The sequence below is a fragment of the Enterococcus columbae DSM 7374 = ATCC 51263 genome, from assembly GCF_000406925.1.
Classification (GTDB): domain Bacteria; phylum Bacillota; class Bacilli; order Lactobacillales; family Enterococcaceae; genus Enterococcus_E; species Enterococcus_E columbae.
The window spans coordinates 961,166-1,018,836 of the sequence record NZ_KE136347.1; the positions used below are offsets into that span (position 1 = coordinate 961,166).

General features: G+C 35.5%; 50 protein-coding genes (1 of these 50 cut by a window edge). 6 read left to right on the top strand and 44 right to left on the bottom strand.

Annotation, left to right across the window (positions count from 1 at the left end):
* Both RK02_RS04485 and RK02_RS04490 read left to right on the top strand, forming a co-directional pair.
* Positions 1 to 3,110 (top strand): KxYKxGKxW signal peptide domain-containing protein (locus RK02_RS04485; RefSeq protein WP_016183071.1); only part of this gene is annotated, 3,110 nt, incomplete at its 5' end.
* A gap of 144 nt (positions 3,111 to 3,254) precedes the next feature.
* Positions 3,255 to 4,409: a GH25 family lysozyme gene (locus RK02_RS04490; RefSeq protein WP_016183072.1), complete on the top strand. Its 1,155-nt coding sequence runs from the start codon at positions 3,255 to 3,257 to the stop codon at positions 4,407 to 4,409.
* Positions 4,410 to 4,483: 74 nt separating this feature from the next.
* Here RK02_RS04490 and RK02_RS04495 read toward each other — a convergent pair whose 3' ends face one another.
* Together RK02_RS04495 and RK02_RS04500 are read right to left on the bottom strand one after the other, a co-directional pair.
* Positions 4,484 to 5,464, bottom strand: coding sequence for a tyrosine-type recombinase/integrase (locus RK02_RS04495; RefSeq protein ID WP_016183073.1), 981 nt, complete (start codon positions 5,462 to 5,464; stop codon positions 4,484 to 4,486).
* 158 nt (positions 5,465 to 5,622) lie between these two features.
* A complete protein-coding gene (locus RK02_RS04500; protein WP_016183074.1) occupies positions 5,623 to 8,805 on the bottom strand; it encodes a KxYKxGKxW signal peptide domain-containing protein in 3,183 nt (1,060 codons plus the stop codon).
* Between the two features lie 271 nt (positions 8,806 to 9,076).
* Between RK02_RS04500 and RK02_RS04505 the strand changes: the two genes are divergently transcribed.
* Entirely contained in the window at positions 9,077 to 11,347 is a 2,271-nt protein-coding gene (locus RK02_RS04505; protein ID WP_016183075.1) for an N-acetylmuramoyl-L-alanine amidase, read from the top strand.
* A 131-nt stretch (positions 11,348 to 11,478) separates the two neighbouring features.
* On the opposite strand, the gene RK02_RS04510 is transcribed toward RK02_RS04505, so the two are convergent.
* Both RK02_RS04510 and RK02_RS04515 read right to left on the bottom strand, forming a co-directional pair.
* Positions 11,479 to 13,014, bottom strand: coding sequence for a glucosyltransferase domain-containing protein (locus tag RK02_RS04510; protein WP_016183076.1), 1,536 nt, complete (start codon positions 13,012 to 13,014; stop codon positions 11,479 to 11,481).
* Between the two features lie 2 nt (positions 13,015 to 13,016).
* Positions 13,017 to 13,955: a glycosyltransferase family 2 protein gene (locus RK02_RS04515; protein ID WP_016183077.1), complete on the bottom strand. Its 939-nt coding sequence runs from the start codon at positions 13,953 to 13,955 to the stop codon at positions 13,017 to 13,019.
* Positions 13,956 to 14,245: 290 nt separating this feature from the next.
* Between RK02_RS04515 and RK02_RS04520 the strand changes: the two genes are divergently transcribed.
* Entirely contained in the window at positions 14,246 to 15,604 is a 1,359-nt protein-coding gene (locus RK02_RS04520; RefSeq protein WP_016182232.1) for an ISL3 family transposase, read from the top strand.
* A 293-nt stretch (positions 15,605 to 15,897) separates the two neighbouring features.
* Here the strand turns inward: RK02_RS04520 and RK02_RS04525 are convergent, their stop codons facing one another.
* The 28 genes from RK02_RS04525 to RK02_RS04660 all read right to left on the bottom strand — a co-directional run bounded on the left by RK02_RS04525 (position 15,898) and on the right by RK02_RS04660 (position 47,185).
* The gene (locus tag RK02_RS04525; protein ID WP_016183078.1) at positions 15,898 to 18,045 is read right to left on the bottom strand and encodes a glycosyltransferase family 2 protein; all 2,148 of its coding nucleotides are present in this window, start codon (positions 18,043 to 18,045) and stop codon (positions 15,898 to 15,900) included.
* Positions 18,046 to 18,054: 9 nt separating this feature from the next.
* The gene (locus tag RK02_RS04530) at positions 18,055 to 21,318 is read right to left on the bottom strand and encodes a glycosyltransferase (protein WP_016183079.1); all 3,264 of its coding nucleotides are present in this window, start codon (positions 21,316 to 21,318) and stop codon (positions 18,055 to 18,057) included.
* Positions 21,319 to 22,524 (bottom strand): ABC transporter ATP-binding protein, encoded by a 1,206-nt coding sequence (locus RK02_RS04535; protein WP_016183080.1) that lies wholly within the window; start codon positions 22,522 to 22,524, stop codon positions 21,319 to 21,321. It abuts the gene before it with no gap.
* Between the two features lie 11 nt (positions 22,525 to 22,535).
* Positions 22,536 to 23,342, bottom strand: a complete 807-nt coding sequence (locus RK02_RS04540; protein WP_016183081.1) for an ABC transporter permease — start codon at positions 23,340 to 23,342, stop codon at positions 22,536 to 22,538.
* 277 nt (positions 23,343 to 23,619) lie between these two features.
* Positions 23,620 to 25,470, bottom strand: coding sequence for a sulfatase-like hydrolase/transferase (locus RK02_RS04545; RefSeq protein WP_016183082.1), 1,851 nt, complete (start codon positions 25,468 to 25,470; stop codon positions 23,620 to 23,622).
* Between the two features lie 192 nt (positions 25,471 to 25,662).
* Entirely contained in the window at positions 25,663 to 26,502 is an 840-nt protein-coding gene (gene rfbD / locus RK02_RS04550; protein WP_016183083.1) for a dTDP-4-dehydrorhamnose reductase, read from the bottom strand.
* A 114-nt stretch (positions 26,503 to 26,616) separates the two neighbouring features.
* A complete protein-coding gene (gene rfbB / locus RK02_RS04555; RefSeq protein WP_016183084.1) occupies positions 26,617 to 27,645 on the bottom strand; it encodes a dTDP-glucose 4,6-dehydratase in 1,029 nt (342 codons plus the stop codon).
* A 10-nt stretch (positions 27,646 to 27,655) separates the two neighbouring features.
* Complete coding sequence (gene rfbC, locus RK02_RS04560) at positions 27,656 to 28,228, bottom strand: dTDP-4-dehydrorhamnose 3,5-epimerase (protein ID WP_016183085.1); 573 nt, start codon at positions 28,226 to 28,228, stop codon at positions 27,656 to 27,658.
* A gap of 11 nt (positions 28,229 to 28,239) precedes the next feature.
* The gene (gene rfbA / locus RK02_RS04565) at positions 28,240 to 29,109 is read right to left on the bottom strand and encodes a glucose-1-phosphate thymidylyltransferase RfbA (protein ID WP_016183086.1); all 870 of its coding nucleotides are present in this window, start codon (positions 29,107 to 29,109) and stop codon (positions 28,240 to 28,242) included.
* A gap of 98 nt (positions 29,110 to 29,207) precedes the next feature.
* On the bottom strand, positions 29,208 to 29,915 hold the full coding sequence (locus RK02_RS04570; RefSeq protein WP_016183087.1) for a glycosyltransferase family 2 protein: 708 nt from the start codon (positions 29,913 to 29,915) through the stop codon (positions 29,208 to 29,210).
* Positions 29,912 to 30,754, bottom strand: coding sequence for a hypothetical protein (locus tag RK02_RS04575; RefSeq protein WP_016183088.1), 843 nt, complete (start codon positions 30,752 to 30,754; stop codon positions 29,912 to 29,914). The genes RK02_RS04570 and RK02_RS04575 overlap by 4 nt, the downstream gene beginning before the upstream one ends.
* On the bottom strand, positions 30,754 to 31,527 hold the full coding sequence (locus tag RK02_RS04580; RefSeq protein ID WP_016183089.1) for a glycosyltransferase family 2 protein: 774 nt from the start codon (positions 31,525 to 31,527) through the stop codon (positions 30,754 to 30,756). The genes RK02_RS04575 and RK02_RS04580 overlap by 1 nt, the downstream gene beginning before the upstream one ends.
* A gap of 11 nt (positions 31,528 to 31,538) precedes the next feature.
* On the bottom strand, positions 31,539 to 32,561 hold the full coding sequence (gene tsaD / locus RK02_RS04585; RefSeq protein ID WP_016183090.1) for a tRNA (adenosine(37)-N6)-threonylcarbamoyltransferase complex transferase subunit TsaD: 1,023 nt from the start codon (positions 32,559 to 32,561) through the stop codon (positions 31,539 to 31,541).
* Positions 32,562 to 32,568: 7 nt separating this feature from the next.
* Positions 32,569 to 33,072 (bottom strand): ribosomal protein S18-alanine N-acetyltransferase, encoded by a 504-nt coding sequence (rimI, locus tag RK02_RS04590; protein WP_016183091.1) that lies wholly within the window; start codon positions 33,070 to 33,072, stop codon positions 32,569 to 32,571.
* Positions 33,062 to 33,607, bottom strand: coding sequence for a ribosomal protein S18-alanine N-acetyltransferase (gene rimI, locus RK02_RS04595; RefSeq protein WP_016183092.1), 546 nt, complete (start codon positions 33,605 to 33,607; stop codon positions 33,062 to 33,064). Before rimI (RK02_RS04595) ends, rimI (RK02_RS04590) begins: the two co-directional genes overlap by 11 nt.
* Positions 33,591 to 34,310 carry a tRNA (adenosine(37)-N6)-threonylcarbamoyltransferase complex dimerization subunit type 1 TsaB gene (gene tsaB / locus RK02_RS04600; RefSeq protein WP_016183093.1) on the bottom strand — a complete coding sequence of 240 codons (720 nt, stop codon included), beginning with the start codon at positions 34,308 to 34,310 and terminating at the stop codon, positions 33,591 to 33,593. The genes rimI (RK02_RS04595) and tsaB overlap by 17 nt, the downstream gene beginning before the upstream one ends.
* Before the next feature lie 255 nt (positions 34,311 to 34,565).
* Entirely contained in the window at positions 34,566 to 34,841 is a 276-nt protein-coding gene (locus RK02_RS04605) for a Txe/YoeB family addiction module toxin (RefSeq protein WP_016183094.1), read from the bottom strand.
* The gene (locus RK02_RS04610; protein WP_016183095.1) at positions 34,838 to 35,086 is read right to left on the bottom strand and encodes a type II toxin-antitoxin system Phd/YefM family antitoxin; all 249 of its coding nucleotides are present in this window, start codon (positions 35,084 to 35,086) and stop codon (positions 34,838 to 34,840) included. The genes RK02_RS04605 and RK02_RS04610 overlap by 4 nt, the downstream gene beginning before the upstream one ends.
* A 268-nt stretch (positions 35,087 to 35,354) precedes the next feature.
* Complete coding sequence (locus tag RK02_RS04615) at positions 35,355 to 36,908, bottom strand: hypothetical protein (RefSeq protein WP_016183096.1); 1,554 nt, start codon at positions 36,906 to 36,908, stop codon at positions 35,355 to 35,357.
* Positions 36,901 to 37,644 (bottom strand): ABC transporter ATP-binding protein, encoded by a 744-nt coding sequence (locus tag RK02_RS04620; protein WP_016183097.1) that lies wholly within the window; start codon positions 37,642 to 37,644, stop codon positions 36,901 to 36,903. Before RK02_RS04620 ends, RK02_RS04615 begins: the two co-directional genes overlap by 8 nt.
* Before the next feature lie 450 nt (positions 37,645 to 38,094).
* Positions 38,095 to 39,675: a hypothetical protein gene (locus RK02_RS04625; protein ID WP_016183098.1), complete on the bottom strand. Its 1,581-nt coding sequence runs from the start codon at positions 39,673 to 39,675 to the stop codon at positions 38,095 to 38,097.
* A 194-nt stretch (positions 39,676 to 39,869) separates the two neighbouring features.
* A complete protein-coding gene (gene tnpB / locus RK02_RS04630; protein ID WP_016183099.1) occupies positions 39,870 to 41,012 on the bottom strand; it encodes an IS200/IS605 family element RNA-guided endonuclease TnpB in 1,143 nt (380 codons plus the stop codon).
* Positions 41,013 to 41,028: 16 nt separating this feature from the next.
* A complete protein-coding gene (gene tnpA, locus RK02_RS04635) occupies positions 41,029 to 41,433 on the bottom strand; it encodes an IS200/IS605 family transposase (RefSeq protein ID WP_016183100.1) in 405 nt (134 codons plus the stop codon).
* Positions 41,434 to 41,658: 225 nt separating this feature from the next.
* Positions 41,659 to 42,378 (bottom strand): ABC transporter ATP-binding protein, encoded by a 720-nt coding sequence (locus RK02_RS04640; RefSeq protein ID WP_016183101.1) that lies wholly within the window; start codon positions 42,376 to 42,378, stop codon positions 41,659 to 41,661.
* A gap of 134 nt (positions 42,379 to 42,512) precedes the next feature.
* The gene (locus tag RK02_RS04645; RefSeq protein WP_018451671.1) at positions 42,513 to 43,496 is read right to left on the bottom strand and encodes a LacI family DNA-binding transcriptional regulator; all 984 of its coding nucleotides are present in this window, start codon (positions 43,494 to 43,496) and stop codon (positions 42,513 to 42,515) included.
* Between the two features lie 26 nt (positions 43,497 to 43,522).
* On the bottom strand, positions 43,523 to 45,004 hold the full coding sequence (gene galT / locus RK02_RS04650) for a UDP-glucose--hexose-1-phosphate uridylyltransferase (protein WP_016183103.1): 1,482 nt from the start codon (positions 45,002 to 45,004) through the stop codon (positions 43,523 to 43,525).
* 11 nt (positions 45,005 to 45,015) lie between these two features.
* The gene (galE, locus tag RK02_RS04655) at positions 45,016 to 46,005 is read right to left on the bottom strand and encodes a UDP-glucose 4-epimerase GalE (RefSeq protein WP_016183104.1); all 990 of its coding nucleotides are present in this window, start codon (positions 46,003 to 46,005) and stop codon (positions 45,016 to 45,018) included.
* A gap of 19 nt (positions 46,006 to 46,024) precedes the next feature.
* Positions 46,025 to 47,185, bottom strand: coding sequence for a galactokinase (locus tag RK02_RS04660; RefSeq protein WP_016183105.1), 1,161 nt, complete (start codon positions 47,183 to 47,185; stop codon positions 46,025 to 46,027).
* 160 nt (positions 47,186 to 47,345) lie between these two features.
* On the opposite strand from RK02_RS04660, the gene RK02_RS12095 reads away from it, so the two are divergent.
* On the top strand, positions 47,346 to 47,513 hold the full coding sequence (locus tag RK02_RS12095; RefSeq protein WP_016183106.1) for a DUF3042 family protein: 168 nt from the start codon (positions 47,346 to 47,348) through the stop codon (positions 47,511 to 47,513).
* Positions 47,514 to 47,625: 112 nt separating this feature from the next.
* On the opposite strand, the gene RK02_RS04665 is transcribed toward RK02_RS12095, so the two are convergent.
* The 9 genes from RK02_RS04665 to RK02_RS04705 all read right to left on the bottom strand — a co-directional run bounded on the left by RK02_RS04665 (position 47,626) and on the right by RK02_RS04705 (position 53,629).
* Entirely contained in the window at positions 47,626 to 48,030 is a 405-nt protein-coding gene (locus tag RK02_RS04665) for a rhodanese-like domain-containing protein (protein ID WP_016183107.1), read from the bottom strand.
* 25 nt (positions 48,031 to 48,055) lie between these two features.
* A complete protein-coding gene (locus tag RK02_RS04670) occupies positions 48,056 to 49,021 on the bottom strand; it encodes an ROK family glucokinase (RefSeq protein ID WP_016183108.1) in 966 nt (321 codons plus the stop codon).
* On the bottom strand, positions 49,003 to 49,230 hold the full coding sequence (locus RK02_RS04675) for a YqgQ family protein (protein ID WP_016183109.1): 228 nt from the start codon (positions 49,228 to 49,230) through the stop codon (positions 49,003 to 49,005). Before RK02_RS04675 ends, RK02_RS04670 begins: the two co-directional genes overlap by 19 nt.
* A 21-nt stretch (positions 49,231 to 49,251) precedes the next feature.
* Entirely contained in the window at positions 49,252 to 49,929 is a 678-nt protein-coding gene (locus RK02_RS04680; protein WP_016183110.1) for a rhomboid family intramembrane serine protease, read from the bottom strand.
* A gap of 14 nt (positions 49,930 to 49,943) precedes the next feature.
* On the bottom strand, positions 49,944 to 50,483 hold the full coding sequence (locus RK02_RS04685) for a 5-formyltetrahydrofolate cyclo-ligase (RefSeq protein ID WP_016183111.1): 540 nt from the start codon (positions 50,481 to 50,483) through the stop codon (positions 49,944 to 49,946).
* A 126-nt stretch (positions 50,484 to 50,609) separates the two neighbouring features.
* Positions 50,610 to 50,759 carry a 50S ribosomal protein L33 gene (rpmG, locus tag RK02_RS04690; RefSeq protein WP_002296119.1) on the bottom strand — a complete coding sequence of 50 codons (150 nt, stop codon included), beginning with the start codon at positions 50,757 to 50,759 and terminating at the stop codon, positions 50,610 to 50,612.
* Positions 50,760 to 50,886: 127 nt separating this feature from the next.
* Complete coding sequence (locus RK02_RS04695; RefSeq protein WP_016183112.1) at positions 50,887 to 51,621, bottom strand: DNA/RNA non-specific endonuclease; 735 nt, start codon at positions 51,619 to 51,621, stop codon at positions 50,887 to 50,889.
* A gap of 106 nt (positions 51,622 to 51,727) precedes the next feature.
* The gene (locus tag RK02_RS04700; protein ID WP_016183113.1) at positions 51,728 to 52,180 is read right to left on the bottom strand and encodes a hypothetical protein; all 453 of its coding nucleotides are present in this window, start codon (positions 52,178 to 52,180) and stop codon (positions 51,728 to 51,730) included.
* 228 nt (positions 52,181 to 52,408) lie between these two features.
* Complete coding sequence (locus tag RK02_RS04705) at positions 52,409 to 53,629, bottom strand: CCA tRNA nucleotidyltransferase (protein ID WP_016183114.1); 1,221 nt, start codon at positions 53,627 to 53,629, stop codon at positions 52,409 to 52,411.
* A gap of 205 nt (positions 53,630 to 53,834) precedes the next feature.
* On the opposite strand from RK02_RS04705, the gene RK02_RS04710 reads away from it, so the two are divergent.
* A complete protein-coding gene (locus RK02_RS04710; protein ID WP_016183115.1) occupies positions 53,835 to 54,722 on the top strand; it encodes a YitT family protein in 888 nt (295 codons plus the stop codon).
* Between the two features lie 223 nt (positions 54,723 to 54,945).
* Here RK02_RS04710 and RK02_RS04715 read toward each other — a convergent pair whose 3' ends face one another.
* From RK02_RS04715 to ilvA, 3 genes are all read right to left on the bottom strand, one after another.
* Positions 54,946 to 55,491: a ReoY family proteolytic degradation factor gene (locus RK02_RS04715; protein WP_016183116.1), complete on the bottom strand. Its 546-nt coding sequence runs from the start codon at positions 55,489 to 55,491 to the stop codon at positions 54,946 to 54,948.
* Positions 55,492 to 55,567: 76 nt separating this feature from the next.
* A complete protein-coding gene (locus tag RK02_RS04720; RefSeq protein ID WP_016183117.1) occupies positions 55,568 to 56,836 on the bottom strand; it encodes a tetratricopeptide repeat protein in 1,269 nt (422 codons plus the stop codon).
* 152 nt (positions 56,837 to 56,988) lie between these two features.
* Positions 56,989 to 57,671, bottom strand: partial view of a threonine ammonia-lyase IlvA gene (ilvA, locus tag RK02_RS04725; protein ID WP_016183118.1) — the 3' portion only. The gene runs 574 nt beyond the window's last position; the window shows 683 of its 1,257 coding nt (coding positions 575-1,257); the start codon falls outside the window, past its right edge — the gene reads right to left on this strand; it ends in the stop codon at positions 56,989 to 56,991.

Here is a 57,671-nt window from a genome sequence, read left to right on the forward strand (position 1 = left end):
GAAAAGACAACCTTTCTCCAGTAGAAAACGGATCAAAACGTATCTACAAAATGTACAAATCTAAAAAGAACTGGGTTGTTGCACCGGTTGTATTAGTTACATTATTAGGTGCTTTTGCTCCAGCTACTATTTCACTAGGAAATGTTGTAACAGTTGCTGCTGCTGAAGATATGTCTGATGCTCAGAAAGATGCTTTGAATCATTTGGCTGATTTGACTGCTAAAGGAATTGATGTTACTACAGAAGTAAACAACATCAAAACAAATAGTGATTCTGCAACAATTTTAACAAATGTGAAAGCAGCTTTTGTTAAAGCTGTAGAAAACGGTACGGAAGTTAATGGATATGTAGTTAACTTTGATAATGATTTAAAAGCAAAAGAAGATGCTTTAACAAAATTAACTTTATCACCAACTGAAAAAGCAACATATACTTTTACACAAACTATTGCTAAAACAACAGACAAAGATGGTAAAGAAGTAGCTTTTTCAACTGATACTGATTACAAACAAGTTGTAAACAGTATTACAGGTCTTACAGCAGCTGATTATCAGAAATTAACTGATGCATTAGCTGCGTTAGAAAAAGCATACAATTACACAGTTCAAGCAAATCAAAAAGTTTTAGACAACGCTACTGAGTTTGCTAAACAAAATGTTGATTTTGCTACAAAAGTCGCTACTGCTAAATCTACAGTTGCTGCATTAGCAGATTTAACTAACTCACAACGTTTAAAATTTGAATCAGATTTGAAAGAAATTCAAAATGATTATAATAACGCAACAGCTGAAGCACAAAAAATTTCTGTTGTATCATCTTCAAGCAATTTTTATGATCGTGTTGATTCTTTAGTAAATACTACAAAAGGGTATAATAATACAACTTTACAAACTGCTAAAGATGCTAGCACTCAACTTTCAGGAAACACATTGAGCTTAGATGCGTCTGTATATGATTCAATCAAAAAACAATTTAATGATGCAACTACTGTAGCTCAAATTCAATCATTAAATCAACAATATTTTACAGCTGTGATTGATCAAAAAGCGAAACTTGCTGCTACTTGGGGAGCATTATATAAAGATCAGCAAGCTCAAAAAGATGCTTTAGTAACTTATTACAAGGATAAAGTAAAAGCTGCAACTACTCCTACGGCTATGAATCAAGCAGTTACTGATTTTGGAACTAAAGCACTTTTAGACTCTTACACTCCAGCTGTTGGTACACAATTTGATAACTTTAACAATATTAATCCATTAAAAGTTGCTGATTATAAAGAACAGTATAAGCAAACTAAATTCCCAGTTGAAAGTATGCAATTACTTGAAAAGGTAACTGCTGAAAATACTGCGGCTTTAGCACCTGCGAAAACAGATGCTAAAACAGCTATTGATGGTTTAGCAAACTTAACACAAACTCAAAAAGATGATTATAAAAAACAAATCGATGCTGCTACACGGGTATACACTGCTACAGATAATGGTTCAGTTATTAATGTTTTAAATGTTGCTAAAGAAGCGAATGCATCATCTGAGTTAAATACTGCTAAAGAGGCTGCTAAGAAAGCTGTTCAAGGATTACCTGAAAACGCAACAGCTGATGTTTCTGCCATTACTTCTGCAGCGAATGTTACTGCAGTTAAACAAGCAGTTTTATCAGCATTAGAAACTTATAGAACTGGTAAAGTTGCTGCTGCTACATCTGCAGAACAGGCAGTGAAAGATGCTCAAGCTGTTATTGATTTATTAGATTATATTCAAGATAAAGATGCAGCTAAGAAAGAATTAGCTACTAAAACTACTGCAGCTGATGTTTCTACTCTTTTGGAAACATATTTAACCTTAAATAAAACAGAATTTGATGCGGAAAAAGACGCTCAAGCATTAGCTGATGCTAAAGCTGCTGCTCTTAATGAAAAATTGCCTAAATTGACATATCTAACTGAAGAACAAGTTAAAGACTTTACAGCAAAAATTAATGCTGCTAAATCAGCAACTGATGTTGAAAAAGTATTTACTACTGAAGGTACTGGTGCTAATGCAGTAAACGCTACAAATCGCAAGTTCGAGTTAGAAACAAAACCTCAGGCAAAAGCGGATTTTATTACAGATACTAATAATTATTATACTAATTTAACAGCTGAACAAAAAGCGAATGTGGTTGCTCAAATTGAAGCTGCCAAATCACAAGATGATATTGATAAAGCTTTAGATGCTGCTAAAAAATTAAGTGCAGAACAAACTACAGACCTTGGAACTCTTAAGAGCACTTTAAATGAATATGTAAATGATTTATCTAAACTTTCTTCTGACAAGAAAACTGCTTATACGGGATTAATCTCTGCAGCTACTTCATTAGACGAAGCTCGTTCTCTTTACCAACAAGCTGTTGCAGAAAATAATAAACTTGCTGATAAAGCATTAGTAGAAGAGTTACAAAAAGATTTAGATGCTGGTTTATATAACTCTGGTTTATCTGCTACTAAGGGATTGAATGATGAATCATTAAAGGCCGAATGGACGAAGAAATTCCAAGATGCATTAGACTTAGTTGCTGCGAAAGAAAAATTAGTTAAAGCTATTGCTGATTCAGAGTTAACTCCTACTAAGAAAGCTGAACTTACAAAAGAAGCAAATGCTGCTAAATCATTAGATGATGTAAAAGCAGTCCAAGATAAGTTAGATGAGTTAGCCCCTGCAACAGCAGTACAATTATACCGTGCTTACAACCCTAACTCAGGTGAACACTTATACACAGCTGATAAAGCTGAATATGATCACTTAGTATCATTAGGTTGGAAAGGTGAAGGGGATGCTTGGAAAGCAGCTTCTAAAGGTGCTCCAGTATACCGCCTATACAACCCTAACTCAGGTGAACACTTCTACACAATTAGCGAATCAGAATACAATGATGTAGCTAAAGCTGGTTGGAAGAAAGAAGGCGTAGCATTCTACTCTGATGCAAATAAAGGCGTAGAAGTATTCCGTCTATTCAATCCAAATGCAAAAGGTGCAGGTTCTCACCACTATACTACACTAGCTAGCGAACGTGATGACTTAATCAAAGCTGGTTGGAAGTATGAAAATGTTGCATTCTTCGGATTAAAATAATTCGATTAACGACATAACCACATGAAGAGAGCGATTCGTCGCTCTCTTTTTTTGTATTATGAATTTAAAAAATATATTTGTTATTCATTTTCTAATGTACTTATATTATAATTTGGATGATATCAATTTGATTAAGGAGTTTTTATGTTGAAAAAGTTCTATGGTTGTTTTCTATTTCTTTTAGTTTGTTTTTCTATGTTTGTAGGAGTAGATAAAGTTAAAGCAAGTAGCATGTATCGCCTATATAATCCAAATAGTAGTGAGCATTTTTATACCATCAATCATGTCGAAAAATCTATATTAGCAGCAAATGGCTGGAAATATGAAGGTGTTTCTTGGAATACAAGTAATCAAGGACAACCCATCTATCGCGTGTATCACATTCCATCTGGTGAGCATCTATATACAACAAACGGTTATGAAAAAGCTAGTCTAGTAGCAAGTGGTTGGCGTGATGAAGGAATCTTTGGCTATTCTGGCAATGGAAATGCAGTTGCACCAGTTTATCGTTTATATAATCCAAATGCTAGTCAGGTTGCTTCTCATTTATACACGATTAATGGTAATGAACGCTTACAGTTAATTAAAAAAGGCTGGCATGACGAAGGAATTGCATTTTATCAGGAATTGTTTACCCAAATCTTTGATCAAGGGCTACCTCAGCCTTTAATTGTCGATATTTCTGGTTATCAGCATCCAAATTTAATTAATTATGATGCTTTTGCAAATGCGGTGGATGGTGTGATCGTTCGTATTCAACATGGGACGATTGCTCAACAATTTGAAAACGAAGCACAATTAATTACCGGCGAAGATCGTTATTTCCGTACGCATCTTACTGAATTAAAAAAACGAGGGGTTCCTGTAGCTGTGTATGCCTATATTAAAGCTGGATCAGTTGAGGAAATGAAAGCAGAAGCGACCTCTTTTTATCAGTTAGCCAAGGATTATCAACCAAGCTTTTGGTGGGGAGATTTTGAAGAAATGACCATGCCGAATATGCGAGCTGGCGCAGAAGCATTTCGCAGTCAGTTAAAAGCATTAGGCGCAAGAAATGTCGGTGCCTATATTGGTCATCATGTCTATGCCAAAATGAATATAGATGTAGCCAAATTTGATGCGATTTGGATTCCTTATTATGGCTATAATAATGGCTTACTCTCTGGCTATCCCAAAGTTACTCACAATTATCAGCTACATCAATTTACTTCTAATGGGCATCTGCATGGTTATCCAAAAGAATTAGATATGAGTCGATTAAGTAATCCAGCTGATTTTACTCACCTATTTTTATCATAACAAGTAAAAACCGATTTACCATTTTTACGTAAATCGGTTTTTATACTTTACTTGTTTAAAATCATCTAAAACAATCAATTATTGATATATTGGCTAAAACGTTCAATCGTGTCATATTGTCTTTGCTTACTTAAATGAGTATAAATATCCATGGTGGTATGGATATTTTCATGCCCCAATCTTTCTTGCACATCCTTATAATCAGCACCTGCTTCAAATAATAGACTAGCATGCGTATGCCTAAAGCCGTGTAAGCCGATATATTCAAGCTGAGCGGCTTCTTGGTAAATCTTATATCTTTCAGTCACTGCTTGATTAATGGTAAATTGATTTTTCCCATTTGTAAAAAGAAAATTAGCTCGCTCAAAGCCTCTTTTTTGAAGATAAAGTTGTTGTTTTTGTTGCCAATCCTTTAAATAATCAATTGTTTGTTTATCCAATAAAATGATTCGTTGAGATTTTTCCGTTTTAGGTGTTGGCGAAATATAATAACGCTTTGACTTAGTTACCGTTTTATGAATAGAAAGCTCTGTTGTAGTAAAATTCAAATCTTCCCAATTTAACGCCAATAATTCGCCTATCCGACAACCACTATAAGCTAGTAAACGAAACAACATATAATCACGACTCTTTAAATAATCATTTTGCTTGTGTTGTAAAATTGTAGATAAAAATAATTGCAATTCAGCCTTGGTGTAGAATTTTAATCTAGGTTTGTTTTTTTCCTCTTTTTTGACAGGAACAAGAACTTGCATTAGTGGATTTTTCGTAATGATTCCCTTAAACATAGCAAATTGAAAAATTCGCCTTAAATAATTCACAAATAGCGAATAACGCGCATACGAATGAAGATCAACCCATTGATCAATTGTTTTCTGGCAAAGCTCTGTAGAAATACTTTGAATGTGCAATAAACCAAGAGTTGGGCGAAAATACTTTTCTACAATTTCCTCCGTTCTGGCAAAGCTACTTGCTTTGACTCCTAATTGATAGCTTGCTAACCATTCATCAATTACCTCATTAAAAATAATCGCTTCCCGATTTGATTGATTCATAAAAATTGCTCCCTTCTTAATTCATCTATTTCTATCTTAGACCAATTACATCATTCATTCTGCCTATTGAATCTGATTTTTTTATAGATAAATAAGAAAAAGCCAAAAAAAAGAGAGCGACGAATCGCTCTCTTCATGTGGTTATGTCGTTAATCGAATTATTTTAATCCGAAGAATGCAACATTTTCATACTTCCAACCAGCTTTGATTAAGTCATCACGTTCGCTAGCTAGTGTAGTATAGTGGTGAGAACCTGCACCTTTTGCATTTGGATTGAATAGACGGAATACTTCTACGCCTTTATTTGCATCAGAGTAGAATGCTACGCCTTCTTTCTTCCAACCAGCTTTAGCTACATCATTGTATTCTGATTCGCTAATTGTGTAGAAGTGTTCACCTGAGTTAGGGTTGTATAGGCGGTATACTGGAGCACCTTTAGAAGCTGCTTTCCAAGCATTACCTTCACCTTTCCAACCTAATGATACTAAGTGATCATATTCAGCTTTATCAGCTGTGTATAAGTGTTCACCTGAGTTAGGGTTGTAAGCACGGTATAATTGTACTGCTGTTGCAGGAGCTAAAGCTTTCACTTCATCTAAAACTTTATCTACGTCAGCTGTAGAAGTTGCTGCATTAACATTTTTAACAAAGTCATTCGTTTGTTTTTCTGTTAAGTAATCAGCCTTACGAATAGTATCGATTGCTGCAGTTTTAGCATTTTCTAACTTAACTGCGTCAGCAAATTTTTCTGTCCATTCAGCTTTTAATTTTTCATCATTTAATGAAGCAGCTTTAGCAAGACCTTCATTGAACTTACCGTTATCGTATAAAGATTTCAAACTTTTAACCGTCTCAGCATCAGTTGCTTTGTTACTTTGTACCACTGCTTTATTAAAGGCATCTTTAGCAGCTTCTAAAGTAGTAGCAGCATTTACAGCATTATTGTATGCTGTTATTTCATCATTGGTTAAATTAGGTAATTTGGCGATTGCACCAGTATCTGCAGTAGCAGCTTTAGCTTTAAATGTAGCTAAATCAGTTTCTTGTTGTAAATCAAGTGATTGAGCTTGAGCAACTAATGAGTCAACAGTAGCTGAATCACTAGCAGCTAAAATCTTAGCTTGATAATCAGCTTTTTGGGCAGAAGTTAAGTTTTCAAGAGCAAGCACTTTACGTACAGCTTCAGGTTTAGTTACAGTTGCTAATGTTTTAGCTGTTTCATTTGCTTTTTTAGCTTTACCAACAATAGTATCAGCTGTAGCTAAATCTGTAGGTGCACCAATTGCTGCTGTTGTTGTCGCTTTAGCAACCTGAGATTTGAAGTCAGCTTTTTGAGCATCACTTAAATATGATAAACTATCAATGGCTTTATTCGCATCTTCTTGAGCTTTTACTAACGCTGCTTGAGTAATAGCATTTTGGGCGATGTCCACTGTCTTTGTAAAGAATGGTTTTAATCCATCATAGATAGTTGCAACTGTTGCATCGCTTGCATTGACCACGGCTTTTGCTTTTGCTAAATCTGAATCACTTAAACCAAGAGTATCCAATACTGCTAAAGCAATTGGTTTGATATCTTTTACATCATTCTTTCCAAAGGCAGAAGTATTAGAAGTTCCTAGATAAGCATTAGCTTTTTCGGCAAATACTTTGTTTACACCATTTACAGTGGTTTCAGCATTAACAGCACTAATGTATGTTGCTTCATCAGCAGCTTTCCAAGTCTTAATAGCTTCAGTTGCTTTATCTTTAGCAGCTTTTAGTTCAGGATCAACTACAGCTGCTTTAGCATTATCTATAGCAGTTTTCACTCCAGAAACATTTGCTGCATCTTTAATATCTTGTAATGCTTTTTCTAAATCAGCTTTTGGTAAGTTTGCTAAACCTTTCACTTCTGTTTCAGCAGCTGTTTTAGCATCTTCTAACGCTTTAGTATTTGCTGCCACTATTTCATCAACTAATTTCTTCAATTCTAATGGAGATGCTGTTGTAGCTAATCTTTCATATTTTGAAGTATATTCTGCACGAGCTGTTGCATCTAAGTTTGGAGTAGGAGTATCCCCAATGATTGTTGAAACAGTCACCACTGCTTTAGCAGCAGTCATGTTAGCATAACCAGCCCATGTTTCGAAGTCATTGGTTACAGAAGTAACTTTATCAGTTGTATCTGCTTTATTAACTAATCCTTTAAAGTAATCAACAATTGCTTGTTTCTTAGCAAGTGTCTCAGTAGCTGTACCTGTTGTATAGTAAGCACCAAAAGAACCGTAATTTACATTGATGGTTTCATCTAAAGCAGATTGACGTTTGTTTGCTAGTTCATTAGCCACTAACTCATCTTTAATAGCTTTAACAGCATCTAATGTTTTTGCTGCATCTAGCTTATCTGAATATTGTTTTTGTAATTCACTAGATAATCCAGTATATGCAGATAGAGATTTTACTGCAGTAACATCATTTGATAAATTCGTAGCATCTGCTTCTTTAGCGGTAGATAGAGCTGTATCAACTGCATTAATTAAAGTATCTAGCGCATTTTTAGCATTTACATCAGTAGATTTATCAGCTTGAGTATATGTGTTTTGAGCAGCTACAATGCTTGCATCATATGCAGCTTTTTGTGCTTCACTTAGATTTTTCAAGCCATCAACAATAGCGTTTGCTGCCGTAACTTTTGCATCAGCAGAAACATTACCTGTAACATAAGAATCTAATAAAGTTTTTACATCATTATTTGCAGCTTCAACTTTTTTTGAAGCATTTTCTAATGTAGTAAATTGATCAATTAGATTTTTATACAAATCAGTCGTAGAAGAAGTATATCCACCTACAGTAGTTACATAAGTATTTGCTTCAGTAGTAGCAGAAGATTTTAAAGCTCCCAACAATGCATCTTTTTCTGTAGAAGTGACTTTACCAGCAGTTGCAGCATCTTCTACTGCCTTTTTGATATTGTCATAATTACTTACTAATTTTTTAGCAGTGTCGGTAGTAACTAACTTATAAGCATTAAGTACAGCTGTATAAACATCAGCTTGGTTTGTCGCACTTTTAATTGAGTTTTCTTGTGCAGAAACATCAAAACCATAACCTTTTAAAGTATTTAACTTAGATAAAGCATCTTGTTTTGTTGTATCTGTTGCTGCTACAACAGTTGTTTCTTCCGCATTAACCACATTAGTTAAAGCGATTGGAGCTGGAGCTACGGCACCTAATAAAGTTAATAATACAACCGGTGCAACAACCCAGTTCTTTTTAGATTTGTACATTTTGTAGATACGTTTTGATCCGTTTTCTACTGGAGAAAGGTTGTCTTTTCTCACGTTTTTATTGTTTTTCATTTAAAAACCTCCATACTTAGGTAATTTTTGAAAATGTACCAACGACATAGCACACTTATGATTCTAAATCAGTGAATGGAACATGTCAACGTTTTTACCATGAAATCTTCAAAAAAAAACGACATATTTCAAGACAAATCTGCCTAGAAAATGAAGAATTCAGAAAAATTGATTGATTTCATTCAATCCATTGATTTATTTTCTTAACAATTATAAAATGAATCTTGTATTTTTACAATACTTTATTCACATTTTTTAGGGGGAATTATTAATGAAAAAAATCGTCCGACTGTATTTTTATTTAATTGCGTTTGTCCTTTTTCTTACAGTCGGTTCAAATGTTTATGCAGAGGTCTCTAATCAGACAGTACCAAGTGATACTGCCCTATTACCTAAAACAAGTATTAATTTTGACAAGATAGGTAATTTCAAGCCAAATGATGAGTTTGGGGTGCCTACGCTATTTAAGCAATATCTGTTTGTTATGGGACATGGTGCAGGTGATCCTGGCGCTAGAGGGAATGGAACGAATGAAGCAAGCTTTACCCGCAATGAATTGCTACCGTTACTGCAAAAATATGCTAGTCAATTACAGTATAGTAAGATCAACTTCTATGATCCTAGTCATGATATGTACCAAGATAGCTGTGACGAATTAGGTGCTTATACTATTCCTAATTATGAATCAGTCACTGAATTCCATTTAGATGCTTCAACTAATACTAATGCAAGTGGTGGTCATGTAATTGTCCATCCAACCCAGGTAACCAATGCAAATAAAACCATTGCCCAAATTGTCAATAAATATGTTGGGTTAAATCCTAGTTATGCTGGAAATTATGGTTTGAGCTTGCGTAGCGATTTACTCAATCTAAATGTTTTAAATCATCGTGGGATTGCCTATCGTTTAGTGGAACTTGGTTTTATTACCAATACACTAGATGTAACCCACTTACGTCAAAACCTAGATTTTGTTGCTAGGGATATGGTGGAACGAATTACCGGTGAGCGAATTACACCAGATGTACAAGTAAGTAGTATTGATTATTTTGCTGCCATGGACGATCAAATGAAAATTAAAGGTTGGTTTGAAAGCTCTCAAGCAACTACTACAGGTTATCCTTATCTTTATGCTTTAGATGCAAATGAACATGAGCTTGCTCGTTTCCCACTAACTCTAACGCATCGTGCGGATGTGGCTAGTGCTTATCCAAATATTGCCAATGCTGGGAATAGTGGTTTTGAGCTAACGACCAATCTACCTAACAGTCTGCGTGGAAAGATGGTTTACTTTAAAGCAGGGAAAGCAGCTAGTGCAAATGGAGATAATCTACTCTACCAAGTTCACTTCACTAAAGGCTATCAAATTGATGGTAATGTACGTACCGGCAATATTGACAGTTTTAAAAATCAACGGAATGATGTCCAAGTAAGTGGTTGGTTCTTTGATTCAACCCTAAGTAAGCAAGGTCTTCCTTATCTTTCAGTCTTTGATGAAAATAATCAAGAAGTCACACGGATGCCACTAGCTTTACTTCCACGTGCTGATGTAGGAATAGCTTATCGTTCTTGGTCAACAAGCTTACTATCTGGATTTAATACTAGTTTTAAACTCGCAGATTCGTTACGTGGGAAAAAGGTCCGGTTAGTCGCGCGTAATTTAGCACAAGCAAATAGCCAAACGGCAATCTTTGATGTTGCCTTTAATCAATGGTATACCATTCAATCAATTATCGACAGTGCTTCACTTGATCGCTTTGAGCTAAATGGTGAACAATTAACCGTTAATGGTTGGCAATTTTATGAAAAAGCCCCAAGTACAAGTTATCGTTGGTTAATCCTTAGCGATGTACAAAGTGGTAAGGAATTACGGAGAATCAATTACCAAGCAACCGGTCGACAAGATGTAGCAGCTAACTTAGGGAATGATGCTTGGTACTCAGGCTTTAACCAAACAGTTCCAGTAACTGATGAACTACGTGGTCATAGTATAAAAGTGACTGCAATGTTAACCAGTGATGCACAAGGTAGTCAAATTCTTTCACAGAAGAGCTTTAATCAAACTGTATCGGTACCAGCATTGGAACCTACTGAGCCTGTAACACCAGTACAACCAGCTGAACCAAATGTTGCTAGCCAATCCTTATATCGAGTCTATAATCCAAATTCTGCCGAGCATTTATATACTGCCAAACAAGATGAAGCGAAAAAACTAATCAGTTTAGGTTGGAAGGATGAAAAAATCGCTTGGTACATTCCTTCAGTTGGTAATCCAGTCTATCGCTTATATAATCCTAATTCTGGCGAGCACTTCTATACCTTACAATTAGCTGAATACGAAGCTGTCGCTAAATCAGGTTGGAAAAAAGAAGGCATTGCCTTTTACTCTGATGCCAACCAATCTACACCAATTTATCGTGTCTTTAATCCAAATGCGAAGGGCGCTGGCTCCCACCATTATACCCCTAGCGCAAGTGAACGCGATCAATTGATTCAATTAGGTTGGAAAGATGAGAAAATCGCCTTTTATGGTGCAAAATAATCATTAAAAAAATAGACGTTTCACCTCTTAAAGAAACTTTCTTTAAGATTGAAACGTCTATTTTATGTTTGAAGTAGCCAAGAGGATAAATAAGCTACCTATTCTCCACTGTTTTTTTCTTCTTTATACTTTTATTTCTTCATGCGAACATAGATTTCCTTGTTTAGTAAGTACATATCATAATAATGATTTTGGGCAACCAATTGGGCGGTTGGATTTTGTTGAACAAAAGTATTGAAATCTACTGGCTTAGTGTCTAAATACACGTCAATTTGGGTATAGTGGTTGAACCAAAATTGGTTTGGCCAATACATACTAGAAATGCTTGGTACAATTTTATCTAGAATCGGATAATTACGTTTCGCATTTTCCAAAATAGTTGGTGATGCGAATAAATGATCTACATGCAAGACATTTTGCTCAGGTGTAACTACATTTTTCAAATCAGCTACTAAATTTTGACTTTGGAATTCAAAGGCTGATTTTTGTGCTGAGAGCATGCTTGCATAGCCAAATCCAAAGGCTAGTTGGTAATACATGAAAACTACCAAGAAGCTTTGAATGACGTATCGACTAATCTTTTTATCAGTAAGTTGTTGTGCAGATAATATCCCGACTAAAGCCGCGAATACCCATACGCCAAAACCACCGTAACGACCAACTGTTTTAACTAATGGATGAGCAAAAACTAATAGTACACCGTAACTTAAGATAGCGCCAACCACCAGATAGCTCGTAGCAAAAGCTAAGGTGAATAAATAGTTCAATTTCGTATTTATCAGGCTATACCAGGCAAAAACAACAATCAATATTCCCAACATTAAAAGCCAAATTTTAGCAGAATCCGTCGTAATCGTCTCATAATAAGCTTGAATATTTTGTATGATTGTTTGTGGCATTTTACCTATCGAGGCAATTTGTACCGTCTCACCTCGATTACTTAGATTTGGATTAAATTTGGTTTCTATTAGGTATATCCCCATACCTAGGATAAAACCTAGCGCACTAATAAGCAACTTATGCATAACCTTAACTAGCTTACGCCCATCAAGAATTTCTTTATAAGCAAGGGTTAGCGCAACAATGATGAATACCCCTGAGGAAGATTGATACGTATTGCATAGCATAAATACTGAAAGAATTGACGCTATGAATAGTTGCCATTTAGGTTTATTCCACCAATAAAAAGCCGTAAAGCCAAATAAGATACTTAATGCCATAAATGGACCATCAAAGCGAAAACTCAAACATTCTAAAAACCAAGGATTAATCCCGATCAATACAGAAATAATCGCTGCTCCCCAAGGAATTTTTTCTTTATAAACATAAGATAAAGCAAGACTACTAGTCAAAGTTAAGATTAAACTAGATAAAATAAACAAAGTAATGCCTTGATCAGTTAAATGTCGACTACCTTGGAAGATCCATGAAAAAATTTCACTGCCCCACCTTGAATAATGTGCGCCAAAATTAGGTACGCCAGACATTTGACGCGTAATATCATCAATATATGGAAAGTTTACTAAACCAATATTCACTAAAACCGCTAAGTATAAAATTAAAATTGTCATTATTTGAGGACTATTTAAAACTATCCATTCTTTCATTGAATAGACTGGTTGTTGCTCAATTTCATTGACTTTATGATGTTGTCTTTGTAAATTCATTATTAATCCCTTCTAGTTTTTTCTGTTTCTTGAACAATATATATCGGCCTCTTTTTCGTCTCTAAGAAGATTTTACCGATATACTTACCAATAATTCCAATACATAATAGCTGCAAGCCACCCATAAATAAAATAATCGTAACCAATGATGGCCAGCCACTTGTTGGATCTTTAAAAATTAAGGTTTTAATAATGATAAAAATCATGGCTAATCCTGCACCAATGCAAGAAAAAGCGCCAATAAATGAAGCAATATTGAGTGGTGTTTCTGAAAAATTAATGATTCCATCAATTGAATATTTAAATAGCTTCCAAAATGACCATGATGTTTCCCCTGCAACGCGTTCACGATTTTCAAAACTGATATACTTCGTTTTATAACCTACCCAACTAAATAGGCCTTTTGAAAAGCGATTATATTCACTTAATTCAAGTATTGCATCAACCATTTGTCTAGTCATTAAACGGTAATCTCTAGCACCATCAACCATTTCAACTTCACCGATTCGATTGACAATGCGATAAAACATTTTCGCAAAAAAGCTACGAATAGGTGGTTCACCCTCACGAGTCGTTCGTCTAGTCCCTACACAATCGTAACCTTCTAGTTCAATTGCCTGAATCATTTCTGGTAATAATTCTGGTGGGTCCTGCAAATCAGCATCCATTACCGTAATTAAATCACCTTGAGCTGCTTTTAAACCTGCATATAAAGCGGCCTCTTTACCAAAATTTCTTGAAAAGGAAAGATAGCGGACATTAGAATGTTTTTTCGCTAAATTTCGTAATTGGATTAAAGTTTTATCCTTTGATCCATCATTTACAAAAATGTATTCAAAATCCATGGCTAATTGTTGATGAACCTTTTCTGCTGCATTATAAAAAAGTTCAACCGTTTCTTCTTCATTGTAACAAGGTACAATAATCGATAAAAGTGACATTTTCATTTTTTCCTTTCAATCAATAACTTTAGACTTAGTTATATTTGTATCAACATATGTATCAATGGTTGGTACATATATATTGTACATTTGTACATACACACAGTCTTAACTGTAACGGAACTTCATTCATTCGTCAAGGCAACTTTACTTTAATGGTTCTATGATATTTAGTGTTGTTACTCAAATTGAGGATAACGCTGAATATCTTTTTTTGTTTGAAACAATAGAAAAAGACATCTGTTTCCTCTATAATTAAGTCGACCAAAACCATTAAGGAGTGAAACATGATGTCTTTCTTACATAATATCAAAAAAACTTGTGCAAGTACAACGAATCTTATCAAAAATATCCTAAATATTAAGGATAAACATATTACTTTTCCTGCTTATGCTTACGCATTTTCTGACGAGAAGGTCCATGGCGTGTTTTCTAAAGTCTTTTCTGGTTTGCTTTCCTACCCTGAAAATCCCCATTGTTGTTCTTCTTGTGGAAAGTCAGGTACGGTTATTAAGCATACGCCTAAAGCTAGTTTGATTCAAATGATTCCTTATCAAAATGTGCCGACCTACCTGCGTTTATACAAGCAACGTTATCGTTGTAAAGCGTGCGGACAAACGTTTTCCGCTACGACAAACATCGTTGATGAACGTTGCTATCTTTCAAATGCATTGAAATTCGCTATCCTACATGATTTGAAGCAAAAATGTGCAATGACGGATATCGCCAAGCGCTATTTTGTCTCGCCTAAATCAGTTGAACGAATCTTAAAGTCTTACTCTTATGAGCTAAATCCTTACCATATGCAACTACCAGAATGCCTGCTCATTGATGAATTCAAAGGAACGAGCGATTGTAACGGGAAAATGTGCTTTATTTTAAGTGATGGACAATCCGGGAAAATCATTGATATTTTAGACGATCGCAGAAATTTCGTAATTAAAGACTTTTTTCTACGTTTTAGTTTGGAAAGTCGAAATCGTGTCAAATATGTGGTCATGGATATGAATGCCGCTTATCCTTATGTCATTAAAGAAGTATTGCCCAATGCATCAATTGTCATTGATCGTTTCCATATTATCCAACAACTCACTCGAGCGTTGAATAAAAAAAGAATTCAAGTGATGAAAGCATTGCGCTATAAAAATCAACGTGCTTACAATAAATTCAAACGCTATTGGAAGTTGCTTTTAATGCCTGAAGATCACTTAAACTTTGAGAAATATGTACAATATCCCTTATTCGATCGAAGATATGTGACACAGACTGAGGTGGTGGATACGTTACTTAGTTTTGATGATGCATTCAGACAGTGTTACCAGATTTATCAAGAGCTACTTGCTTGTTTTCATCAAAAGCAGCTAGACGAATTCTTCCATATTCTTCACACGCTACCTGAAGACTTAGATATAGCCTTTAAAAAATCGCTGAAATATTTAATCAAACATACACACGCTATAAAAAATGCGATACAATCCCCTTACTCCAACGGAAAATTAGAAGGGAAAAACAATTTAATCAAGGTCTTTCAGCGAGTGGCTTTTGGATTTAGAAACTTTAGTAATATGCGAAGAAGAATCTTTTTATACGAAGAAAATTGGCATACAAAACAACCAACTAAAAGAAATTGTGGGGAGAAATCCGCCTAAATCTCTTTCTCAATCAGACTGCTATTGTAACAGGCGAGCTTTCGCTTGTGCAAGGGCTTTGCAAGTGACCGATCTTCGTCTCGGTCACCCTTGCACGCTTAGCTGCCTGTTTGACAAAAAGCATCGATTGAAAAAGAAAATAAAAACAGGAGAGAAAGTCATCGAAAAAATAACTTCCTCTCCCATCGACTTAATTGCCAACAACACTAGTTGACAAAGAACCACTTTAATTCAAAAAAGAAAAAGCTTATTCTAAATAACAGTAACGAAATTTAGAATAAGCTTGAACTATTTTATTTTTCATCAGCTAGTCGAATGCCAAAATGTCCACCCACACGTGAAAGATTTGGATTATAGTAAGGATCGTTTTCGATATATTTACCCCAACGCGCTTCCATAAACTGTGTTTCTTCATCAAAACGTTTCTTCTTTTCAGGGGTATTTTCATATCCTCTGGTTTGTGATTCGTAATGATATAATTCTACTCCATGTAACCAGACATTATCATGGCCAGCCGTGTATTCACGCAGACACAAATCAACGTCATTAAAGGCAACGGTTAATTCTTCTTCAAATCCACCTAATTGATCAAAGTCAGCTTTTCTAATCATACAGCAAGCTGCCGTTACTGCTAAGTAATTGACATTAATTTCCAATTTACCAAAATAACCAAAATCACCTTTTGGATAGGTATGGTGACAATGCCCGGCTGCTCCACCCAGACCGACTACCACGCCAGCATGCTGAATGGTTTGGTTAGGATAATAAAGCTTGGCTCCCACCACACCAATACGTTCAAACTGCGCAAAGGAAACCATCTTGGTAATCCAACCTTCAGTAATCACTTCTGTATCATTGTTTAGGAATAATAGATATTTTCCTTTCGCCTTTTTAGCAGCTAAATTATTGATTCGTGAATAGTTAAAAGGAATATCAATGACTTCGACTACAAAACGTTCACCAAGTTGTTCCTTGAATTTTTGATAAAGCTTAGGCATGCGTTCATCAGTACTGCCGTTATCAGCGACAATAATTTCGTAATTACGATAAGTTGTTTTAGCCACAATTGAGTTTAAACAGCGCAACATATCATCATAGCCATCACGAGTTGGAATAATGATACTCACCAAGTCTTCGCTCAATACCTCATATTCCACATCATATAAGCCATTACCAGCCGCATGACGGGCAGTACCCTTAATATTACGACGAACTAAAGCCTCTTGGACTGCTTTTAAACCAGCTTCAAAGGCATAACCCTTCGTTGATTGGTCTGCAGCCGTAGAGGTTGGCAAAATTCGCCAGTAATATAAAATCTTAGGGATATGATGGATACGATTGGCGGTCGTTTTTTCTGTAAAGCGTAAAACTAAATCATAATCTTGCGAGCCTTCAAAGCCAGCTCGAAAACCGCCAATTTCATTCATAATGGAACGACGATAAACGCCTAAGTGCGAAATATAATTGGTACCTAGCAATAAATCATATGACCAATCTGGTTTAAACGCTGGATCAAAACGATTGCCCTGCATATCAATTTTATCTTCATCACTATAAATCAAATCTAATTCAGGATTTTCATTTAGTGCCTTCACCACTTCGTAAAAAGCAATCGGCGCTAATTCATCATCATTATCTAATAAGGCAACAAATTCACCAGTAGCAATTTCTAAGGCTGAATTCGTTGCTTTAGAAATATGACCATTTTCTTTACGAAACACTACCTTAATGCGTTCATCGCTTTGTGCATATTTTTCTAAAATTGGGCGTACATTTGGATCAGTTGAGCAGTCATCTGCCATACACAACTCCCAATTTGGATAATACTGATTTTTGACAGAATCGATACATTTTTCAAGCCACACCCGATCGACATTATAAACAGGCATCAAAATAGAAATTTTTGGTTGATAGTTAAACTGGCTAATTTCAGCTTTAATCGCCTCAATATCCCAATTTTCATTTTGTTGAATCCATAGTTGATAGTCCTGAACACTCTTACCGGGTGCTTGATCCATTTTGACACGACGTAGCGTACTCATCAAACCATTACGACGCAAATAGCCTAAACCACGCTTAAAGCGATTTAGCTTTTGCACCCAAGCACTCTCGGTTCCCGGTACTAATGGTAGCTTCCCATCAATGACTACTTCTTTTTTACAAACGCAATTTTGCCCCTCAAATACTAATTGAATTGGACCAGTTGCTTTTCCGTATAAATCAATTTGAAAGCCTGCAGAGACATTAGAGGCTAGCTTGTGTAAAGCATTCACATCACCACGGTAAACATAAGAGATTTGGACATTACCAGGAAAACCTTCAACATGAATAGAGGGAACAGTTTTACTTTCTTCATCTAATGCCCAACCATTAATCACAATGCTACCATTGGAACCATTTCGCAAGATATTATCAATATAAACGGTATATTTATCAGCCATAATCTTCTCCTAAACTAATTTATTTGGATTTTGATAGGTATCCACAAGCAGGTCAGCTGTATAAGCTGCGGCCATTTGTCCATAAGCCTTCTTATCTATTTGACGAGAAATATTGACTTGTTCAACCAATGTCGCATACGGTGTAAAGATTACCTTTTTACCTAATTGTTGCATACGAATACTTAGGTCCACCCCTCTTAGCTGAGATTGTAAGGCTAAATTAAAGCCATTTAATTGCAGATAATCTGTCTTACTAATCATCAAACAATCTTCAGTAGCGGTATAAAGTTCACGTGGTAAAACAATTCTAAAATAATAACCTAATGTTTTATTCGATACTCCAGCTTGCTCATAGATTAAGCTTTGCTGTTCATTATCTAAAACAACCCCCGCATTCATGACAAAATCATCTTTATTGACAATTTTGCCCGTTACCAAGCCAACCTCTGGCATCAGCATAAAATTAGCCATTTCTTCTAGCCAATGTGATTCTTGTGGAAGTAAGCTTGGATGAATAAAGATTAAATATTCCCCACTTGCCTGTTGAACTAACTCTTCAAGGCTATTTCCTCCAGCTAGAACGACTCGGGCATTTTTAAAATCAGTAATATTTGCTGGTAAGACTAATTCACAATTAGAATAATTCGTCTTTTCTAATAGTTCTTTCGCCCAATTAGCATTGACTAATTCCGGCATTAGTGGAATCAAGCTAATTTTCACTTTATCCCCATGCTCATAATCCACTTTATAAGCACCGTAATTTTTAGTCATCGTAACATTGCCACGGATTCCTTCACGCTTTAGCGTATCGATTAACGCATTCTTTCCAGCAATATAGGCATATTCTTTAGTTTGTGGATCTAACGCCGTCGAGGTTTCGACCGTTCGCCAATGATATAAAATCTTTGGAATATGGTGAATCTTATGTGCTGCTTGCGTTGCACGTAAAACAAAATCATAATCCTGACTACCATTGTATTCTTTTCTTAGACCACCTACTTGATTTAAGACTAATTCCCTCTTCACAACAACAAAGTGAGTGATATAGTTATGGCCCATCAATAAGGTTTGATTCCATTCTGGTTTAAAGAATGGATCAAAACGTTTGCCTCTAGTGGTAATCTTATCTTCATCAGTATAAATAAAATCGATGGATTGATCCAGATTTAAAGCTTTTACGACCTCGTATAAGGCATGTGGTGCTAATTCATCATCATTATCCATAAAACCGATATATTCTCCTGTCGCAATCCCTAAAGCGGAGTTCGTTGCTTCAGAAATATGGCCGTTTTCTTCACGGAATACCACCTTAATTCGTTCATCTTCTGCCATCATGCTTTCTAATAATGGACGAATGTAAGTCTGCGTAGACGCATCATCGGCAATACATAGCTCCCAATTTGAGTAAAACTGGTTTTTTAATGAATCTACACAAACCCGTAACCATTTTTCTTCAACATTATACACCGGAACAGCAATCGAAATCTTAGGTTGATACTTAAATTGCGCAATTTCAGCTTGGATTTGCTCCAAATTAAACTGCTCATTTTCTTCAATCCAGCGCTCATATTGATCTTGATTTTCTTTACGGGCTTTGATGTGCTTAAGCGTCCCTTTAATGCCTAAATGACGAACCATCCCTAAAACATAGCGTACTCGTTTATATAGAGAGGCATTGGATAAATTATGACGATTCACTAAAACGGGGATTCGTTCCCCATTGATTGTTTGAATGGTTAAATGTAAACAATCCGCTTGCTCAAACTGTTCGATTTCCATAATAAAGCCATACTTTTGTTTGGCTGGTAAATCAAACGCATCGTTAACATCCTTACGATATAGTGGGGTTACCTTATAAAAACAACCTTCATCATAACGTAATTGATAACTTAATGGCTCCAAGTCATTTTTAGAAAAGCCCCAGCCCTTGATAATCGTCGTATGCAGCTCAGCATCCACTTCAACTGACTCAATTGTTAACTGAACCAATCTTTCTTGTAGCTTTTGATGACTGCGACTGAAAAATAGGCTTTCAAGCCATTGTTCATATTTGCGATGTCTTTGCCATGCTTTTTGCTGAATAACCTGATTATATCTAGCTGACATAAAGTCATATCGAGCCTGCACCTCTTTTTCAAAAGCTGTCTGCGCTTCTTCTAGGCGCATTTTTTCTAAACGATGTCGCTTAAAGTCATTAAGCACAATATGCTCTAATTCAGTAAAACGACCATCAAATAAATAAATTAATTCAATCTCAACCGTTTTACCAGCAACATCGTGACCATTTAGTACAAAAAAGTTTTCCTTTTCGTTACCTGAGAAAAGATACATGCCATCCTTACGCCAAAGTGCACGACTTTCAAAATGACGAAAGACCTTGCCATCTACCCACACCTTGAATTGAACAATACCATCACCAGCTAAAGGCTGAATATAGAGATTTAATAAGTCACTAGGTAGCTGTAATGAATACTTACGATTTTCTCCAGTTCGATTGTTCAACGGATAAGTTTGTGGTTGTACTCCTTGGGCTGTTTCAATAAATAAGGTTACCGTTTTAACAAAATTTGAATTTTCAGGTCGCAAAATGACTGGATTGGCAACCGGTGCTTTAGTTAAAGCAAAGAAATATTGATAAACCTCACCAAATTCACGTTGTTTAAATTCATGCTGCACACGCAAGGATAAATCCTCGTAGTGTGAGGCAATTTCATTTTGACCCACCTGCGAATAGGTAAAATCTTCAATCGCTACATTTAAGCCCACTCGTCTAAATAGCTCCATAAAGCCTTGTTCAGTAAAGAAACTATGGTGAGTAGCATCTAATAAGCCGTAGCGATTCCAATTTAATCGATTGTTAAATAAATCAATTAATACTGAATTATGCGCAATATTTGGGAAAGTAATCAATACTTGACCGTTTGGCTTTAAAAATGGAACGACCGCTTTTAAGACCTGTTCTGGATTGGTTAGATGCTCCAAAACATCGGCAAAAACGATTGCATCATAAAGTTGTCCTTTAAATCGCTCCACCCAATGATAATCTTCGATGTTGCCATAAACACCATCTTTGGCAAATTGCATCACATAATCAAAAAGCTCTTTATCAAACTCAACAATAGAAACCTCACATTGCTTTTCGTTGATAAGATATTGTGTCATGCGACCATTACCAGGACCAAATTCTAAAACTTGACTATTTGGCTTAATCTGCTTCACAATTTTACCAATGCTCGTATGCTCATCTAAAGAAAGTTCAAAATCATATTTCATCTAAATCGAATCCTTCCATTCATGATCCAAGACAACAATTCCTTCACCTACATATTTGCCCGTAATAAACATCGTTACATATTTAGTCTTATAGACAAAAGGAACTGTCGCGTTTTCTTCAAAGAAAGCCACATCAAAATAGTACTCCCCGCTAAGCAAGGCCATTTTCGGATATTTTAAGTAGAAAGTATTTTTACCTAATTTCCATGGAATTGGGGTCTTATCTAGTAAGGTATTCAAGCCACAGACATAGTGATTTTGGACGGTTCGAATAGCAATACCTAAAACTGGATTTTTCGGTGAATCATCTTTTACTGTATATTCAACTTTCACATATACCGGTGAATTTTGTTCGACAATATCAATTGGCTGCATTGCTTCATCAAGTAACACAGCAGAATCCACCGTGACAATTTCAGGGGCACTATGTTCTTCAACCACACTTTTTTCACGGTCAATTGTTTTCAAGGATTTACGTTTTAGGAAGTTTTCGTATTCTTCAGTCACTTCCATCGTTTCTCCTTCATTTTCAACAACCCCATTTTTTAACCAATAAACGCGGTCACAAAAACGACGAACAGCATTCACATCGTGTGAAACGAAAAGAATCGTTTTACCAGCATTGCGAAACTCTGTAAACTTCTCCATACATTTTAATTGAAATTCCAAATCACCAACCGCTAAAGCTTCATCGACAATTAAAATTTCTGGATCAACATTAATCGCCACTGCAAAAGCTAAACGGACAAACATTCCACTAGAATATGTTTTTACCGGTTGATATAAATGATCGCCAATATCCGCAAAATTAATGATGTCATCAACCATTTCGTCCACTTGCTCTTTGGTAAAACCTAAAACCATCCCATTTAGATAGATATTATCAAAACCTGAGTACTCAGGATTAAAACCAGAGCCCAATTCTAATAACGCAGCGATGTTCCCATTGATTTTCATCTCACCACTTGTTGGGGTTAATACACCTGTGATGATTTTTAATAATGTCGATTTTCCTGAACCATTCTCACCGATAAAGCCAATCATTTCACCTTTCTTAACATGAATATTCACATCATTTAGCGCATAAAAGGTTTCGTGAAATGAGCGGCGCCGTAAGTCTAGCGCTTCTTTCAAACGATCAGTTGGCTTTGCATACATCGCATAAGTCTTGGTAATATTTTTTAATTCAATTGCATAATCTGTCATTGATTTTCTCCTTATAATACATCAGAAAAATGAGGTTTCAAACGTTTAAAGACAACGCTCCCTACTAGTAAAAGTACAATTGTCCAAACCCAGAAGTAAATGCTCAATGCGGGATGTTGCCAGAACCATCCTTCGCTAAAGAAGGCATTTCGATAACCTTGAATCACATAAAATAGTGGGTTGGCTTTCAAAACCATTTGTACTACAGGTGGAAAAGTATTAATACTCCACAAGACTGGCGTTCCCCACATCAAGGTTTGCATGATAATTCCAATAAATTGATTGATATCTGGGAAAAATGGCTGAATTGCTGCCGTAATCCAAGTTAGACCGGTTAAAAACATCATCATACAAAAAGCATAATAAATGATTTGTAAGGTTTGTAAGGTTGGATAATAACCATTTAAAATAGTAACTAAAAAGGCAATAATCATAAAGAAAATATGCATATAAAAGTTAGAAATTAGTTTTGATGTAGGTAAAATGCGAATATTAAACACTACTTTTTTTACTAGATAGCTATATTCTCTAAATACATTGGTCGCAGAACCCAACACATCTGAAAAATAAAACCATGGAACAATCCCTGTTAATAAGTAGCAGATAAAGGGATATTTACCATCCGTTAAGCCAGATTTCAAGCCCACATCAAAGACAAACCAATAAGTTAACACTGTAACTACCGGGTTAACAAACGCCCAAAAAATTCCTAATGTGGAACTCGCATAACGAGAACGGAAATCATTATACGAAAATTGCATCAATAGCTTTTTATTCGTAAAAATATCCTTAAAAATAGAAAATAAATCTTTTAACATATCAATATTCCTTCCTTGGTTTCTTATATCTACAAAACATAAGATAATCAACAGTCCTATTTTACAAAATGCCACTAGTAAACGCAAGATAATTCCAAAAATCGACCAATCTTCTCATTTAAAGTAGGAGAAAAATCGATTAAATTTAAAAATTTTATAAGTTTTCGCTGAGGCTACTTCAAAAATAATCTATGGGTTAAATCTATCTCATCCTATAAAAAACATATAAACAAAAAATCCTGATTTACTCAAATTTTTATAGTAAATCAGGACAAATTTATTTCGTACTGGAAGATAGTGCTTCTTGTTTCTTTAATAGTTTCTCATCATAATACTTGGAACGTTTCGACATTTCTTGATTAAAATACTTATAACCAAGTTTTTCTGGCAAAGTCTGTTGATCAGAGAACAAATTCACACCAAACCCTAATTGATTGCCTTCAATCGTGGCGCCGAGAGCTGCTAACGTGGTTGGGTACATATCAAAGGTTGTAAATTTTCGATTTTTTGAATTAACTGGTTGAATTGGACTATTGATAATCGTGTTAAAAATCGTTCTTTGATAGTTACTAGGAACATTATCAAAGAAATCTTGATCCATACTCAAATGATCCCCAGAAATCACGATTGTTGTATTTTCATAAAAAGGTTGTTGCTGAATCCAAGCAATAAATTCAGCTAACATTTGATCTGAAAAATGAATAACATTTGCATATTGATCCTTGAATAAACGTGGTGTATCAGCAGACATGTAGCCATCCTCAAAATGCGTATCAGCCGTTAACATGGTGAAATTAAAAGGTTGCCCCGTGCTAGCCGTTTCAGTTAAAACATTTTTAGCATTTTCAAGTAGCTTTTCGTCCTCATAGCCCCACCAAACATAGTAATCATCAGGAATCCATTGCTGTTGCTTAGCAGTGTTATAGTCTAATAAGCGATAATTACCATGTTCTGTAAAATACTTCGCTCTTCCAGAGAAATTAACATCTGAACCTAACATTAACGTATTGGTATACCCTTCTTTGGCTAAGATTTCGCCAATTGAATAAGCTCCTGGTAAAAAGCTAGATGCTTCGCTACCATAATTATTGGCTTCATTACCTAATTCTGTTTGACTATCTGCGCCTAAAGACACCTTTACTGGCAGACCAGCTGTCTGCGCTACCATTCCTCCAACTGTAAACGAGGTGGTTGTAATAGGTAACGCCCCCCCAATTTTATCAGTATTTGAAAAATTGATGGCTTGGTTATTTTCTATCATTTGTGAAAAATTCGGTAGTAAGTTTTGTTTTTCAGCACCACCCAATTCTTTTGAGACATAGGTGCTTTCCATTGATTCTAGAAAAATATAAATCAGATTACGTTTTTGTTCAGGAAACGTAACTTTTACTTGCTTGGGATTAACATAATTCGTTTCATAAATTTTCGTTTTTTCAAAAAAGTAAGCTTTTACCTCCGCATAACCAATTTCATTAACACTAATTAAAAAACCAGCAATCAATAAGACTGATGACAGAATTGTTAAAAACAGTTTACGATAACGGATTTTTCTAAAAATTAAAAAACGATTAATACTTTTTGAAACACGAACCAAACTATAAACCAAAGCAGTAGTAATGAATAATGTAACGAAAACACCAATAACTGGTCCAAAGATAAACGAATCAATTTGCGAGGAATCCGTTCCATCTAATGGTTGTGTCAAGGTGTAGATAATTTGATCTATTGCAATCCCCTTAAAATGATTCATTGCCCAATTGGCACTATATATTAATAGTAAAGCAAGGCCGTAACAAATCACTAGCACGCTACAAAGTATCTTTTCAGAGATTTTTAAACGAAAATTATCAATAATTTCAAATTGATTATGTAATAAATAAACTAATAAGTAAATTACCCCTGTAACAATGATAAAAATAAAATAAGTTAACTCAATATTTTGACTTGGTACAAAACCAATCACATCGCCAAAAGTAAGCTTTGAATTATTCAACCTAACAAAAAAAGTTGAAATAAGGAAAGCTCCCACCCCCCAATAAACACTTGATGATATTCTGGCAACTCCTCTTAAGCCAAACATATTTTGAAAATATAAAATTACCATCAAAAGTAATGGGAAAATAAGCATTTCATCACCTCAAAATTTTACTAACATGTATTTTAACATAGCTTATCTCACCTAGTCTATACATTTACAATATCTGTAACCTAATTTAAGCAAAATCTTACTAATAATCTACTATTAAATTTTTAAGACAAAAATAAGAACCTAAACAACAACTGGTGATGTTTAGGTCTTTAATTTAACGAATATATTATTTTAATCCAAACTAGCTAACATACCTGCTAGTGCTTCTTGCCAAGTTGGGATGTTAAAACCTAAAGATTTGGCTTTAGATAAATCCATTACTGAATATTGTGGACGTTTGGCCTTTTGTGGGAATTGCTCAGAAGTTACTGGCAAGACCTTCACATCAGTATCTTTTAAAATTTCTTTAGCAAATTCATACCAAGTACAAGCATTATCATTAGATAGATGATAAATACCAAATGGTGCTTTTTGTGCGATAACAAAATGCATGAATTCAGCCAAGGTTCTAGTCCAAGTTGGGCGACCGTATTGATCATCAACAATGGTTAATTCATCGCGAGTTTGCGCTAATTTTTGCATTGTAAAGACAAAATTATGTCCATATTTTCCAAATACCCATGAAGTACGTATGATATAATAATCGTCCATAATTTCTTGAACAGCCTTTTCACCTAAAGCTTTAGTTCGACCATATTCATTTTGCGGATTTACTGGTGCATCTACTGCGTATTCACCATCTTTAAGGGTACCATCAAAAACATAGTCCGTACTAATGTAGACTAAGGTAGCACCAACGGCTTTAGCTGCAAACGCCACATTCCGTGTACCGTCGACATTAATTTTTTCATCCAATTCCTTGCCTTCGTCTTCGGCTTTATCTACTGCAGTATAGGCCGCACAATGATAGATTACAGTTGGTTTTAATTCTTCAATGTAGGCCATTGTTGCTTTAGCATCCGTAATATCCATTTCAGCTGCATCTGTTGATACATACTTCATTCCTTTTTCGTCTAAAAGATGACGTAATTCTGTTCCTAATTGGCCATTGCCACCAGTTAATAGAATCATGCTGTTCTCTCCTTTAAAAGTCTTTTAATAGACATTTTAGTGATATTCGTTGAAAAAGGCTGCTCAGAAATTTGAGCGAGCCTTTTAAAAATCTTTTTAATTACTTGTTGTTGACTACTGTCCATTCTTGGCATAGTTGGCTTCAACTGCATCTTTTTCAGCTTGCCACCAATCACGATTTTCGGTATACCATTTAATTGTGTCGGCTAAACCATCTTTAAAGTTTGTAAATTGTGGTTCCCAGCCTAGTTCTTCACGTAATTTGCGTGAATCAATCGCATAACGCAAATCATGACCTGGACGATCATTCACGTGATCATACGCTTTGGCATCTTGACCCATTAATTCAAGAATTAATTCGATGACTTCTTTATTGTTTTTCTCACCATCAGCACCGATTAGATAGGTTTCTCCAATACGGCCTTTGGTAAGAATCGCCCAAACAGCTGATGAATGGTCATTGGTATGAATCCAGTCACGAACATTTTTACCATCGCCATATAATTTTGGACGAATGCCACTTAAGACATTGGTAATTTGACGTGGGATGAATTTTTCAATGTGCTGATAAGGACCATAGTTATTTGAGCAGTTAGAAATAGTTGCTTGTAGTCCAAATGAACGAACCCATGCTTTTACTAAAAGGTCAGAACCTGCTTTAGTTGAAGAATATGGGCTTGATGGATTATAAGGTGTTTTATCGGTGAATTTTTCACCTTCCCCTTCTCCATGTCCAGGTAAATCTTCACGTAATGGTAAATCGCCATAGACTTCATCTGTTGATACATGATGGAAGCGAACGTTGTATTTACGACATGCCTCAATTAAAGTATACGTACCAATTAGGTTGGTTTGCACAAATGGGAATGGATCTTTTAATGAGTTATCATTATGTGATTCAGCTGCGTAGTGTACTACTGCATCAGTATCTTGCACCAATTCATCCACTAATTTCGCATCAGCGATATCGCCAACGACTAATTTTACACGATCCTTTGGTAGTCCTTCTAAATTCTTTTCATTTCCTGCATAAGTTAATTTATCCAAAACAGTTACATGAACCTCTGGATGATTATTGACAACATAATGAACAAAGTTAGAACCGATAAAGCCGGCACCACCTGTAACGATGATTTTCTTCATATAACTCTCCTTATATTTCTCCATAAACAAATGGATTTTCTGCTTCAAATTCTTTTAATGTAGGATGTTTTTTATCTTTTTCAGATAAAATTGCTTTTGAAAGATCGATTGGCCAATTAATCGCCAAATCAGGATCATCAAAGGCAATTCCGCCATCAGCTGGAGCATTGTAGTAGTTGTCACATTTATACATGAAGTTTACATTATCCGTTAATGTAACAAAACCATGCGCAAAGCCTTTTGGAACTAATAATTGACGATGATTGTGTTCAGATAAGATATAACCTTCCCATTGGCCATAGGTTGGGCTGCCTTTTCTGATATCTACAATGACATCTAAAACGGCACCAGTTACCACGCGAATGAGTTTCGTTTGCGCAGCTTCTCCTTTTTGGAAATGCAAGCCGCGTAAAACTCCGGCTTGGCTAGATAAAGAATGATTGTCTTGAACAAAATCGTAATCTAAGCCATGTTCTAAAAATTTTGCTTTTGAGTAGCTTTCTGTGAAAAAGCCACGATGATCACCAAAAACATCCATTTCGATGATTTTGACATCTTGTAATTTTGTATTATAAACCTTCAAAATACTGCCTCCTAGTTTTGTGCTGCTAATCGTAATAAATATTGACCATATTGATTTTTCTTCAATGGTTGCGCTAATTTAACCAATTGTTCTTTATCAATGTAGCCCATACGGTAAGCAATTTCTTCTAAACAAGCCACTTTTAGATTTTGGCGTTTTTCGATTGTTTCAATAAATGTGGATGCTTCTAATAATGATTCGTGTGTTCCAGTATCTAACCAGGCAAAACCACGACCCATCACTTCAACAGATAATTTACCACGTTCAAGATAGACCTTGTTGACATCAGTAATTTCTAATTCCCCACGTGCAGATGGTTTGATATTTTTAGCAATTTCAACTACATCGTTGTCATAGAAATAAAGACCGGTTACTGCATAATTTGATTTAGGATTGGCTGGTTTTTCTTCAATTGAGACAGCTGTCATATTTTCATCAAATTCAACTACCCCAAAACGTTCAGGATCGTTTACGTGATAGCCAAAGACAGTCGCTCCTTGTTCTTTGCTAGCAGCACGTTGGAGCATTTTAGAAAGACCACCCCCATAATAGATGTTATCGCCTAAAACGAGACACACGCTGTCATCACCGATAAATTCTTCACCAATAATAAAGGCTTGTGCTAAGCCATCAGGACTTGGTTGGACGGCATATTCAATATGGATTCCTAGCTCATGGCCATCACCAAATAACTCTTCAAAGCGTGGAGTATCTTGTGGTGTTGAGATAATCAAGATTTCTTTAATTCCAGCCAACATCAAAGTAGACATTGGATAGTAAATCATTGGTTTATCATAAATTGGCATTAATTGTTTTGAGGTTGCACGAGTTAACGGATATAAACGCGTACCGCTTCCTCCAGCTAGAATAATTCCTTTCATATTAAAAAAACTCCTTCAAAATTTTTTTCACTATTGCATTATCTCATGGAATAGGCTATTTGTCATATAAATCTAGATTTTGATACAAAAATGTAAAATTATTTTTTTAATAATTTACGCAAAATTAAATAATAAGTTAAAGATAATCTCCATTTTAACTGTTGAAGGCGACTAGCTTTGGTGTGTAACTCACTGGCATTTTGTTCGTGGCGCCGATACAAGGTGAGCGGCTCAGCGAATAATTGCACATTTGGTTCAGCAAGCAGGCCAATCCACATATCATGCATCGGTACATTTTCTGGGATTGGTAAAATCCTTGGTAAGAGCGCTCGGCGAAAAGCCATCCCCGCACCAATATAGGTATTGCGTAAAATATTTGCATAAAAACCTGTTCTGACCTGTTTATGCGTAAAATAAGAGGGAAACACCACTTGTAAATCTTGGTTTACAATCATTAAATCACTTAAAATCAATAGACATTTTGGATTGGCTTTAAATAAAGCAAGCATTTTAGCTACTTTATCGGGTAACCAGACATCATCTTGGTCAGCCAAAAAAAGATAGTCTCCACTAGCTTGACTGATTGCAAAAGAGAAATTGGCAATGACTCCTTTACCTGGCCCTTTAAAAAGCTTAATCCTTGCATCTTGTTCTTTTAGTGTTTGTAAAATCGAGTATGTTTCATCTGTTGAACCGTCATCAGAAATGATTAATTCATCGTCTTTCGCTAATTGCTTTAAAATGCTAGTAACTTGCTCCTGTAGATAGGCCGCTCCATTATACGTAGCCATACAAACCGAAATCATTGACCTACCTCCTTTTGGTTAAAATGCCAAAAAGCCTTTAAGGTTAGTTTCCATATTTGACGATTTTTTACCGTAAGAAATTGTTTCAGCGTGCGTTTGAATAATTGTTGGCGATGTTTGTTCAGCCATCTTGTTTCATAACAAGTATAATAGCGTTTTTCCGCTGCTAAAATGGATTTGTAACGACGAACGGATACTTTTTCATAATCAAAAACCGATAAATCATGAGTTAAAGTCGTATTTAAAACAGCGATTTGCCATTGTTTTTGATAGACTTCATAAAAAAGCCAATGATCAAGAAAATCTAGTGGAAATTCCTTAGAAAATCCACCAATCAACTTTAAGAAATCACGCTGCCATAAGCTAGCTGAATTAATCGCCATTAGCCGATCATTGGTTAAACCACTATCCACAGCCTGAAAGCCTGCGCGAATATATTCATTCGCATAGATAGGCGAGATTTGTTGATGACTAGCCACAATTTTCGGCACAATCACGGCAATTTGCTGATTCATTGCTGTTTGCATCATTTGGCTAGCTTGCATTAAATACGCTTCTGTAAGCAGGGTATCTTGATCTAAAAGCAATAACCAATCCGTCTCAGCTGGCATTTGCTCAAAGGCACTTTGATAAGCAACACTCAAGCCTAAATTTTCAGGATGATGGCTGTAGTTTATCCCTTCTTTAGTAAAATCAGGATGGTCTTGTGGTTGTAGACTATTATCATAGACCATCAATCCGGATAGTTCGTTTTCGGCTAACCACTTCAGTAATATTGCTCTAGATGGTACTTTTTCCCAAGGTGTTTGATATAAAACTAAAACAACATAGGGTTTCATCAAAACCACTTCCATCCCCATTTATTGAAAAATTTCGCCATGGATTGCATAAAAATCATAAATAATTTGCGATTGCGGTGCGCACCCTTGCCGTATAAATGAATAACTTGATCAAAAGGTGAGTACAAAATCTGTCCCCCAGTTTGGTTTAACCGTAGACAAAAATCATTATCTTCAAAATACATAAAGAAACGCTCGTCAAATCCATCAATTTGCTTATACACAGCGGTCGAAACCAACATAAAGCAACCTGATCCCATCTTGATAATACTACATTGATCATCCGGTAAATTGCGACATTCATAGGTTGCTAAGCGTTGATCAAACAGTTTTTTCACCCATTTAAAAGGGATAAAACGCAAGAAATAATCAAATACGGTGAGACGTTGACGTACAAGATGTTGCGTAGAACCATCTTCATTTAAAACCTTAGGACTTACCGCTACGATATTTTCTCGTTTAATTAATTGATGCATGTGTACTAAGGTTTCTCTTGTCACTAGAATATCCGGATTGCAAATAAAAGCATAGTCAGCGGTATGATTGAAGATGACTTGATTGTGCCCATGTCCAAAGCCTTTATTTTCACTGGCACGAATCAATTCAACAAAGGAGTATTGTGCTAAACGATCACAATAAGCAGCCTCAGAGGCATTGTCATAAACAACTACTTGAAACTGCGGATCTTGCCCGATTTCATGCTTTAAAACATCTAAGGTTCGGAAGATATCCTCACTATTATGGGTTATGATACTAATTAATATTTTCTCCATAGTTTATCCTTTTACTCTGTTTTTCGTTCAAATGCTAAGGAAGGCAACGCATTGACTGACATTTGTCCAAAGGCTTTTTGTTTCAGTGCAACATGAGCATAGGCCCCAATCATCGCAGCATTGTCTCCGCATAATCTTAAAGGTGGAATTAATACTTCAACATGAGGTAACTGCTCTTGAAAAGCTTGGGTTAGCGCTTGGCGTAAGCCTTGATTAGCAGCGACACCACCGGCTAAAACAAATTGCTTAATGGGATAATTTTGACAAGCCCGCAACGTCTTCGTCACTAATACCTCAACAACACTGGCTTGAAAGCTAGCCGCTAAATCCTCCTTAGATAAACTTTCACCTTTTTGATGCGCATTATGCACCAAATTGATAAAAGCACTTTTTAGGCCACTAAAGCTAAAATCATAATTTTCTTCATTTAACATCGCGCGAGGGAAATGATAGCAATCCTTCCCTTTACTTGCTAGTTCGTCAATTTCCTTCCCACTTGGATATTTTAATCCTAAAACTCGACCGACCTTATCGTAGGCTTCACCCGCTGCATCATCTCGCGTTTCACCGATAATTTCAAACTGGCCATCTGCTTGCATATACACTAATTCCGTATGTCCTCCACTAACTAACAAAGCCATCAACGGAAATGCAAGTGGCTGCACAAATCTAGCCGCATAGATGTGACCTGCCATATGATTGATAGGCAATAAAGGGAGTTGATGGGCAAAAGCAAACGCCTTAGCTGCTGATAAACCGATTAAAAGCGAGCCAACTAGCCCTGGTCCATAGGTTACTGCTACTGCCGTTAAATCATTTGGCGTTACTTGCGCTTGTAGTAAAGCTTCTTCAATACAAAGCGTCATTTGCTCAACATGGTGGCGACTAGCGACCTCTGGCACAACACCCCCAAAGCGCTGATGACTTTTGATTTGTGAGGCGACAATATTACTAAGAATCTCAGCTCCATTACGAATAATCGCAACACTGGTTTCATCGCACGAGCTTTCAATTGCTAAAATTAATTCATCCATTACTTGGTTAATCAACCTTTCTTATCATTTTTCTCATTATTTGTGCATCTTCTAGCGGATGATGATAATAGGCTTTGCGAATAGCCATTTGTTCAAAACCCATTTTTTGATAAACAGCCAACGCTTTAGCATTACTCTGTCTTACTTCTAAAAAGATCGCTTCAACTTGATTTTCTTGAGCTAAATTGACAAGCTGTTGGCATAACTGTTGGGCAATTTTTTGATTTTGCCATTTTTCATCCACGACCACATGATCGATTTCAATTTGATCAATCAATAATCTAAAGCTTAAAAAAGCAATCAATGTTGTTTTTTCATATAAACATAGATAGATGCTCTGTCTTGATAAAACATCATCAACAAATTGTTGTTTTGTCCAAGGAGAGCCAAAAGGATAGCTAGCCTGCGCTAAAAGATAAATAGCACTAGCTTCTTCTTCATTCGCTAGATAGCCTGCCGTTAGCTTTACTTGTTTAGTAGGCAACTTCGCGTAATCTATTTTAATGATCATTTAAATTTTTCACCATTTCTAAAGCATCTTCTTGATATTTATCATAGTAATTTTCTAAAATTTTTTGAGAAACAAACCCAAACCGTCGATACAGTCGTTGAGCATCTAAATTACTTACTCGAACCTCTAGGCTTAATTGCTCACAAAATTTCGTTTGGGCAAAATGCTGCACCTCATTTAATAAAAAAGTGCCTAGCCCCAAATTTTGATAATTCGGTAAAACCGCAAAATTCGTCACATGACCATCCTTTTGATCAACACGTAACCCAATGAAGGCCACCATTTTTCGCTCATCAAAAACGCCTAGATATAAATGAGGCTTTTTAGAATATAACTCATACAAAAAGGTACTTCTAGTCCAAGGTAAATCACCGTCATAAACAACGCGTTCTACATCAAGCAGGCTTTTCATATCTGTAGCAAAAATTTCACGAATCAAAAATGCTCTATCTTGAAAAGTTTTAGTTTTCGCTTGATAGGATCGATGATTTCTTAATAGTAAGGAATGAAAAAGTGATTTAGATTTTTTCCACATAATTTACTTCAGCCTCATTTTCATGGGTCAATAACCATTTTTCCTCTGCTTCAACGCGTTTTAAATAATTGGGTAAAAAGCCATGAATGTCTTCAACCGGTGCTGCTTGACTACCCAATAAAGCCAATTGACTCGCTTTAGGATATTGCCAATCTTCCCAGGTATTAATCTGCGCTTTAGGGAGTGTGGTTAAGATTTGCTCACTAAATTTTGTGACATCCATCCCAACAAAATAAACCGCTTGATCTTTGAAACGTTCCAACAAATCCGTTAAAGCCATATGCTGTTCAGGCATGATGGTGTTTAATTTGTCTTCTTGCCACTGATAAGCAGCTGCATAGACATTATTTCTTCTAGCATCAAACAATGGAATAATAATCTCTTCTCGTCCATAGCAATTGGCAGCTAAGACCTTCAAACTAGAAACGCCCACTAATTCACAATTCAGTGTATAAGCCAGTGTTTTGGCCGTAGTTACCCCAATCCTAAGACCAGTATAAGAGCCTGGTCCTTGTGCAACCACAATCCGATTTAAATCAGCTGGCTGTAGGTTAATTTGTTGCATCAATTGTTCAATAGCCGGCATTAAGGCTACACTATGATTTTTATTGACGGTTGTTTGCATTTGTCCTAATAGCCTTTGATCTTCACATACCGCAACTGCTAAAGTTTGATTGGAAGTATCGATTGCTAATATTTTCATTTAACTTTCCCTACCTTTACAAATTCCCTACTATTATAGCATAGAGCCTGACACAAGTGTATGAAAATCAACATAAAACTTATTCAATCGCATCGATTTACACAGATATTATACTTAAATAAAATAAAACGAGTACCTGTTTTTCCATCCTCACATTGTACTGGAAGCAGGTGTTTCATATATGTTTCTACATAAATTATAGCTTTACAAGTGATCATCTCTACATTCTACAAACTAAAAAAGGCAGTCAAACGACTACCTTAATCCTTTCTCATAGTATGTCCACATACTTAATATTTTGATTACTTTATCATCTTCTAAAACTTGATAAACCAATCTATGTTTGATATTAATCCGACGTAAATAAAGACCAAACAAATCACCTTGGAGCTTTTCGAAAGATGGGGGTGTTTCATAAGGATTTTCTTTTATCAAATCAATTAAATTTTTCGTTTTTTTATCTAATTTTGAAGCTTTTAAATATGGAATTTGAGACACAGCTGTTTTAGAATAAACAATTTGATAGGTCACCAATCCACCTCGTCTTCTAAAACAAACTCACTCAAAGGTGCATTCATATCTGCCTTGAGTTGCTCTTTAAGTTCAGGAACCGAATATAAGTACAAGGTTTCAACCATACCATTATACTCATCCTCGCTTAAAACAACAGCATTACCATTTTTAGTAGACACATTAATAGGTTCATTAAACTTAATGGTTTGTTCTAACAAATTGTAAATATCTTTTCTAAAATTTGTAATAGTTGTATTTAACATATCACATCACCTCTTTACACGTACATTATAGCGTACGCCGCTGAAAGAATTAAGTATAAACGATTTATCCCCAATCTTAACAATACTCTTCCGAAAGTGGATTGAATACTTCAATGATGTAATAGATACTCCTCTTTTAAATTCTAAAAATAAACCGACAGCTCATCAATTATACCTAAACTAGTTCAAGATAAATAATGAACAATCGTTATCTTCAAGACAAAATCAACCGAGTCAATCAAATACAATCAACTCGGTTGAAAATGGTCTAGCGAATGGTTCGCCATTGTTGAACTTTGGCTAGACTATAGCCACTTAAGAAAACAATAACCGCTATACTAACCAACAGATTCGGCCAGAAAGTACCAAATATACTAGAGGTAAGGACTAGTGCAACTACTAGAATAATAGCGACTATCCATTTGACTATCATCATCAAAAACAGCTTACCATTACTTTGGCCTCGCGTCACTAATTGAAGGTAATCACTCCACTCAAAAAATGGGAAACGATAATCTTTGAATAGATAATGCATACAAGTAGGTATCGTAAACCATAGCCCACCGATTAAAAAGCATAGCGCACTTAGCAGATTTAACTTAGCGATAAAGCAAATAAAAAGTAGTAATACGGCATTAGCGCCCAATTGAACCGCCAAAATAAATTTTAGTTTTAGGTTTAGATACATTTTTTTCGATAGTGGTGTTGTAAATAGAAATGGAAAATTTTGACGTTCAAGTGAAACTAAGATTGCAGGTAGACTATTTGGTGTTACCACTAAACTAGTAATCAACACGCCTAACAAAAGAAATAAACCAAAATACTGATCTAAATTATTAAAGAGTGCGATTAAATTAACCATACTAAAAGATAATACGATTGGCATGATAAAGGTCATACTAAAAATTTGAAATAAAAGCGAGCTTTCGCCAATCAAACGCATTTGATAGCGGATGAAAATATGCTTAGCGTTAGTCGAATTGGTTAACGCCTTTTTCGTTTGCTTGGTTGCTTGATTCAAATCATTTTGCGTAAGTAGTGGATAAATTTTGATTCTTGTCAGCAAAACCAAGATAACAATAACCGCTAAGATGATGCCAAGACTGAGCAAGCTGAGCTTTGAAAATGGTTGTTTTAAAACATTTAAAAATGGCTGAATGAAAAAATAAGGTTTAGCCGAAAGACTTGCGGTTTGATATGTATTCAACATAATCGCTAAGAGAATAAATAGCGAAGTGATGACCATCATTGTTTTAGCAATTTGCTTTAATTTTTGCTTAAAAGCCGGGATTAAGCTAAGACCAAATAGCAATAATAAAGCCAGCGAAAAAAGCAAAATAATTAAAAATAGCCAAAATAAAAGTGAAAGCAATAAGGTCAATACAATATTCGTTCCTGCATTTAAGCCATAATTTAAAAATGCGATAAAACAAGGTAATAAATAAACGATGATTGTAAAGATAGTAATAAAGGATTTAGAAAAAATGACCATGTCAATGGAAAGTGGCAAGGTTTTGTAGTGATCGAAATCATTATTGTCAAAAAAGGTATTATAAATTAAGGTAATCCCCTGCGATAACGAGATACCGATTAAAACCAAAAACAGGCCATTAAATTGCCCGGGATAGCGATAAAGATCCTGTGAGAGAAAGATTCCTCCATAAACAACTACCAAAAGTAACGGAAAAAGCGTATTTTGCAATACTAGGCTTTTAATAAGTGCTGGACCGTATTTACCTTTCGCTCGAAAACGTTGGGTAATTTGAGGATTACTTTGAATGAGTCCAAGTTTTAACAAAGCTAAAAATTGTCGTTTATTCATCTAATTCACCTACCTGCTGTTCTTCTCCTGTTAGTGATAGATAAATCGTTTCTAGACTTTTTCCTGGTTGCGTAGCCAATAGATTTTCCACACTACCAGTATAGATTACCTCACCTTTTTTTAAAATCGCCAATTCATCGCAAACTTCTTGAGCAATTGCCAAAATATGAGTAGAAAAAATAACCGTATTGCCACTAGCAACATGTTTTTTTATCAATTCTTTTAGCTCAAAGGCTGATTGTGGATCAAGACCGGTTAATGGTTCGTCTAAAATCCAAATTTCAGGATCTAATGTTAAGGCACCAATTAAAATGACCTTTTGTCTCATCCCATGTGACATACTCGAAAGCAAGGTATTTTGATCATCTACCATCGCAAATATTTTCAAATATTCTTGCATTCTTGGCATCGCTTGCTCAAGACTCACTCCATAAATATCCATCATCAATCGCCAATATTCCATCGCTGTAAGCTGTAAGAAAAGATCGGGACTATCTGGAACATAACCAATTTTTTGCTTGATTGCCTGACGATGTTCAGCTAAATCTAACCCGTCCACTTTAATTTTGCCCTTAGTTAAATTATGTGCGCTCACCAAACTTTTTATTAACGTCGATTTTCCCGCTCCGTTATGACCTAACAAACCGAAAACAATCCCGTCTTTTATGGTTAGATTCACCTCTTTTAGCGCTTGTTTTTTGTCGTAAAACTTATCTGCCTGAATAATTTCTATCATCGCTTTACACATCCTTTTTCATTCGTATTTTGCGACTAGTTACTTTGGCAAATAAGCGAGTCTGATGAAAAAATCTTTTATCCTTCTAATTTTTCTCAGACTAGAACTTATTTGCTCGTAGCTAATCAACTTACAAAACATCCTTTTTAATCTGTGTTTTGCAACTAGCTACTTGAAAAATTTGCCTCGCCGTTTAAAAAATTTCATGCTTCACCTTTTTTATACGGCGAGTAACACTCAAATTTTCTCGTAGCTGAGCAAGTCGCAAAACATCCTTGTTTTAATTATAACATGTTGAATGTAATTTTTGATATCCGTCTGGAGGTTTATTTGGACTATTTTTAAGGAAAATTGACTGATTTGCTAGTAGTCGGTTAAGTTGCTAAATGGCTTCAAGTAAGTAAAAAAACGCAATAGCCATTAGCTACCGCGTAAACTCGATAAATGGATTTAACTTTCATTTTTTAGCTGCTTGCCTATTTTTTTAAGAGCTAGCAAACCAATGACCAAGCTTAAAAGAAATATTCCCCCATAACCTAGATAGTTGATTATCTTGAAAAAGTGCGTAGCTAAAGCTTGGTCTAAAACTACCAGCAAAAGGCTCTGTAATAACAATTGACCGCCATATAGAAAAAGCATCTTTAAACCATTGGCTTTGCGATTCAACAGTTGAAAATAATCATTCCAGGTAAGATAAGGTTTTAGATAATCTTGAATAAAATAATAGCTACCATAACAAAAGGTGCCGATAATAAGACCAAGAATACCACTTAATAGGTTAGCAATGGCTAAAGGAAATTTAAGTAAAAATAAGCCATATAACAAACCATTTATACCCAGTTGTAACATCAAGCCAAAGATGAATTTTTGTTTAAGATATTTTTTTTGATTAATTGGCAATTGATTCATTATTGGCAAGTTCTGTCTTTCTAATGAAAAAAGATTTGCGATAAAGCTTTGCGGATGAATCGTATAGGCAGATAAAAAAAGACCACCTAAAGCAATTAATAAGCTATAACGAGCATGAAATAAATGGTTAGGCATACGCTGGGCTAATTGCCAGATAAAAATTAACGGTATAATCAGACTAGCTAAAAGAACCTGAAAACAAAAGCGATAATCCGATACTAAGCGAAAATGATATACAAAAATAATCGATTTGAGTGAACGAGTAGAATAAGCTAACTTTTGCTTTTTGATTAGCTGTTGATTGGCCGCCAATAGCTGCCATTGGTGTCGACTCAATCGATATTGACTCAGCCATACCATCAAACAAATAATACTAACGGTTAATCCCATTAATATACCAAACCAAGTCATAGTTTCAACAGAAAAAGGCCGTCTTAATATATGAAGCATAGGATAAATCAGCCATATTGGCCTGACATGACGATGAATGTTCAATTGATTGATATATAATATACTCCAAACAACCAAAACGGTCATCGTTATCATCAAGAGCTGTGACAGTTGCTTTTGATATTGAGCAAACTTTGGAATAAAAGTAAACAGCAGTAATAATAGATTGACCAATGCATAATTAATCAGCAACAAAAACACATAAAGGCAAAATGCTAAAAATAGATTTGCAACTAGATTCGTCCGTTGATACCAACCAAAGTCGATAAAAACCAAGACACACGGCAGTGAATAGGCGGCCATATTCAATAATGCAATCAAACTCTTGGATAAATAGATTTCCTGCAAAGTTACCGGTAATGGGAGATATTCTTTTAGCCCTTGTTCATTAAAAAAGAGATGGTTGATACTAGCAATCCCTTGTAATAGCGCTAAGCCATTGAACAACAAAAAATAATAGCTCATTAAACCCGGAAAATGATAAAAATCTATTGGAAAAATGGTTAAACCATACACCACTATAAAGATCAAACTAGTTAAAAAAATTTGCTGCCCTAAATAGAAAATTAATGATTCTTCCTTTTTCCCTCTCAATCGCGCACGCTGCGTTAATTGAGGGTTAACCGCTAAAAAATCAATTTTTAATAAAATAGCTAGAATTTGTTTACGCAACAGTTCATCACTTCTTTAGTTCAATAATAGTGTTAGTGAACTACTCTCCACTTAGCTAAACCTAACGGTTCTTAACGCTTGAAGTGGGAGCTTCTTGGGAATAGAGCATACTTGATAGCTTATTTCTTCACTAACAGCGGTTTCTCTTATTTACCAAGCTATCCCCGTAGTTCCTACGGTTTTTTTGATTGTGCCTAAGCTGAAGTTTGTATTCTTAGACCTTCAATCAATATATTGATACTAGCGTTGATATCACGGTCATGATGAGTATGACAAATAGGGCAAGTCCATTCTCGAATATCGAGCGATTTCTTGCCATCTTTATGTCCGCACTCTGAACAAATCTGACTAGACGGAAACCACGTATCCACTTTAATGATTTCACGTCCATACCAGTCCGCTTTGTATTGCAACTTAGCTACAAAGCTAGACCAAGATACATCAGAAATACTTCTTGCTAATTTATGATTACGCAACATACCTTTTACGTTTAAGTCTTCAATACAGATAATATCGTGATTTTTGATAATTTCTGTACTTAACTTATTCAGAAAATCAGTACGTTGATTCATTACTTTTTCATGCAATCTAGCTACTTTGCGTTTTTGTTTTTGGTAATTTTTAGCTTCAGATAAAGGGATACCTTTTTTCTTAGCTAATAAGGCACGTCTAGACAACTTACGTTGTTCACGTTTTAATTTCTTTTCCATTTTGGACGTAAATTTATGATTATCAATTTTTTGTCCATCTGAAAGAATCGCAAAGTCTGTAATACCTAAGTCAATACCAATGGCAGAATTGGTTTTAGGTAACTCGCTAATTTCTTCTTTACATAACAAAGAAATATAGTATTTACCGCTAGAATGGCGTGATATTGTAGCAGATTTAATCATCCCTTTTGGTTGTCTATGAAGTTTAATTCTTACTAATGATTTCAATTTAGGAACTTTTATGAATTTACTATCAATCAAAGCAACTGTACCATTTTGATTATTCGTTGTATAACTCTGAACAGGATTTTTCTTACTTTTGAAACGTGGAAAGCCAACAGATTTATCCCGAAAAAAATTCTTGTATGCTTTATCTAAATGAAGTTGGGCATTGGCCAAAGCGAGGCTATCGACTTCTTTCAGAAATGGAAATTCTTTCTTATATTTAGCCGGTGTTGGAAAAGTCATTTTTTTAGAAGGATCATTTTTAACTTCTTCATATGCTTTTTTTCGGTCATTAAGCATTAGATTGTAGACCTTACGAACGCAGCCGAAAGTTTTGGCAAAGAAGATTTCTTGTTCCTCTGTTGGATAGATTCTGAATTTGTACGCTTTTAGTCGTTCCACAAAGTTCACCTGCTTTCTATTTATGATTGTTTCCTTGATTTTGGATGTATTTCTTTATCACATCAATTGGTGCTCCACCAGTCGTCAACAGACAAAAACTTTTAGACCAAAACATTTCTTTCCAAAGAAACTGTTTGACTCTTGGAAAATCACGTTTTATCAATCTTGAACTAGCGCTTTTATAGGCGTTGATGAATTTTGTCAATTCTGTTTTAGGATGAGCTTTGAACATAATATGAACGTGGTCTTTATCATGATTCCACTCCACTAAAGTAATGTGATACGATTCTGAAATTCTTTCAAAAGTAGCTTTAGCATAATCAGATATGTCATCATCTATCACTTGTCTGCGATATTTAGTTACTAAAATAAGATGGTAATAAAGAAGGAAGACTGAATGGTTATTTGTATCTAATTCCATTTTATATCACTCATTTCTAATATAGACTGATTATAACATAGAACGAAATAAAAAGACCATGTAATGTATTGTCGGTCTTCGAGTTACCAACAGTAACCCTCATACCGAATGGCATTCATCACCCACCTATAGAGGATGGGCGATGAATGCCTGAATTACGTTAAAAAATCAAATTCCTAACTTAACCCAACTTACTAAACAAAATCAATCGCTTAATAATCGTTACTATAATCGACCGGTTAGTTGTAAATAGATACTTTCTAAATTTTCATTAGGATATTGACGGTATAATTCTTCGATACTTCCACAATAATATAACTTACCTTCTTTTAGAATAAGTAATTCCTCACAAATTTCCTCGACAATACTTAATAAATGTGTGGAAAAAAGGATGCCCTGACCTTTAGCGGCATAATCTTTAATCAACTGCTTTAAATCATACGTTGCCTGTGGATCTAGGCCAGTTAAGGGTTCATCCAATATTAAATAATTAGATTGGACGATAAAGGCAGCAATCAACAGTACCTTTTTGCGCATGCCATGTGAAAGCTGACCAATTAAACTATCTGCCTGATCATCCATATAAAACAAATGGCGAAAATAAGCTAAGCGTTCTAAAAAGACTGCTGTTGGTAGCTGATATACTTTACCAATAAAATGCCAATACTCATTGGCGGTTAATTGCAAAAAAATATCAGGTGCATCTGGCAGATAAAACAATGCTGATTTTAACTGCGTTCTATACTTTACTAAAGACAGCTCATCAATCCAAATTGCCCCATTTTCTGGTTTTAGTATACTAACTAATAATTTAATCAAGGTTGATTTGCCTGCACCATTATGACCGAGCAAACCAATCACTTTTCCCTTAGGCAAGCGAAAAGAAATAGCTTTTAACGCATGAAGATCACCATAATATTTATCTACATTTTCAAAAACGATCATGCTCTCATCCCTTAAACAATCTAAAATTCAATGCCAATAATTATGTACATTATAGCACAATCTATGCATATGCATAAAAATAAAAATCAAAATAATTATTTGCTCTAAATGAACAAACAATTATTTTGATTTTGTTAATTACGAGTAGATTCTCGAATAATTAATTCCGTAGCAATCGTGATCTTTCTTGGAACAGGTGTCTCTTCTTTAATCAAATCAATTAAAGTATTGACTGCCAGCTCTCCCAACCATTCTGTATTTACTCGAACAGTCGATAAGCTTGGACTTACATATTTCGCAACAGATATATCATTAAAGCCGATGATGGAAATATCTGCCGGTACACTTAAGCCATGCTCAGTGATTGCTTGCATGGCACCAATAGCCAAGGCATCACTAGCTGCAAAAAGAGCCGTTGGATAGTCCTCATGCGCTTTTAGATATTCAGCCATCACCCGTTTGCCCTCCTCCACAGAAAAAGGCGCTTGTAAGAAGGTAGCCTGATCGGTTAATTTTAACTGCGTAAGTGCTTGCTTGAAATAGACTAAACGTCGATCAACAATCTCATGATGATTCGCTTTGGTGTATTCCAAACCACTTAAAATGCCAATTTTTTGATGGTTTGTCTTCACAAAAAAATCAACTACCTGCGCAATGCTCTGTTCAAAATCAACCACTAACGAGTTAAAGCCATGAATTAATTCATCTGAATCAACAAATAAAATCGGCTCATTTTTTAAGCTGAGCAAATGAATCTCTTGCGCTTCAAACTTACCTAAAGCAATGATACCATCTGTCGTTTGATCAGAAAGATGATGTAAAGATTCCTTCACTAAACCAATATTTAGCTCTTCAGCTTTCTTTTCAATTCCTAATCGAATGGCTAAATAATATAAATCAGCAAGCTCTTCATCACCATCGTACCATTGTACCAAGCGAAAAGTCATCACTTCTTTTTTCTTATTTTTATGCTTGGTATAGTTTAAATTTTCTGCAACCTCAAATATTTTTTGGCGGGTTTCTTGGCTGACAGATAATTCCATATCATAATTTAACACCCGTGAAACGGTGGCAGGAGAGACCCCTGCTTTTTGTGCAATATCTTTTATAGTGGCCATACCCCCACACACCTTTCTGATTTTCATTATAATGTATCAAGGAAACGTTGAAAGGCTTGTTGTCCTTCAGCAGTTCGCTTAAACACTCCTGCATGTTCTAAGACTTCAGTAAATACCTTCCCTACTTCTTCTTGTACAACCGATTGAACATTTTCTTCAGTTAGCTGATGCTTTGCTTTGATTTGGTTCGCCCAATTGAAATGATAATCGGCAATCGCATTTTCCTGATCTAACAAATATTTTTCCACTTCTTTTAGTTCAGTCTTTAAACGTGGAGGCAATACAGCTAAGCCCATCACTTCAATTAAGCCAATATTTTCTTTTTTAATGTGATGTACTTCTTGATGCGGATGGAAAATACCATCTGGATATTCAACTGAAGTATTATTATCACGTAAAACTAAATCTAATTCATATAAATCGTTTTTGCGACGAGCAATTGGCGTAATTGTATGGTGAAGTGTTCCATCGTCTGATTTAGCCACAACTTGAACGCTTGGATCAGAATATTCACGCCACTTCTCTAAAATCTCACAAGCTGCCTCTACTAACGCTACTTTATTCTCAGATTGTAAACGAATAACTGACATCGGCCATTTTACAATCCCAGCCTGAACCTTTGGATGATTGGTCAAGGCAATGTTTTTTTCAATCGGTGCTTTTTCCATTGGGAAGGTGTGTCTTCCTCCTTGATAATGATCGTGGGTCAAAATTGAACCACCAACAATTGGTAAATCCGCATTAGAACCTACAAAATAATGGGGTAACACTTCGACAATTCTGAGCAAGCGATTGAATGTAGCACGATCAATTTTCATTGGTCGATGTTCTTCAGCTAAGATAATACAATGTTCATTATAATACGCATAAGGGGAATATTGGAAGCCCCAACTTTCGCCATCTAAATTCATCCGAATAATACGATGATTCGTTCTAGCTGGATAATTTGCGCGACCTTGATAACCTTCATTTTCCATACATAGCATACATTTTGGATAATTAGTCGCTTTTGCGTGACGAGCTGCGGCAATCGCCTTAGGATCTTTTTCCGGTTTAGATAGATTAATCGTTATCTCTAAGCTACCATAAGGTGTATTCACCGGAAAAACAATATTTTTAGCAATATCTCGTGTTTTAATGTAATCATTATTTTTGGATAATTGATAAAAATAATTCGTTGCTTCTTCTGGCGATTTAGCATAATGTTGGGCAAAAAAAGCATTAATCACTGATGGTGGTGGGGTCAAATAATCCATTATTTGACCAGTAAGCTGTTCTTTTTCAGTAAGACTATCTTCAATCACTCCATTTTCAATGGCTTGTTGGAGTAATTGATCTAATAAAGTTAGGGAATCTACTTCAACTGGACGGATACTCGTCTGCGTTAACTCCTCCTCACCTATAAGATGAAGCAAGCGATTTTGCACATATAAGCGGTCCATCTCCATCCAACCACCTGATTGAATCGCTAATGTTGTAAAATCCGTAATGACTTGACTAATACTCATTTTTCCACCTTCTATTTTTCATAACCATTTGGATGACTTACATGCCAATTCCAAGCAGTTTCGATAATTTTTTTCACATCATTATATTTTGGTTGCCAGCCCAAAATGCTTTTGGCTTTTTCGCTAGAAGCCACTAATGTACTAGGATCTCCTGCTCTTCTTGGCGCAATGACTGCTGGAATTTCCTTACCAGTTACTTCTCTAGCTGCTGCTAACATTTCTTTTACCGAATAGCCATTGTTACTTCCTAAATTAAAGAAGTTGCTTTCGTTACCAGCCTTAAGATATTCCAACGCTAAAATATGCGCGGCAATCAAATCTTCAACATGCACATAATCACGAATACAAGTACCATCTGCTGTAGGATAATCATCGCCAAAGATTTTTAATTCCTCACGTTGACCTAAAGCAACTTGTAAAATAATTGGTACTAAATGTGTTTCAGGTGTATGATCTTCACCAATACTTGCATCAGCCTTGGCACCGGCAACATTGAAATAACGCAATGCGACATATTTCATGCCATATGCCTGATCACACCATTTCATCATTTTTTCCATCATTAATTTGCTTTCACCATATGGATTTTTAGGATTCGTTGGTGTGTCTTCGGTAATTGGACTTTGTTTTGGCTCGCCATATGTAGCCGCTGTTGAAGAGAAGACAATTTTATTTACACCAAATGCATGCATGGTTTCTAATAACACTTGCATTCCATATACATTATTATTGAAATATTTTAATGGATTTTCTACCGACTCACCTACTAATGAGCTAGCAGCAAAATGAACGACCGCTTCAATGGATTCTTTTTCAAAAACCGAACGTAAAAATGCACTATCACGAACATCGCCTTCATAAAAAGTCGCTTTCGGATGAACGGCTTGTCGATGACCTGTTAATAGATTATCCACAACAACGACTTCATATCCTTGATTAATTAATTGATCTACTGCATGTGAGCCGATATAACCAGCTCCTCCAAGTACTAATACTGACATTTTATTCACCTTTTCATTCTTATAATTTACGTGCACCATCGTCTATGCTAGCTTGATAAATATCTGTGGCATAGCCAATTTTTTCAAGATAACTTGCTTCAACCTTCGCTTTAAAATCATCAAAATCACTAGCCTTCACTAAAGCAATCGCACAACCACCAAAGCCTGCACCCGTCATACGTGCACCTAACACACTTGGATGTGCTTGAGCAGCGGCAACTAAAGTATCTAATTCAATTCCGGTTACTTCATAATCATCTTTTAATGATGCATGCGAACCATTTAATAATAGCCCAAATTCTTTTAAATTACCAGATTGTAAAGCTTTTTTCGCTTTTAAAGTGCGTTGATTTTCAGTAACCGCATGTTTTGCACGTTTAATTAAGGTTTCATCACCAATTAACGCTTTATTTGCTTCAAAAGTAGCTTCATCTAAGTCACCTAATGATTGAATCGCTAATTTAGTTTGTAAACGACGTAAAGCCTCTTCACACTCAGCGCGACGTTCATTATATTTAGAGTCAGCTAGTTCGCGACGTTTATTCGTATTCATAATAGCAACCACATATTCACCAAACGCAGCTGGAATCACTTCATATTCTAAAGTGTTCGTATCTAGCAATAGGGCATGGTCTTTTTTCCCCATACCAATAGCAAATTGGTCCATAATTCCTGAATTGACGCCAATAAATTCATTTTCTACTTTTTTACCAATTTTTACTAAATCTAACATAGTTAAATCTAAGTTGAATAAATCACGGACAATAACGCCAGTTAAAAGTTCAATTGATGCTGAAGATGAAAGTCCTGCACCATTAGGAATATTACCATTAAACGCAATTTCAAAACCAGTGTCGACAACATTACCGGTTTCTTGGATAAATTTAATGACGCCTTTTGGATAATTTGCCCAATCATCTTCCTTTTTATAAACTAATTGATCTACATCAAAAGTAATAACGCCTTTATTTGGAAAATTTTCAGAGTATAGACAAACTTTTTTGTCCTCACGTTTACGTGCTAAGCCATAGGTACCAATGGTAATAGAAGCAGGAAAAACGTGCCCCCCATTATAATCCGTATGCTCACCAATCAAATTAATCCGTCCTGGTGCGAAATAGCTCCCGGTTGCCTCAGTGCCAAATTGCTTGTTAAAAACTTCTTTTAATAATTCGATCATACTATTCAGACCCCTTTGATTTATTTAGTAAATTTATTATAAAATATTTACTAAATTTTTTCAATAGAATTTTTAGATTTTTTAAAGGGGTTTCACTTCCTTTTTTAGCGATTTTGTTACATAATAGAATTGTAATTGAATCTTAAATGAGGTGATGACGATGAAAAAATTCTTTTCTGGCTTTGTAGCTGGTAGTATCGCAACGGTCCTAGCAGCATATGGTACTGCTAAAGTTGTAAAAAAAGTATATATTGAACCTGAAGAAGAAAAAGAACGCGAATTAGAAGCAAAACGCAGGATTGCTCATCGTAAAAGCTTCGCTAGATAAAAAGGATTAGCTAACACGCTCCTTTAAAGACAAATAGAGGTCTTTCCAACACCATCAAATTGGAAAGACCTCTATTTTTTTATTTACTCGCTAATTATGAGATAGCTACTTTTTAATCTTCGTATTTTTTACCTTTTGTTTTACCAGTCCAGCCATCAAAACCTTCTTTTAGAATAAATAGATTTTGATATCCTTTTTTGCGTAATTTTTTCGCTGCACGCGTGCTTAAGGCAATTCGTGTATCATATAAATAAACTGGCTGATCTTTACGAATGCTCGCTAAGGATTGCATTAGCATTGGATAAGGAATATTACGCGCGCCTAAAATATGCCCACTATCAAATTCCTTTTTCTCACGAACATCAATAATCTGTGCTTTACGCATCCCCTCTTTAAAGGCTTCTTGATCAAGTAAAGTAGCAAAACGTTTGCTCATAAACTGATAGTATGCCCAGTTAGCAAACATCGCTAATAATACCAACAAGATAATACAGTTCAACCAAAACCAAAAACTCATGAATGATAAATTCCTTTCTTTGTAACTAATCTAAAAATTGTAGGGCTAGAGAGGCTGCGCCAATTACTCCAGCATCATTTCCTAATTCGGCTAAGCGGATAACCGTACTTTGACGAACTTGTGGGAAAGTATATTCGTTAAAGTATTTTTCCACTCGACTTCTTAAAAACTCACCAGCCGCAGACACACCACCACCAATAACAATACTTGCAGGATTTAAGGTATTACCAATATTACCTAAAGCCAAGCCAAGATACATACAGACTTGATCAACTACTTTTAAAGCTAGCGGATCATTTAGATTGGCTAATTCAAAAACATCCTTACTTGTAATATCTTGACCGTCATCTAAACGACGCTTCAATTCAGAATCACCTGCATATTCCTCAGCTAATTTACGAGCCACACGGACTACACCAGTTGCTGAAGAAACAGTTTCTAGACAACCTTTTTTACCACAAGTACATTCAAAGCCATGTGGATCTACTGTGATATGACCAATTTCACCGGCGCAACCAGCTTTTCCATGGAGCAATTGGCCTTCCATAATGACACCACCACCAACGCCAGTGCCTAAAGTAACGAAAACAACGTCAGGATTATTTTCACCTGCACCTTGCCATCTTTCACCTAGTGCTGCTACATTCGCATCATTATCTAAGGTAAAACGAATACCTGTTCCTTTTTCAATCTGCTCGCGAACCGGTTGCAAAGTTTTCCAATTTAAATTATACGCACCAATTACTGTGCCTGCTATGCGATCTACACTACCCGGTGTTCCCATACCAATACCGATAAAATCATCTGCGCTTAATTGATAAAGTGACAAATGATGATTGATTGATTCAATAATATCTGGAACGATATGACTACCTTCATCTAAAATATTAGTCGGAATACTCCATTTTTGTTGAATTTCTCCATCTAAAGTTAAGATAGCAAACTTAACCGTTGTTCCTCCTAAGTCGATACCTATGATTTTTTTAGCCATCGCCATTCATCTCCTCTACTTTCCTCAATATGATGCTCTCTTTTTAAAATTGCCCAAGCATTTAAATAGGTTGCTTTATCAATTAGCTGGCCTTCATATAATTGCTTGACCTCCATACTCATCAATTCGATATCATAGATTCTTTTACCGACATAAACATAGATACCGAATTGTTTAAGCAATTGTTGAACATCGTACAAAGTTTTCATAAAAAAAACACTTCCTAAGTATTATACTAGTATTTGGTACTTTTTAAAACCGTAGAATAGACAAATTATGCATAAAAAAAGAAAAAGTAAGCCAAAAAGAAGCTGAACAGACTTTTTATAAAGCATCGGCTGCTGTTTTAATGCAATCGCTTGTCCTAAACAAAAACCACCAAGTAATCCGCCAATATGCCCGAATAGATCGATTGAGCTACTGAATAAGCCTAATGCTAAATTCATGATAATTAATAGCAAATATTGTTTCATCATTGACTGCATCATCGGATAATGCTTAAAATGCATCGCCATTGCTACAAAAGCACCAAACATTCCAAATAAGGCGGTACTTGCACCAGCAGAGTGAACATAGGCTGGGTTAAAGGCAAAACTGACAATATTCCCCATCACCCCACTAAGCAGATAAATCAGTAAAAATCTAGCATGACCATAAATCGCCTCTAATTGTTGGCCCATATAATAAAGAACTACCGAGTTAAAGAGAATATGGGTTAACCCAAAATGGATAAATATCGGCGTAACCAAGCGCCAATACTGCTTAGCCACAGCGATTAACGGTCCATTCATCACCCCAAAATATTGAGTGCTTGGAAATAAATAGTTCAATAGAAAAAGACCAATTTGCAAAGTCAGTAAGCTGTAAGTCACATATGGCCCATTCAAAAATTTTTTTACAGGCGTCATCTCGTCCTCCATTTCTAGGCAATGATTATTTGTTGTACGGGTAAATCAAAGCTTTGCGGCTGCCAGTTCGTGATTAATTGCTCTTTAAAGACCAAACTAATTGTCTCACCTGTATAATCAGCTAAATAGCGATCATAAAAACCCCCACCATAACCAATTCGATAGCCTTCTTTTTTAAAGGCCACTCCAGGTACAATTAATAACTGAATGTTCGTTTTGTCGACAAAATGCTGACTAAGTGGCTCTTCTACCCCAAATTTTGTCGTCGTATATTCCGTTTTTTCATCTACAGCATAAAAAGCTAATTGTCTATTAGGTAGACTCTTAGGCACAACAACGGTTTTGCCTTCTTGCCAAGCTAATTGATACAAAGGATAAGTCGCAACCTCTAAAGGTGTTGAGCGAATCATGCCGATACATTCAGCTTGCTGCCAGCTTTTAGTTTGACACAATTCTTGATATAATTGCGTCTCTCTAGCTAATTTTTCTTCTGGTCGATTAGCTAATGATTGTAACTTAGACAAGATTGCTTGTCTAATCTGCTTTTTTTCCATCCTACCTCACCTAGCTATAAAGATCAAATATAGATATTATTCTAACTGATAGCAGCTCTTTTGCCAATGAAAAAGAGGAAACCACCACTGATTTCCTCTTTTTTTAAACGAACGATAATCATCGCATTATTTTGTTTCACGGTGTAAAGTAACTTTTCTTTCACGTGGGCAATATTTTTGCTTTTCTAAACGATCAGGATTGTTACGTTTATTTTTGCTTGTTAAGTAGTTACGTTCTTTACAAGAAGTACATTCTAAAGTAATGTTTACGCGCATGTTTTTCCCTCCTCAAATTTACGTTGATCTCTCCAAGAAATCTCTCAGACTGAATTATCATACCATGTTTAATTAAAGAATGCTAGTCTTTTTCAAAAAAAATGTTAAGTAATTTTACTTGACGTAATTAATTAGCTTTTGCTGCTTGTCCGGTGAGATAATTAATCCGATAGCCCTCTTCAACATTATAGATAAAAACATTATAACTGATTTGGTCATCTTCAATGCTTTTGGCTTGCATCTGTACTCCACGACAAACTAATTCATCGCCAACAAAAATAGGCTTGACCTGATAGCGTACATGATGTTTTGTTTGTTTGATATAATTGGCTACCGGCTGTTCATATTGGGTCATATATTCTTGGTTCATCATTTCCGTACCCGTAAATAAATTTTTCCAATTCGCATTTTCTCCGGTTAATTGATGCGCAATTAAATGTGAACGGTTATAGAGAAATTCACCATTTGACATCTTCTTTTGTCGCCAACCTGTTGGATATACATGAGAAATATCTTCCCTTTTTTGTTTAGGCATTAAATCATAACCTAACATTGCATCCGCTTGGCCCACACGATTTTTCGCATCTAAATCACTAAATTGTTGCCAGCTTCCTTTAGCTAAGGATAAATCAGTAGCACTAAAGGTTGGTTGATTATTATTAATCGTTATCACTATATTTTTGCCATCAAAATCAGCTAGTTGGGTAATGCTATCCATATTTTTACTTATCTGCTGAGTAATTTTAGTTTGTTGCTGTGTTGATGACTGATTAGCCAACTGATCCTGGTTTTTTAGATAAGTAGAGGCAATTGCTAAAATTACCACAATCACTATCGAAAGCAAGCTATACTTTTTTTTCAAATCATTCCCTCCAAAAATTAACTATCGCTTTTATAGTACCAATAGCCAACCTATTTTGTCCATGAAAAAAACCAGCGACTTGAGCCGCTGGTTGCATTTAGCTTTACTAGAAATTTTCACCATAAACATCTTCAACCGTCTTAGTTGGGTCGATAACAATGTATAAGCAATTATTCTTTTCGCTGATTTTCGTTGATTGATGGACGTTATCTAAGCCATCACCATCTTTATCTTCATATGGGAAGTATACTAAATCTGGTGTGCCAGCGCGATAGATAATTTCCATTCTTTCAATGTCCTCGTACTTAATTGCACGATCGAACATACCTAATTCTAAGCCACCTAAATTAATATCTGAAGTTGCTACATTGTCTGCTTCGGGATAAATTTCAATTTTAAAACCTGCACACGGATGAATTTCTACAAATTCACTGCCGTTAATACGTCCGTAACTAGTCGTAATTTGTTTAATCCATAAATCACCGATATGGCGACGATCAATCGTCCAAGTTTCGCCATTACGGAATAAAAATTTTAATGCTTTCATTTCTCTTGCCATAGTATCACTCCTAAAAAAATCATTACTACATATCTAAGTTTAGCATACGATTTCAAAAACGTAAACAAAGTGCAATTTTCACAAGATATTTTTTAGCTGAAAATAATAAAATTTAGTTTCTTCCTTGAAATAATCGCTATATTTCTAAATAACAACTAGTCTTTCCTTTTAAAAAACCAATTATTTTTATAACATTATTCTATTACTTGTTTTTTTCAGATAAAACGCTTAATCTATTTTTTCACAATTCATTTGTTCTTTCGCATAGGCTAAAAGGACCGTTTTTTCATTGGCTATTTCACCATTTAAAACCGCTTGTTCACACAATGTTAATACTTGTTTCAGCCAGCTACCACCTTTACGTTGAAATGCAGTCATTAAGTCATGACCATTGATGGCCAAATCCTTTAGCTGATGAATCGGTAAGGCTTGATAACGTTGTAAGAGTACTTCTGCTGTTTCAGGTAGTTGATAAAGCAGACATAGTTGACTTAGTTTAGGGACAATTGCTGTATTTAAATGATATAAATCAAGCGCTTCAAAAACTCTTTGTTGACGAATAGTGAGCATTTGTAGCAATAATTGAACATCTAGACAAAGTTGATTAGAAGTTTTCCAAGCTTTTAAAAAAGGTTTGACTTGTTTAGACGAAAAACCTAGCTGTGCTAATAAAAGCGCCCAGGCAACCGTCATATCAGCTACCTCGTTACGATTATTATTGGCAAAGGCCAGTAACTGTGCTTGGTATTGCGCTAATTGTGGACAGTATTTAAAACAAGTCGTTTCCACAAATAATAGTAAAGCTTGCGAACGATTTTTTCCAATTAATAATTTTTCAAATTCAATACAGATACGTTCCACTGAGATTTTAGCTAATAAGTGGGCATGAGCAGTAATCGCTTGCTTTGTTTTTTCTTCTAATTGAAAATCAAGCTGCGAAACAAAACGCAACCCACGCATCATGCGCAAGGCATCTTCTTTAAAACGATCTTGCGCTTGACCAACCGCCCTTAAACAGCGATTTTCTAAATCGGTTAATCCATCAAATAAATCAATTACCGTACCATCATGAGCCAAAGCAAGTGCGTTAATCGTAAAATCACGTCTTTTTAAATCTTCTTCTAAGCTACGAACGAAATCCACGTGATCTGGTCTGCGATAATCTTGATAGGTAGATTCGGTACGAAAAGTAGTGATTTCATAGCTTTCGTCTTCGGTTAAAACCAAAACCGTACCATGTTCAATGCCCACATCTATCGTACGATCGAAAACGGCTTTAATCTCTGCAGGAAAAGCACTGGTCGCAATATCAACATCGTGAATCGGTAACCCTAAGATAGCATCGCGAACACAGCCACCGACAAAATAAGCTTCAAAACCGGCTTGTTCAAGCTGATTAATCACAGGCAAGGCCCGCTTAAATTCATCTGGTAAATAAGTTAATTTCATCTAATCTTCCTTACTTTTATTCATAAATTGAATATAATCCTCATCATTATAACATAGCTATAGAATTCTGTCTGAAGATTTCCATAGCGATCTATGTATTTTTGACAAGTTTTACATCTTTTTATCATCATCTTCTTATTTGTTTTTTGCTATTTTATCTGCTAAAGTAGGAGAGTCGGTAATTTATCTAACGGGAGGGATTTTTGTGTCACCGAAAGTTTCATGGAAGCTCTTTTTTGATGTGTTTATTATTATTTTAGGAACAGCTATTTTTAGTTTTGGCTTAGTCTTTCTAAATATTCCTAATAAATTGGCTGAAGGTGGAATCGCAGGGATCACCTTGATTTTAAAAGCATTATTTAACTACAATCCTGCCATTACAAACTTAATCTTAAATGTCCCTATTGTCTTAATTGGTGGGAAAATGCTTGGCCGTCAATCGCTCATTTATACGATTATTGGGATTTTTGGTGTGTCTTTTTGGATTGATTTTTGGCAAAGAATTCCCTTGGTGATTGATTTACAGCACGACTTATTAATTGTTGCTTTAATAGCCGGAGCGGTGATGGGCTTAGGGAGTGGGATTATCTATCGAGTTGGGGGAACCACTGGTGGTAGTGATATTGTCGCACGGATTTTTGATAAAAAATTTGGGATTGCTATTGGTCGAACCTTGTTTGGTTTTGATATTATCGTTTTAATCCTTTCTTTAACCTATGTCGACTTACATCGCATGATTTATACTTTGATTTTTAGCTTTGTTTTCTCACGAACAGTGGATGCTGTGATTAACGGTGGCTATTCTGAAAAAGGTCTGTTAATTGTCTCTAATAAAAGCCACGAAATTGCTGCTACCTTAAGAGAAAATGTCTACCGCGGAATTACCTATTTTAAAGGTGAAGGTGGTTATTCTGGAGAAGATAAAAACATTATCTATATGGTCGTAGGCGTGCGTGAAGTACCCGTGATCAAGCGCTTAGTCCATGAAGTAGATGAGAAAGCCTTCATTTCAATAATCAATGTTCATGAAGTGATTGGAGAAGGTTTTACTTATTTGGTTCCTAAAAAAACGCTGTTAAAACAAAAACGCTAGTGAATAAAAAAGGCTCATCATCAACTAGTATTGTTGACAATGAGGCCTTTTTTTGCTATTCTGTGAAAAGGACATCTTGTTTCACTCCTTAATGGTTTTGGTCGACTTATTTATAGAGGAAACAGATGTCTTTTTCTATTGTTTTGATGATAAAAAAAGATATTTAGTGCTGTCCTCAATTGAATAACAACACTAAATATCATAGAGTCATACATAGCCGTTTTTATACGAATGTTTCAGTCAATTGTTTTAATTGTTTAGAAAGTTCAGCAAATTGCTCTTCATCCCCTGCTTCAAGCGCTAAATCAATTTGTTCAATCAGCTGATTCTTTTGGTTTTGTTTTTCTAACGCTTGAAAATATTCATCTACCTGCTTGGTTGCTTGACTATCTAATTGTTGATTCCAAGGAGCGTGAGGATTATCCTCTAAGGCACCCAAATATAAGGATTCTTGCCAAGCATCAGCAAAACGACACTCAATATATAAATCCTCCTGCCAATGAAAGCGAATCTCATGAAAAATCTGATCAATATCAGTAAAACACTGCTTTTCTTTGTAAAATAAAATATTAGGTTCGCCTTGTTGAGAGGATTGAATCAGTAATCCTCGAGGTGTTTGTTCTACTTTTTCGACAATATGCGCATGCTTTAAAATAGCATCGTGACTAATCAAATAATTAACTAGCCAAGATACTTCACGTCTTGAAAATGTTTGATTTGCAATAAACCAAGATAAAAATTGTTTTTTTCCTTCAATGGTAACATCCATCTCATCCACCTCTTTTATTTACAACCAGCCCACATTAATTTTCCATCAAAGCATTTGCTGTATAGCTAAGTTCATTTTACCACTGATTTTCACTTAATTCATCATAAAGCGCATGTAAGCTTTCATCATGCACCGAATGATTCGTCAAGTAAGCACCCAATAGTGTCAGCGCATCGTTGATTCTACCTTCATCTCTTAAGAAATAAGCATAGTCAGTTAAAAAGGCTGGACTATCGGCCAATTCTTCTTTGGCCATTTCATAATAGCGACTAGCTTGCTCAAATTCTTCTAATTGATTATAGCATTGGGCCACTATCCATAATAAATCACCTTGATAGGCATTTTCAATTTCAGCAAAGTAGCTTAATGCTTGTTCATAATCCGCTAAATAGAAGCTATTTTTAGTTAATGCAACAAGCACTTGGTCGTCTTCCTCACCTAAATTCAATGCTTGTTCTAAATAATCCTTGGCCTTTTCATAATCTTCTAACTGCTGATAGACCTCAGCTAAATGTAAGTAGAAATAAACATAATAAGGATTTTCTTTAATGGCTTGCAACAGTCGATCACGTGCTTTCAGTGGTTGTTGTTCTTGAATATAAACATCAGCTAATTCGATAAATGGTTCTGTTTGACTAGGATCTAACTCAAGTAATTCTTCATAATATGGAATAGCTGATTGGTTTTCTTTTAACTGCACATATAGTCTAGCTAAATGCAATAAGACATCCACACTTTTCTTTTGTTGATAGGCTTGTTGATAATAAGTAACCGCTTCTTCAAATTTTCCTTGATTGGCTAAAGTTAGTGCTAGACGGGCAATGATCGAAACATTGCTATATTCTTTATAACCAGCTGCAAGCAATAGTTCGTACATATTTTGCGCTAAAGCATCACGCTCTGCTAATAAAGCTATTTCTGCATAAGCAAATTGCACCGTTGGATCATCGGGTAATAACGAAAGTAAGGTTTGTAGCTTAGCTAAACTAACTTCTAAAAAGCCAATCATTTGGTACGCATTAGCCATTTCAAAAAGTGCTCTTGGATAATAGGGACTGTTTTCTTTAATTTCATCTAATAAAGAAAAGGCTGTTTCAAAGTCCTCTTCTTCAATCGCAATTTCTGCTAAATAAATTTGCACTAAATCCGCTTCTTCATTCCCATTTTCTTGTAGATGTAAAAATACTTCTTTGGCTTCAATTAAAAAACCACGTTCGATTAATATTTCACCTAACTCTAATAAAATAGCCAAATCATCGTGGATAAGTGCTTGCTGTAAAAATAAATCTGCACCATCAATATCTCCATCCGCCAATGATTGTAACATTTTCTCACTAAACGACATCATAATTCCTCCATTAGCACTTAAATCAGCTTATTATACCATAGATTCAGTCGGTTAGTGAAATGAATAAAGTGATTATTCACTTTTGAGTAGACGAACCAAAAGTCAGCTAACTTGGATGGTTCATGCAAAAGCAAATAATCACTTCTGTTTTAAACTAATAAACTATACAAAGTAGGATGTTCACTTAGCTGAATATAATTTGGATCAAATTGCGTCATTCGCTCTAGTAATACTGGTACATCCGCTTTATCTTTTGAAAGCAAGCCCAAAACTACCGGTCCTGTTCCACGATTGACTTTTTTGGTATATTCAAACAAAGTAATATCATCATTTGGTCCAAGCACTTCAGTAACAAATTCTTTTAAGGCACCGGGACGTTGAGGAAAATTCACGACAAAATAATTAATTAAGCCCTGATAAATCAATGAACGTTCCTCAATTTCAGCCATTCGATTGATGTCATTATTCCCACCACTAATGACACAAATAACCGTTTGACCAACAATTTCATCCTTCATTAATTCTAAAGCCGCTACACTTAAAGCCCCAGCTGGCTCAGCAACAATCGCTTGTTTACTATAAAGATCTAAAATCGTTGAACAGACTAACCCTTCTTCTACGCTTAACACTTGGTCGACAAAAAGCTTAGCAATTTCAAGAGTATGTTGGCCGACTTCTTGTACAGCAGCGCCATCGACAAATTTATCAATTTTAGGTAAGCGAACCGGATGCCCGACTGCTAGGGCTGCTTGCATGGAAGGAGCCCCAGTTGGTTCAACCCCAATCACTTTGGTCTTGGGGCTGACCGCTTTTACATAGGTACTCACACCAC

Coding starts and splice junctions, on each gene's coding strand:
- rpmG (WP_002296119.1), bottom strand. CDS start 50,759: ATGCGCGTAAACATTACTTTAGAATGTACTTCTTGTAAAGAACGTAAC.
- RK02_RS04505 (WP_016183075.1), top strand. CDS start 9,077: ATGAAAAAAATCGTCCGACTGTATTTTTATTTAATTGCGTTTGTCCTT.
- tnpA (WP_016183100.1), bottom strand. CDS start 41,433: ATGGAATTAGATACAAATAACCATTCAGTCTTCCTTCTTTATTACCAT.
- rfbA (WP_016183086.1), bottom strand. CDS start 29,109: ATGAAAGGAATTATTCTAGCTGGAGGAAGCGGTACGCGTTTATATCCG.
- tsaD (WP_016183090.1), bottom strand. CDS start 32,561: ATGGATGAATTAATTTTAGCAATTGAAAGCTCGTGCGATGAAACCAGT.
- RK02_RS04670 (WP_016183108.1), bottom strand. CDS start 49,021: ATGGCTAAAAAAATCATAGGTATCGACTTAGGAGGAACAACGGTTAAG.
- rfbD (WP_016183083.1), bottom strand. CDS start 26,502: ATGATTCTATTAACTGGTGGCAATGGCCAATTAGGAACAGAATTACGT.
- RK02_RS04640 (WP_016183101.1), bottom strand. CDS start 42,378: ATGATCGTTTTTGAAAATGTAGATAAATATTATGGTGATCTTCATGCG.
- RK02_RS04615 (WP_016183096.1), bottom strand. CDS start 36,908: ATGAATAAACGACAATTTTTAGCTTTGTTAAAACTTGGACTCATTCAA.
- RK02_RS04490 (WP_016183072.1), top strand. CDS start 3,255: ATGTTGAAAAAGTTCTATGGTTGTTTTCTATTTCTTTTAGTTTGTTTT.
- RK02_RS04705 (WP_016183114.1), bottom strand. CDS start 53,629: ATGAAATTAACTTATTTACCAGATGAATTTAAGCGGGCCTTGCCTGTG.
- RK02_RS04510 (WP_016183076.1), bottom strand. CDS start 13,014: ATGAATTTACAAAGACAACATCATAAAGTCAATGAAATTGAGCAACAA.
- RK02_RS04540 (WP_016183081.1), bottom strand. CDS start 23,342: ATGTTAAAAGATTTATTTTCTATTTTTAAGGATATTTTTACGAATAAA.
- RK02_RS04515 (WP_016183077.1), bottom strand. CDS start 13,955: ATGTCACTTTTATCGATTATTGTACCTTGTTACAATGAAGAAGAAACG.
- RK02_RS04545 (WP_016183082.1), bottom strand. CDS start 25,470: ATGCTTATTTTCCCATTACTTTTGATGGTAATTTTATATTTTCAAAAT.
- rimI (WP_016183092.1), bottom strand. CDS start 33,607: ATGTGGAAAAAATCTAAATCACTTTTTCATTCCTTACTATTAAGAAAT.
- RK02_RS04685 (WP_016183111.1), bottom strand. CDS start 50,483: ATGGAAAAAAAGCAGATTAGACAAGCAATCTTGTCTAAGTTACAATCA.
- tsaB (WP_016183093.1), bottom strand. CDS start 34,310: ATGAAAATATTAGCAATCGATACTTCCAATCAAACTTTAGCAGTTGCG.
- RK02_RS12095 (WP_016183106.1), top strand. CDS start 47,346: ATGAAAAAATTCTTTTCTGGCTTTGTAGCTGGTAGTATCGCAACGGTC.
- RK02_RS04675 (WP_016183109.1), bottom strand. CDS start 49,230: ATGAAAACTTTGTACGATGTTCAACAATTGCTTAAACAATTCGGTATC.
- RK02_RS04720 (WP_016183117.1), bottom strand. CDS start 56,836: ATGTCGTTTAGTGAGAAAATGTTACAATCATTGGCGGATGGAGATATT.
- galT (WP_016183103.1), bottom strand. CDS start 45,004: ATGAGTATTAGTCAAGTCATTACGGATTTTACAACATTAGCGATTCAA.
- rimI (WP_016183091.1), bottom strand. CDS start 33,072: ATGATCATTAAAATAGATTACGCGAAGTTGCCTACTAAACAAGTAAAG.
- RK02_RS04680 (WP_016183110.1), bottom strand. CDS start 49,929: ATGACGCCTGTAAAAAAATTTTTGAATGGGCCATATGTGACTTACAGC.
- rfbB (WP_016183084.1), bottom strand. CDS start 27,645: ATGAAGAAAATCATCGTTACAGGTGGTGCCGGCTTTATCGGTTCTAAC.
- RK02_RS04535 (WP_016183080.1), bottom strand. CDS start 22,524: ATGACAGATTATGCAATTGAATTAAAAAATATTACCAAGACTTATGCG.
- RK02_RS04660 (WP_016183105.1), bottom strand. CDS start 47,185: ATGATCGAATTATTAAAAGAAGTTTTTAACAAGCAATTTGGCACTGAG.
- RK02_RS04520 (WP_016182232.1), top strand. CDS start 14,246: ATGTCTTTCTTACATAATATCAAAAAAACTTGTGCAAGTACAACGAAT.
- RK02_RS04700 (WP_016183113.1), bottom strand. CDS start 52,180: ATGGCAAGAGAAATGAAAGCATTAAAATTTTTATTCCGTAATGGCGAA.
- RK02_RS04645 (WP_018451671.1), bottom strand. CDS start 43,496: ATGGCCACTATAAAAGATATTGCACAAAAAGCAGGGGTCTCTCCTGCC.
- RK02_RS04530 (WP_016183079.1), bottom strand. CDS start 21,318: ATGAAATATGATTTTGAACTTTCTTTAGATGAGCATACGAGCATTGGT.
- RK02_RS04575 (WP_016183088.1), bottom strand. CDS start 30,754: ATGAAACCCTATGTTGTTTTAGTTTTATATCAAACACCTTGGGAAAAA.
- RK02_RS04500 (WP_016183074.1), bottom strand. CDS start 8,805: ATGAAAAACAATAAAAACGTGAGAAAAGACAACCTTTCTCCAGTAGAA.
- RK02_RS04580 (WP_016183089.1), bottom strand. CDS start 31,527: ATGGAGAAAATATTAATTAGTATCATAACCCATAATAGTGAGGATATC.
- RK02_RS04610 (WP_016183095.1), bottom strand. CDS start 35,086: ATGTTAAATACAACTATTACAAATTTTAGAAAAGATATTTACAATTTG.
- galE (WP_016183104.1), bottom strand. CDS start 46,005: ATGTCAGTATTAGTACTTGGAGGAGCTGGTTATATCGGCTCACATGCA.
- RK02_RS04495 (WP_016183073.1), bottom strand. CDS start 5,464: ATGAATCAATCAAATCGGGAAGCGATTATTTTTAATGAGGTAATTGAT.
- RK02_RS04665 (WP_016183107.1), bottom strand. CDS start 48,030: ATGAGTTTTTGGTTTTGGTTGAACTGTATTATCTTGTTGGTATTATTA.
- RK02_RS04715 (WP_016183116.1), bottom strand. CDS start 55,491: ATGGATGTTACCATTGAAGGAAAAAAACAATTTTTATCTTGGTTTATT.
- RK02_RS04525 (WP_016183078.1), bottom strand. CDS start 18,045: ATGGCTGATAAATATACCGTTTATATTGATAATATCTTGCGAAATGGT.
- RK02_RS04620 (WP_016183097.1), bottom strand. CDS start 37,644: ATGATAGAAATTATTCAGGCAGATAAGTTTTACGACAAAAAACAAGCG.
- RK02_RS04570 (WP_016183087.1), bottom strand. CDS start 29,915: ATGATTTCGGTTTGTATGGCTACGTATAATGGAGCGGCCTATCTACAG.